This window comes from Streptococcus sp. 2020WUSS089, from assembly GCF_044427405.1.
In the GTDB taxonomy this organism is placed as follows: Bacteria; Bacillota; Bacilli; order Lactobacillales; family Streptococcaceae; genus Streptococcus; species Streptococcus hashimotonensis.
Genome location: NZ_JAOTGD010000009.1, coordinates 1 through 57,671, shown reverse-complemented (window position 1 = coordinate 57,671; position 57,671 = coordinate 1). Strand labels below are relative to the sequence as shown.

Below are 57,671 nucleotides of genomic sequence, written 5' to 3'. Positions count from 1 at the left end.
CATGTCACAATCCAAGATTCCTTGTAGCGAGGAGGAGCGATTGTCGCACCAAACATATGCTTCACAATGATGTCTTCTTCTAGTTTATTGAGTTGAATGAGTTTCTGAGCATTGCGTTTAGCAATTCGTGGATGAACCCAAGCATGGCTCTTGTTGAATTTGGTATCTCTCCAATCATAGAAGAATAAATCATGCAATAGACCACCACGAGCTGTTGACTTGGCATCCCAACCAAATTTTTTCGCAATCTTATAGCTTGTATAAGAGACATTGATGGAATGTTCCAAGCGCGTGGAGTAATAATGATGAGGGATTTTCCCCAATTTTTGCACCTTGGGTGTGGCAATCAAGTGCCCCACGTAATGCATGTATTCTTTATCTTGTTTATATGCAACCATTCGTTAACCTCGTTGGAATATTATACCACACTATAGTACACTTGACTTAAATAAAGCTAAACAATAGAATGCCCGCCGCAATGGCTACATTGAGGCTTTCCGCCTGCCCTGGCATGGTAATATGGACAAGTTGATCCGCCTCATCGGCTACAAAAGTTGAAATTCCTTGACCTTCATTTCCCATAACCAAGGCAAAACTCGGATTTGGCGTAACTTCCTTATAGTCAACCGACTGACTAGAGAGGGTTGTTGCCAAGATTTCTATCTGATTGCTTTTTAAAGCAGAAAAAATAGCGGTCATCGGCACCCGATAAACTGGCAAGTGGAAATGACTCCCTTGCATGGAACGCAGAACTTTCATATTGTAAATATCTGCCGACTTATCCGATAGAAATACTCCATCAAAACCAGCTGCATCAGCTGTACGAATCATGGTACCAACATTTCCAGGGTCCTGCACATCCTCCAGAACCAAAAATTTTCCTGTTAAGACATCGGGTAAGGTCTGATTTGGTAAGGACAGTTGAGCTACTACCCCTTGCGGTGTCCGTGAGTCTGCCAAATCCTGCATAATATCTGAACTGACAACTGTTACATTGGATAAGCCAGCAACCCGATGAACATGTTCTTCTGATACCAAGATATGTTCAATAGGTACTTTGGCTGCCAAAGCCTCCTCCAACAAATGCCAACCTTCAATCAAATAAGAAGAAGTACGGTATTTTTTCTGTTGTAATTTCTTAACCTGCTTGACCAAATGATTGGCCTTTGAGCGAATGATCTCCATGAATGCCCCTTTTTCTTTTACTGCTCAGCAATTTCAATTTTCCAACGGCTAAATCAATTATCTTGATTTTTGAACAGTCTTACCCAACCATGATATAATAAAGTAAATGTCTTGTCAAAAGGAGAAACTTATGCGAAAGGTAAAAATGATTGCATCTGGTCGTGTGCAAGGAGTCGGCTTTCGTTGGTCTGTTCAATTTTTAGCTGTGGAAATAGGCGACATCTACGGCAGAGTTTGGAATAATGATGATGGAACTGTCACCATTTTAGCTCAGTCAGATAATGCTGAGAAGCTCAGCCATTTTATCCATGAAATTCGGAAAGGGCCTTCTCGTATGGCCAAAGTCACCTATCTCGATGTCACCCTAGCCAACTTCGAAGACTATAAGGATTTTCAGGTGGCTTATAGATAAAACTTGTATATTTTGAACAAAAAAAGTAAAATAGAATGTATCTTGTAAAAAAAGGAATGTATCATTTTGAAAAAGAATAAACGAATTTTATTAACAGGTCTAGCCCTGTCTACGCTAGTATTTCTATCAGGATGTGTGCAGACAAAGAACGGTGTTCCTACTGGTGAAGGTTGGGTCTACAACTTCCTTGTTGCACCAATGGGAAACCTGATTAAATTCTTCGCGGAAAACCAAGGACTCGGTTTCGGTGTTGCTATCATTATCGTGACATTGATTGTTCGTCTCTTCATCATGCCACTAGGTATTTACCAATCTTGGAAATCAACCTATCAGTCTGAGAAAATGAATTACCTCAAACCAATTTTAGGTCCAATCCAAGAACGCATGAAAAATGCAAGTTCCCAAGAAGAGCAATTGGCTGCCCAACAGGAATACTTTGCTGCTCAAAAACAATATGGTGTCAGCGTATTTGGTGGAATGGGTTGCCTTCCTGTCTTGATTCAAATGCCATTCTTTACGGCACTCTTCTATGCAGCTCGTTACACGGAAGGAATCTCAGAAGCAACCTTCCTTGGCATTGATCTCGGTTCTGCAAGTCTCATTCTAACAGCTATTGCTGGTATCCTCTACTACGCTCAATCACTTCTGATGCAAGTCGGTATGGACGAAGAACAGAAGAAACAAATGAGAGCTGTGGCAATCATGAACCCATTGATGATTGTTATGTTCTCTTGGTCTTCACCTGCTGGCGTTACCCTCTACTGGGTAGTCGGTGGATTTATCGGTCTTGTTCAACAAGCTCTTACAAACTTCATCTTGAAACCACGTATCCGTGCTAAGGTTGAAGAAGAATTTAAAAATAATCCTCCAAAACCATATAAATCAACTATCAAGGATGTAACTCCTAAAGCATCCGCTATCATCGAAGAAAAAACGTCTAAGAAATCAAACCGTAACGCCGGTAAACAACGTTCTAGATAAACAATCGCAACCATCTGTTTCAGATGGTTGTTTTCTTATATAGTATGTTTAGTTTACTTGCTCCAACTATCTGGGAAATAGTTGGAGGTTGGAGATAAGATTTGCGAAGCCAATCTCAGCAATTCGTGTTTCACACTCCAAATATGACCTCTACGACTGATACGAACAGAGTTCGCCTCAGTGCTCGTCGAAGGAATCAAAGAGCCTACTAAACGACTATACAAAAAGAGAGAATCTTACGACTCTCTCCACACCTTATTTCGTTTTTTCAACCTTCAAGATTTTTACATCATAGCTACCAGCAGGTGTTTCAATTGTTGCAACATCTCCTGTTTTTTTACCAATCAAAGCATGGCCAATTGGGCTTTCATTTGAAATCTTGTTTGCAAAGGCATCTGCACCTGCAGCACCAACGATATGATAGACTTCTTCCTCGGTCTCACCAACTTCTTGAACAGTCACAGTCTTACCAATTGCCACTTCATCTGCAGCAACTGCATCACTGTTTACGATTTCAGCATAGCGAATTTTTGTTTCGATTGTTGAGATTTGACCTTCAACAAATGCCTGTTCATCTTTAGCAGCTTCGTACTCAGAGTTCTCTGAAAGGTCTCCGTAAGAACGAGCAATTTTAATACGTTCAACAATTTCTGGTCGACGAACTAGCTTTAGTTCCTCTAGTTCTTTTTCTAATTTTTCCTTTTCTTCCAAGGTCATTGGATATGTTTTTTCTGCCATTTGTCTTTCCTTTTCTTTTATTTTTCATGAAAACAAAATTATGTGGAAAACCACATAATTTTGTTGTAAAAATTTACTCATTATTAAGATGTGCATTTACATACTTAGCAACGTTTTGGTTATGTTCATCAATATTATTTGTAAAGTAAACATTTCCAGTTGTAACATCTGCTACAAAGTAAAGATAGTCTGTCGTGTTGGCATTAATCACTGCCTCGATAGCCGAAAGGCTTGGACTATCCACTGGTCCAGGCATCAATCCTGGTGTCCAATAAATGTTGTATGGTGACTCAATTGATGTATCAATCGCTGCATCTTCTGCCAGAGTTGTTTCTTGACCAAGTTTACCCTGAGCATACAAGATGGCAATATTGGATTGTAGAGGCATTGCTGCATTCAAGCGGTTAAAGAAGACACTTGCAATGTTTCGACGATCTTCATCAGTAGAACCTTCTTTTTCAACCAAAGATGCCAAGGTAAGAACTTCATTTACAGTCAAATTCTTAGCAGCAATCGTTTCATAATATGGTTGTAAACGATTATCCATCGCGGCAATCATTTGCTCAACGAGCTCTTCGATAGTTGTTTCATCGCTGTATTCATAAACCGCTGGGAAGAGGTAACCTTCCAACTGATAAATAACTCCACTATCAGCAGCTGGTAAGCTGGCAAACAATTTTGGATAAGTAGCAACCATTCGATTAATAAAATCTTGGTTGGTCACAGTAGCCATAAATTGTTCTGTGGTAAATGGTGTTTTATCATTTTTATCTTCTGTCTTGGTATTATCTGTAATAGCCTGAGCAATTTGTGTCAGTGTATACCCTTCAACAATCAAAATCTTACCTGCGGCTTCTTTTTGAGCTGTCGGAGTGCCACTTTCTTGAAGTGCTTTGGCGATATCATCCACAGACATATTTTGTTTTAAATTATAAAAACCACTTTGGAAATTATTATAGCTCTTAATTTTAGAGTAGTAATTAAAAATAGTAGCATTCTTAATCAACTTGTTATCAACTAAAATTTTACCAATTTCTAAAGTTGAAGAGCCTTCTGGAATCTCTACCTGAATAGCTTCTGTAGCTTTGGTATTGACTGGTTCCAGACTAGATTTTACCCACATATAGCCAGTAAGACCTGTCACTAGAACCGCCACTACAATAATCGACATGATAACAGAGACAATGCGTTTAGCGGCTTTATCCTGTTTTTTACGACGTTGCTTGTTTGCTCTGTGCGACGATGATCGTCTAGACTGTGTTGGTTGCATCTGCTCTTCTGTCGCTGCAACTGGAGCTACTGCCTTCGTTGCAACAATTGTTTCTTCCAGTGAGATAACCTCTGTATCACCCGTTACAGCTGATACATCTTCCGTTGGAAATTCCAAAAATGTATCTTCCAAAGAAGACTTCTCTGAAAGGACAGGCTCAACTGGTTCGGAAACCAACGAGCTTGATGGAGCCTCATCAAATTCTACAGTATTAGCCGCTACAAGGTTTCGTAGCTCTTCCAAGTTCCGCTCCACCGTATCTTGAGGAACCGGACTTGAAATGACTTCTTTTTCAATCACAAAAGTCTCTGGAGTAGCCAAAGTTTCTGATGTTGACTCTTCAATACTTTCCGTCATCACTTCTGATTCTTGCTGTTCTTCTGGCAAGTATGAATCAGGGAAGGCAATACCTTCTACTTTTACAATTTCAGTCTCTCTATGGGGGGCTTTTTCTTCGGCAAGACTAGGCTGGAGCTCGTTGATAATTTCGTTACGCTTATCAACAAGAACATCCGCTGATTGTTCCGCCAAACGTTTCACCTTCAATTCTTCCAAATCTCGTAAAATTTGATCGCGGAAGCTTGAAGACTGCGTGTTTTTTTCATTCGTATCCTTTGTCACGCTGTTACTCCTTTCACACAGTTACTATACATTATATCTTAAAGGCTTATGAATTGCAAGAACTTCCCTTTCTACAAGGCTTTCCAGTACATATCACTCCACATTTGTCCTCCAAATTGCGACAAGGAGGGGCCAAAGTCTTCAAACTGGTTCATTTCATAGTAGCCAATCAAATACTCCTTACAGGTCAGGGAAACTCCTTCAAATCCTCCCGCTAAAGCCACTTCTTTTATGGCTGCCAACAAAAGTGTCCCCACTCCCTGTCCCTTATAGGTATCCGCTACGGATAGACTGGCAATAGCTAGGTGACTGCCTGTCGGTATATTACTCTCTGTCAAGTAAAAAATATCGTCTGTAACAGTCTGCGAAACAGAAGGACAGGATAATAAATATCCTGCTATTTCCCCATCGTGTTCCATTATTAAACAGGTTTTACTCAAAGCATTCAGATAAATGGCAAGAACAGACTCAGCTATTTGTTCTTCTTTGGAAAAATTGGCATTTTCAATCAAAACAACTTGTTCTAAATCCGAAGGAGTAGCAAAACGAATTTCCATAATTTTCTCCCTTATATAGAGGAAAAACAGGGGCCATAGGCCTCCGTCTTTCTTTTTATTGGACGTTATTTGTAAGATTTGACAAGAGTCTTTCGAAGGAATATTCATAGGACTGAATATCACCAGCTCCCATAAATACATATACTGCATTGTCATGGTCTAAAAGTGGTGAAGTATTTTCAACTGTAACAAGTCCACCTTTTTTGTTGATTTTAGCCGCCAAATCTTCTACCTTAACCTGACCGTTGTCTGTTTCACGCGCTGAGCCATAAATTTGAGCAAGGTAAACTGCATCTGCTCCATTCAACGCATCTGCGAACTCATCAAGAAGCGCAATGGTACGAGTGAATGTATGTGGTTGGAAGATGGCTACCAACTCCTTGCTAGGATACTTCTGACGTGCCGCATCAATGGTTGCAATGATTTCCGTTGGATGGTGAGCAAAGTCATCAATGATAACAGTATCATTGACAATTTTCTCCGTAAAGCGACGTTTGACACCTCCAAATGTCTTCAAGTGTTCTGCAACCAGTTGCAAATCAAAGCCAGCAATATAGAGATTGGCAATAACAGCCGTTGCATTCATCACATTATGCTTACCAAAGGTTGGAATTTGGAATTCTCCCAACTCTTCTTCACCATGGCGAACTTTGAATTGTGAGCCACTTGTAGAAGGCTTCAAGTCATAGGCAACAAAATCATTATTGTCTTCCAAGCCATAATAGTAGATTGGAGCATTTGCCGTGATACGACGAAGTTGCTCATCTTCACCAAAAACGAAGAGAGCTTTTTTTACTTGCTTCGCATAATCATTGAAAGCATTGAAAACATCCTCTAGACTAGTGAAATAATCTGGATGGTCAAAATCAATATTGGTAATGATGCTGTATTCAGGATGGTATGGGGCAAAGTGACGTTCGTATTCATCGGATTCGAACACAAAATACTGAGCATTTGCCGAACCGCGACCAGTACCATCACCAATCAAGAAGGAAGTATCTGTGATATTGCGCATAACATGTGCCAATAATCCCGTTGTAGAGGTCTTACCATGGGCACCAGCAACACCGAGGCTCGTAAAACCTTTCATAAATTCACCTAGAAATTCATGGTAGCGTTTGTAGGTATAGCCTTGGGCATCAGCATAAGCGATTTCCACATTGTTATCTGGACGAAAAGCATTACCAGCAATCAATTCAACATCTGCTGTAATATTTTTCTCATCAAATGGTAAAATCTGAATCCCAGCTTGTTCAAGCCCGCGTTGTGTAAAGTAGTATTTCTCTACATCACTACCTTGAACCTTATGCCCCATTTGATGCAACATAAGAGCAAGTGCGCTCATACCTGATCCCTTAATTCCGATAAAATGATAGGTTTTTGTCATGTTATTCCTCTTCTATATGTGTCAAATTCAATTCTTGTGCCACTTGGCGATCTCGTTGTTGTCTGCGCTCAGGATAATTGTAAACCTGACTCTTTCTTAAAAAGTCATACGAATTTTTCTTTATAACCTGCTCCTGTTCTCTATCTTCTTTCTTCAAAGAATAGACAGCTGGCATATCAGCGAGAATATAGTCTGTCTGACGTAGGTTGTCCGCCAAACGTGTCAACCGACCTGCCTTAGATTCAGTTGTTGAAACGACAGGAGGTTTCACCACAACTTTAGCTGGTGCTGGTTTTTCATCTCTTAAGTAGGTTGCTGATCGTTTTTTCTTCAAGTCTTCTCTAGCCTGTTCACGAGCCAACTGCCCCTGTGTTTTCACTGGAGAAGGCTTCGTTTTAGTCAGTTGCTGAAGGCGTTCCTTGCGAGAATAATGGCTTGGCTTAGCTTCAAACAGAGGAGGCAGGAGCTCATCTTCCGTTTGTGCTACTGGTTTTGTCGACGCAACTCGCTGTGAATCGGTAGACCAGCTAAATTCCTTTTCTTGATAAGGTCCCCTGATATTGCTAATCAGGTCGCTCTCATCATATAAACTCATAATTGGATTTTCTCCAACTAGTACCTCATCATCTGCGACTAGTGGAAATCTTTTTTCATGTCTAATCATAAGTCATCCTTTCGAACCCTTATTATACCATACTTAGGCCTTATTTCCTAATTCTACGCTGAGTCAACTGATTCCGTATCACTCAATCCCTAAAATCTCCCGAATATCCTCAACCGTCAAATTCGCTCGGCTTTCATTACCATCAAGGACTGTTTTGACAAGGTTCTTTTTATTTTCTTGCAATTCTTGAATCTTCTCTTCGATTGTCCCTCTAGTAATCAGACGATAACATTCAACCTTTTCAGTCTGCCCCATGCGATGAGCCCGACTGATAGCCTGAGCTTCCACGGCAGGATTCCACCAAAGATCGACTAGGATGACTGTGTCTGCACCTGTCAAATTCAAGCCAACACCACCTGCTTTCAAGGAAATGAGAAAGGCATCTCGACTTCCTGCATTGAAGGCCTGTGTCATTTCTTGGCGTTGGTTAGCAGGGGTTGAACCAGTCAGAGTATAGGATGTCATCCCAATTTCTATCAGCTGTTCTTCTATTTTTTCCAGCATATTTCTGAATTGAGAGAATATCAAGACCCTGTGTTCGCCTTCTTTTAGCTGCAAGAGTAATTCTTTCAAACTATTAAGTTTGCCACTTTCACCACTAAACTCTTCCATGAAAAGGCTGGGGGTATCGCAGATTTGACGTAAGCGAGTAATTCCTGATAGGATTTCTATCTTGCTACGATTGATTTGAGCATCATCTGCGCCAGCTATTTGAGTCCGCATTTGTTGAAGCTGGGCTAGGTAGATGGCTTTTTGTTCATCTGTCAGTTCATTAAGTACATTGACTTCTATCAAATCAGGCAATTCCTGAAGAACGTCTTCCTTATGACGTCTGAGAACGAAGGGTTGAATGGTCCGCGCAATGTCCTTGGCTGCTAATTTACCGAAGTCTTGTTTACCTGGCAATAAACCTGGTAAGACAATTTGGAAAATGGACCAGAGTTCCGTCAAATGGTTTTCAATCGGCGTACCTGAGAGGGCAAAGCAATTCCCAACCTCAAACTCACGCAGTAGTTGTGCAATCTTAGATTGGGCATTTTTCATGACCTGCGCCTCATCTAAAATAAGGTAGTCAAAGCGTTCCTGTCTATAGAGCGCGACATCCTGTCTGAAGGATGGATAGGAGGTAACTAAGACTTGGTGACCATTGGCAATGACCTCTTCACGCTGTTCCTTGTTTCCATGGACAACTGCCACATCTAAACTTGGAGCAAACCGCTTGCACTCATCTAACCAGTTATAAATCAAGCTGGACGGTGCCAATATTAAAACTTTGGAATCTTTTGTCATCCGACTGGACAGAAAGGCGATAGTTTGCAAGGTTTTGCCAAGCCCCATGTCGTCAGCTAAAATTCCACCAAAACCATACGTATCCAGCATAGTCAACCACTTAAGCCCGGTCTGCTGATAATCCCTAAGCGACGTTGTTACTTCCACATCAGGAAGCGGGAACAAATCTGGCTGAGCTAGATAGCTTGCCATTTCCTCAAATTCCTTGGAGAAACTGACTTGGTTGAATTGTGACAAGGATTGAGCCAATTGGTAACCGGCAAGAGCATGGACTTGTACCTGCCCCTCCTTACCATGACGGGCCCGCAGATAGACTAGGGTTTGACTGATTTTCTTGGTTTCCTCATCAAAAACAAATACCTTACCACTCGGGCTAGTATAGTGGTCCTCTTGATTCAGCAAGGCTGTAATCGCCTGATCGATTTCAGATTGTTCAATACCTGATAAGTCAAACGAAATATCCAAAAGTGAGCCGTTACGTACAATTTCTAATTGAGGTTTGGCTTCAATATATAAAGCCTGGAGCCTTTCTGCTAGATGAACCTGCCCCATTTTTTGTAATATAGGCAATTGTTGTTGGAAAAATGGATAGAGCTCCTGCTGACTAAGAGCTGCTCTCTGGGCATGATATGTCCCCCTAAAGCCAGCTAGACGAATAGCCTGATAGACCCTCTCCAAATGTTGGAAATGGCTGGCAGAAGGCAGGAGAGCCAAATCCTCCTCACTCCTTACCTTACGTCCATCAAAATCCAAAACCAATTGGAGTGATAAACTCTCATTTGCCTCCATCTGAATATGAAATTCTGGCTTGAAATCATGAATGATGAAGCGCTTAGGTGCCTTAACAGTCCCAATTGTCTGCAAATCCAGCAAGCTTAAAGCCAGACGATTTTGGTCAGGGAAATCCACCTGCACCTTTCTCAAACCTGATTCGGTTGGAACAAGTTCGGAAATTTGGTAAATCAGATGTTCTTGATGGCGATTGACACTATAAACCGTGCCATTTACTAAGAGATAGCGCCCATGAAAAAGAGGTCGGACTGGTTTTTCGTGAATAACCATTTCAATCATCTGCGTGTGAACGGTCACCTCAAAATGATAGAGCCCTTCCTCCCCTGTCAACGGAAGAACCATCAAGGAGGAATAGGACTGCTGTTGATAGGAAAAGTTAAAATGTTCTAGCTGATTTAACAGCTCCAACCCCTCCTCAAAATAGGCTTGTGGCAGACGAAAATGTCGTCCAAAATGAGTAAGAATGTCTGAATCTATACCAACTTTCTCTGGTACCAAGGCCCAGAGAAAATCCAGGAGAGCCTGACTTGGTTCATCAAAATTTTCATAAGTAACTTGCTCATAATAATTTTTACCTATCTGATAGTGACCGTTGGCTTTCACAATGCGCAAAAAAGCTCCGATGTCCCGCACAATGTACGAACGTGTATCTGGCAAGCGGGTAATTTTCAAGGTCCAATCTATCTGACGATCATAGGGCAATAAGCTCCCTTCAACTGATAACTGATACTTAAGCCCCAGTTCTGGTTCTGGCCGCAAAATTTCATCTAAAAAGAGACCACCAAAATAAGTCCGACGGACGGTTTCCTTATGTTGTTCACCATCTTCTTTCAAAGACTGCTTCATATCCTTGCCTGAGGCATCATTTTTTAAAAAATACTCCGTGGCAGCTAGGTGTTGACAGTAGCCCTTACTTTGAAATAACTGGCAACTACACTGTAAATCGCTATCTGCATCGCCATAAGTAAAGCGCTCACCAGCAATATCCAGCACCATCTTTCCATTCTCACTATGAAGAACAGTCAGTTTTCCAGCCTCGTACAAATCAATTCCTTCTTGGCGAATCCGCCCTGGCATCATGCGACCCATTCTAACTCCTTTATCCTTCAACCAATCATCAGCTCTTCTGTAAAATATATCTAATACTCTTCGAAAATCAAAATTATCCGTTGTCAACTTGCCTTGATGAACTCCAGTTCTATCTTCGACTTCGTTTCCTAGGCTACTTTTGATTTTCATTGAGTATAAAATATTATCTTTTCATTATAGCATATTTTCAATTTGAATTGTTTAAATAGGTATCAAAAAAACACCAGCTGGTAAACTGGTGTCTCTAATGAATAGCTAAATAATAAATCGTTGCTTGCCACATTTTCAAGATTGTTTTTCCGCTTTTCCAAAACCAAAATAGAGCAAATAGCAGGAAAACAACTGCCACTACTACGTTAATCAAGCCTTTTCCATCCAAGAAAAACTTGAAAAAGAAGACGGTCACACAAGTAAGCAAGGCAAGGAGTAAGATATGAATCAGAACTCCCAACCAACCTAGCCAATAGCGAAGGCCAAAAGGAGGGTGTTTCTTTTCATCGAAGTCTGCTAGACCAGTCAAAAACTCAACCAAGATTTCACCGATTATTTCCATATGGTCGGTCCCCCTATTTCATCTGCTGATAATACTTAGTCCGTCGAATTAAGGTTTTGATAGCCCTAGCCAGTAGAATCGTCAACACACTTGCTCCAAATACCAAGAAAAGAAAGATACCAACCAAGAACCTGTCAAAATGGTTGAAAACCATGATGGATCCAACTGCGTAGGTTACAAAATAAACCAAAAGAGTCACTAAAAATACCAATATACACGCAAAGACTCCAAACCAGTAACGAAGACCAAAGGGCTTGTACTGCTTATCTTCATAGTCTACTAGTAGAAGAACAGGAACTGTTAGAAATGCAAACAACATTAGAATGACATTGCCCGCTATCATGGAATCACCTCCTTTTTTTCATTGTAGCATTTTTTACATGGCATGCAAAGAAAAAAGAGGTTGCCCTCTTTTCATTTCTTACTTCCGTTTCCGTGCAATCAAATGAATCGGTGTTCCTTCAAAGACAAAAGCCTTTCGGATTTGATTTTCCAAGAAACGCATATAGGAGAAGTGCATGAGCTCTTCTTCGTTGACAAAGACCACAAAGGTCGGTGGCTTGGTCGCAACCTGAGTCGCGTAGAAAATCTTGAGACGTTTACCTTTATCAGTCGGTGTTGGATTGATGGCAATAGCATCCATGATGACATCGTTAAGCACAGCCGACGGAATACGGGTATTCTGGCTCTCACTAATGGCCTTAATCATCTCAGGCAACTTATGCAAGCGTTGCTTGGTCAAGGCCGATACAAAGATAATCGGTGCGTATGACAAGTATTGGAACTGGTCGCGAATATCATCTTCCCACTGCTTCATGGTATGGTTGTCTTTTTCAAGCGTGTCCCACTTGTTGACTACGATAATCATTCCCTTACCAGCCTCATGGGCAAAACCAGCGATGCGTTTGTCATACTCACGAATACCCTCTTCAGCATTGATGACCATCAATATGACATCCGAACGTTCAATGGCACGCATGGCACGCATAACGGAATATTTCTCCGTATTTTCATAGACCTTACCAGACTTGCGCATCCCTGCGGTATCAATCATGGTAAATTCTTGACCTTCTGGGTCTGTAAAGTGCGTATCAATGGCATCACGAGTCGTTCCAGCAACAGGCGACGCAATCACACGCTCTTCACCCAAAATAGCGTTAATCAAACTTGATTTACCAACGTTGGGACGACCAATCAAGCTGAACTTGATAATATCTGGATTTTCTTCTGCTTCCTGAGCTGGTAGGTTTTCAATGATGGCATCCAAGACATCCCCTGTTCCGATACCATGTACAGAAGATACTGGATAAGGATCGCCAAGACCGAGTGAATAGAAATCGTAGATGTCATTACGCATTTCAGGGTTATCAACTTTATTGACAACCAAAATAACTGGTTTGTTTGTCTTATAAAGGATACGCGATACATACTCGTCAGCATCGGTCACACCTTCTTTGCCTGATACGACAAAGACGATGACATCTGCCTCATCCATGGCAATCTCAGCCTGATGCTTGATTTGCTCCATGAAAGGTGCATCCACATCATCAATACCGCCTGTATCAATCAAGGAAAACTTACGATTCAGCCACTCACCAGTAGCATAAATACGGTCGCGGGTCACACCTTCAACGTCCTCTACGATAGAAATGCGTTCCCCCGCAATACGGTTAAATAAGGTTGATTTACCAACATTGGGACGTCCAACGATGGCGATAGTTGGTAGAGCCATAGCTCCTCCTCTTCTAATATAGTCGTTTTCGTTTATCTTTTATTACGTCGACGCATGAGGAAACTTCGTTTCCCTATTTCCAACTTCAAATAATGTCATCATTATTTGAACTCGCTTTGCCGTACTCCAGTACTGTCTGCAGCTCGTTGCCTAGTACTAAAAGCAAACAAAAAGACTATAACTTACAATAATTTATTTTTTTCTAATACAGCCCTCGTTTCAGGCTGCTCTGGCTGACCAAACTGGGCAACCATACGCTCCGACCAGGTTTCTGTCTGACGGGCACCTGCATAGTCTGTCTGGACTTGGTCGTAGGCTTGGATGACTTCCACGCCTTGCTCCACATATTCTTCCTGAAAGACAATGGTTTCACTTGCCAAACGTGGTTTGACAGGGTGGTTTTGGGCTGGTCGCCCCAGGGCAATACAGAAAATCGGATAGGTATAATCTGGCAAGTTGAACAGCTCTGCTATTGCCAAGGCCTTATGGCGAATCATACCGATGAAGACACCACCATAACCCAGGCTTTCAGCTGCTAAAAGGGCATTTTGCCCTGCCAGGCTCGCGTCAACAGAAGAAATCAGGAGATTCTCTGTTCCTTTGGCCTCAAAGTCTGAACCATGGAGTTGAGCCGCCTTGCTGGCACGATTATGGTCGCCCACAAAAACCAGAATGGCCTGAGCCTGTAAAACAGCTGGCTGGGGCACCAAATCATAGAGAGCCTGTTTTTTCTCCTCCGACTGTACCACAATGATGGAATAAGACTGGAAATTCTTCCAGCTAGACGCAGCTCGCCCAGCTGAAATAATAGCTTGCAGATGTTCCGCCTCAATGGGCTCTTCCGTAAAACGACGGACGGAAGTATGGTTCAGCATTAAATCAATGGTTTCATTCATCGGCGGTTATTTCCTTTCAAATGCAAATCGCGAGCCAGATAGCGAATCCGCTCCATAACCCGTTTGGCCTGCCAGGTCTCATCACCAGACTTGCCAGATGCAAAATGCCGTTCCAAATCATCAAAGGAGAAATTGGACGTAAAGAAGGTCGGCAGATTTTCCTGCATACGGTATTGAAGAATGACCTGCAGGACATCATCGCGTACCCACGGACTATGTTGTTCCGCTCCGATGTCATCTAGCACCAAGACCTGAGCCATCTTGATTTCATCAATTCTCTCCTTGACAGAACCATCTTTGATAGCATTTTTTATATCGACAACAAAGGTCGGATAGTGGAGCATGGTGGTTGATTGAAGATGAGTTTTGGATAACAAATTGGCTAAATAAGCCATCAAATAACTTTTTCCAATACCGAAGTTACCATAGATATAGAGACCTTTTGGTTTTTCTTCAAAGCGTTTAACAAAATCCGCAATGGCTAACATGACTTCCACACGATTTTCATCGCTCTTATCAATATCCGCCACGGTTACATTTTTCAAACTTGCCGGCATATTAATGAGCTGGATACGGTTCTTGATAGCTTCCAAACGACGGTATTCGACCAATTCTTCTGTCTCAAGATAGGAAACATCCGCGTAGCCCTCATTCATAACCAAAACTGGTTGATACCCCTTAGCAATATAGGATTCATCCTGTTTGACAAAGAGGTCCCTCTGACTGATATATTCCAAAAACTTAGAAATGGAGAGGGTGATTTCCTGCTGGGTCAAACCTTCTTTTTTGATAAAAGCAGCGACTTCAGGATCACTCACTATCTCCTGGTAGAGTTGCTGATAAGATTTTGGACTTGGATTGGTTGTTTGCGACAACCTGTCTTGAACTGATTTCATCAGCTACCTCCTTTGTTTTCCATTTCTTCTAATTCGCGATAAAGAGCAGCTAATCTAGCTTGACCTTCCGCCGTTTGTCCTTGTTGAACCTCTTCCTTACTCCACTCAGGCACATTGCTTTTCTGGGGCTGGCTCGGCTTGGTGACAGCTTGACCTGTCTTCAACTCTCTTAGGTAAAGAACAGCTGCCTCTGCACTGCCAATTCCCTTGTAGGAAAAATCATTGCCCAGCTTCATAGCGTATTTTTCATTCAGATTGGCTGAGTCCACCTTGTTAAAGGTATAGAGGACCAAGACATTGATGACTTCATCAAGCAGACCCAAATTTGCCAAATCCGTCAAGCATTTTCGTTCTGTTGCGGTCACTGCTGCCTTCCGTTGCTCCTTGATAAAGGACAAGAAGGTTAGGCTGGATTTTGATTTCGCTTCACGAACAATGGCTTGTTCTTGGGCAGTGAGGTTGGCGCTTTCTGTTGGCAATGACTGACGTGACTGCTGCAAGCGTTTGGTCGAGATCGTCTGTCCAATAGCTGTTGCTTTAGCCTGACGATAGGTTTCCAACCAGGTCCAGCCTGCCTGCTCTGCTATGTAACTAAGCGCAATAATATCCTCAGCTTCATCCTGAAAAAGAAGCTTATCCTTGGCCATCAAGGCCTTGAAGGCAGACCAGTCAAAATCATGTTTCGGTTCAAAAACAACTGGAGCCTGCCCATCCATGGTAAAGACCTGAGAAAATGTTTTTGAGATATTCTGTTCCTGATTGGGTAGGTGAACAAGCAGATTCTCCATGCTCGACTCCCCAATCTTCCTCGCCAACAAGTTCTTATACAAGGGTTTCGCTAGAAAACTTTTTACGGTCAGAGGGGCTTGTAGCACCAAACCTGTTAATTCATCTGCACGATAGAGTTCTAGGAGCCCCATGGCAGTCAGAATATCCAGAGCCTTCTCCAAACGATTCATCCCAAAATCCATGTGATTGAGAATGACAGTCCATTTGTAACGGCCTTGCCCTTGATCGGCAAAACTATAAAAGTAATAATAAAGCGCTAATGCATCAAAACCGATAATCGGCTGGTAGCATTGGCTAAGACTGACAATATCAGGTGTAAACGGGCTGATTTTTATATAGGCAAATAAATCATTTGGTTTCATCTTTTTTTCCCGGTTTTACCTTACTTCCTTTGGAAATCATCTGCTTAAGCAAATTTTCTAGCTCTCCAACATCTTTGAAAGAACGATAAACCGATGCAAAACGCACATAGGTGATTTCATCCAATTCGACCAATTCTTCCATTACTAAATTCCCAATGACATCGGATTCTATTTCACTATCACCTTGTGCTCGAACCTTCTGTTCAATCCGATTCACCACTTCATCAATATCATCGGTTGACACAGGGCGCTTTTGAGCAGAACGAATAATCCCATTGAAAATCTTTTCACGTGAAAACTGCTCTCTAGTCCCGTCTTTTTTCACAACGACTAGAGTTTTCTCTTCAATCCGTTCATAGGTGGTAAAACGTTGACCACATTGGTCGCAGGAACGACGACGACGGATGGTATTGCCATCTTCAGCCTGACGACTATCAATGACACTTGATTTCAAACTCTGACATTTTGGACAACGCATACTCTTTCTCCTACATAAACTTTATCACTTCAGTATAGCATAAAAATGACAAAAATAAAAGAAAGCGAGAATTACTCACTTTCTACCAATAATTCATCTTGCTTCTTCAATCGACTGGCAACCCATTCACGAACCAGGCGGTAGACAACCGCAAAGATAGGGGTAAAGAAGACCATACCAAGTAGGCCAAACAAATTACCACCAATCAAGGCTGCAGCCAGGGTAAATAGGGTCGGAAGACCAACTGATTGACCAACCACGCGCGGATAGATAACATTTCCTTCTATCAGCTGAATAATCTGGAAAAGGGCGATAGACCAGAGTGCCAAGAGCGGATTTTGCACCGCCACAAAGAGAGCACTAATCAAACACGCTGAAAAGGGACCGATATAAGGTACAAATGATAGGACCCCAGCCAAAATACCAGCCATGCTGGCATAAGGAATTCCTGAGAGCGAATAACTAACAAAGACAAGTGTCCCAATGATACACGCTTCAACAATTTGACTCATCAAGAATCGGTCATAGGTATCAACAATAACTTCTCCAATATAATTCACTACTCTGACAGCCTTCTCTGGCAAGGTAGCCTGCAAGAACTTTCTCGTCATCGCCTGTAAGTGTTCCTTGCTCCCTAAAATCGCTAGAGTGAAGAAGAAAGCCATTATCAACGTCATAGTGTTCGAAAAGATCCCCGTCACATTGGACACCAAGCCGGATAAAATCGGTGTGACCAAACTTGAAATAAGTGTTAAATTCTTCAACTGATCCAAAAAGCTGGCAATCTGATCTCCGATTTGTCCCGACAAAAGACCATTTGATTCAAGAAAATTAGTTAGGGCATTTACCGATTTTGGAATGGCTGTGCTACTAACCGAAACCAGTTCTGAAACAGTCGTCACCAATGTAGGAAGAACAATCACCACCAGTCCTGTCACAATTAAAGCAAATCCAATTAATACTCCAACAATTGCCAAAGACCGCTTGGATTTCTTTAAAAAAGAAATTTTTTCAAACTGATCTTCTAATTTTTTCATGGGAACATTGAGAATAAAAGCGAAAATAGCTCCAATAAAAAGCGAGTTCATACTGCCTAATAATTGTTGAATAGCCCCATAAATACTAGACCAGTTGAGAACAGCTAACAATGTCGCTCCAGATAAGAGTATCAATATGACTTTTTCTTTAAATGATGTATTCATAACTTTTCCATTCTTACTTATTGGCTATTATTTTATCACACGCTTATAGAAAAAGAAAGAGGGAAAGCTTCCCTCCTCTCTACTCTAAATCAATCGCGCATGGCATATCCGACACCACGAACCGTTTTAATATATGAATCTTGATGTGGCAAATCCAGTTTACCACGTAGATAGCGAATATATACATCGACGACATTGGTCTCAGAAGCCGCTTCATATTTCCAAACACGCTCAAGAAGTTGTTCTCGACTAACAGGCTCTGGGCTATTCATTAAGGTCGCCAACAGATCATACTCTCGGCGGGTCAAATTAATCAATTCATCACCTCGAGTCACTGTTCGATTTTGAAAATCAACCTTCAAATCACGATAGGCCGCATGCATGTGAACCTGCTTACAGTTATTGTCAATAAAATCACGACCACGAAAAATCGCAGAGATTTGCTCCACTAAATCACTGATGACAAAGGGCTTCACTACGTAGGAAACAGCATAAGAGAGGACTTCTTCCCCATATTGACTAACTTCTGTCGGCTCAACTACCACAATCATGACCGTGGCTGGTTTTATCGCTAACAGTTCTGTAGCCAATTCCTTGCTGGACATGTCTGAAAGCTGAAAACTCATCAGAATCAAGTCAAAATCCGTTTCATGTGCCAAGGACATAGCCTCTTTCCCTGTCGATGCATAATCAACAAGATAGTCTTTTTTCTGCAATTCCATGGAAACAAAATGCGAGAGATTGCGTTCTTTACCAGCAATCAAAATTTTCTTAGCCATTGTCCATCCTTTTCTATTCTTTCAAATGGTATAGGAATCGTATTATGACTAGAAAGAAGGGCGCTTCCACGCCCATCTTTTCTATTTTGATTCGCTATACCAGTCGTAATGGAAGATTCCTTCTTTATCTTTACGGTTATAAGTGTGAGCACCAAAGTAGTCACGTTGTGCTTGAATCAAGTTCGCTGGCAAGTTTTCAGCACGATAGCTATCGAAGTAGGTAATAGCTGCTGAGAATGTTGGTACAGGAACTCCTGCTTGAACTGCCAAGGCAACAACATCACGAACTGCCTGTTGATACTTAGCTGTTACATCAAGGAAGTACTCATCCAAGAGCAAGTTTGCCAAGTCTTCATCACGTCCGTAGGCATCTGTGATTTTTTGCAAGAAGCGAGCGCGGATGATACAACCTGCACGCCAGATTTTTGCAATTTCGCCAAATGGCAAGTTCCAGTTGTTTTCTTTAGATGCTACGCGCAACTGTGCAAAGCCTTGTGCATAAGACATGATTTTTGAGAAGTACAATGCTTGACGAATTTTTTCTACCAATTCAGCCTTGTCGCCTTCGTATGCAAACGGAGCTGGTTTTGGAAGGACCTTGCTTGCTGCCACACGCTCATCTTTGTAGGTTGAGATATAGCGAGCAAATACGGATTCTGTAATCAACGACAGTGGCACACCCAAGTCAAGTGATGATTGGCTTGTCCATTTACCAGTTCCCTTGTTACCAGCCGCATCCAAAATGTAGTCAACGATTGGTCCATCTTGACCTTGGTCGTCTTTACGTTTCAAAATATCTGCTGTGATTTCAATCAAGTAGCTATCCAATTCGCCTTTGTTCCACTCAGTAAAGATGTCAGCCATTTCATCCACTGACAAACCGAGTAAGTGTTGCATGAGGTCATAAGACTCCGCAATCAATTGCATGTCGCCATACTCGATACCGTTGTGTACCATTTTTACGTAGTGACCAGCTCCATCTGGACCGATATAAGTCACACAGGGTGCTCCATCTTCTGGTGCTTTTGCTGAAATTTCTTCCAAGACATCTGCCACCAACTCGTAAGCTTCTTTTTGACCACCAGGCATGATAGATGGACCTTCAAGGGCTCCTTTTTCACCACCAGATACACCTGTACCGATGAAGTTAATACCTGAGTTTGCCAATTCTTTTGAACGACGGATAGTGTCTTCGTAGAAAGTATTACCACCATCGATCAAGATGTCGCCTTCATCCAAGTGTGGCAAGAGCGCTTGAATGGTTGCATCTGTACCAGGACCAGCTTGAACCATAAGCATGATGCGACGTGGTTTTTCGATAGATGCCACAAAGCTTTCCACATCGTAACTTGGTACCAAGTTTTTACCTGGGTTGCTTGCAACAACATCTTCTGTTTTATCAGCAGAGCGGTTGTAAATGGCTACTGAATAGCCACGTGATTCAACGTTAAGCGCAAGGTTGCGGCCCATAACGGCCATCCCTACAACACCAAAATTTGCTTTAGTCATTTGTTTACTCCTCTAATTTGTATCTCTTTTATTATACACCGAAAGCTTAAAATTGACAAGAATTTTCAGATAATTTAACTATCTTGCCAATCTGAGCTAGTCCTCATCTCCAAATAACCCTTGTAATTGGGCAAAAGGACTATTGGCCTCTTTTTTCTCTTGAGCTTTTTGTTGAAAATCTTCTTCAGTCATTAAAGCCCAAGCTTGACCAGATGGTAGTTCCTGTCCAGCTTCTTCTTCAGGTGTCAAGACTTTGATTGGTATAGCCAATAAAATATTATCTGCTACACTCTCATCAAGGACAATGTGGTCATCTTCTACTACCAGCACCATATCCTCATCAATCAAATCTTGTTCTTTAAGAACTGCTTCATTAGCAACGAAGAGTTCATTGACGTTTTGGACCTCATGCAAAACAACTGGTTGCAGAGAACGACTGGATGCCAAGGTAATATCGTAAGTCATCTGATAGTCCAAGAAAAAGAAACCTGATTCAAAACGGATATTTCCAGTGACTTGGACTGGCGACAAGCCTAGAACTTCACCATTTCGAGCTTGCAATTCTTCCTGTAAATCCAAGGTTTTATCAAAGGAGATTCCATCTGGATTTTTCTGAATATCGTAAATATGAAACATTGTATTCCCCTATTCAGCTAGTTCTGTGATGTAGTTATAGACTTCTTGTCCAGCAACTGCACCATTTCCTACTGCCGTTGCAATCTGACGAAGTTGATTTTGACGAATATCACCGATGGCATAGATGCCTGATTGAGTCGTCTCCATCTTTTCATTAGTGATAACCCAACCAGCTTCGTCTGTAATTCCTAGGTCCGCAACTGTATCAGTCATCGGATCCAGACCGACATAGATAAAGACACCACCGAAATCAAGTTCACTGACTTCTTCAGTTTTCACATTTTTGATAACCACGCTTTGTACACGTAAGTCATCACCCTTGATTTCTTCGACTACGCTATCCCAGATGAAGTTAATTTTTTCATTGGCAAAGGCGCGGTCTTGGATAACTTTTTGAGCACGAAGTTGGTCACGTCGATGAACAATCGTCACAGATTCCGCAAATTGTGTCAAGAAGAGCGCTTCTTCAACGGCAGAATCTCCACCACCGACAACCAAGAGTTTTTGTCCACGGAAGAAGGCACCGTCACAGACTGCACAATATGAGACACCACGGCTATTGTAAGTATCCTCACCCGGAATACCTAACAAACGGTGTTTTGCCCCCATGGCTAGAACGACTGTCTTTGTCTCCAAAACACCATCCTCAGTGATCACTTTCTTAATTTTTCCTTCTTCCTCAATACGGACTAGGGTGCCAAAAATATGGTCCACACCGAATTTTTCCAAGGGTTCAAACATTTTTTCAGCCAAGGCTGGACCTGAAATATGGTCATAGCCTGGATAGTTTTCAATTTCCGCGGTATTGTTCATCTGACCACCATAAATACCACGTTCCAAAAGAGCTACCTTTAAATTGCTACGCCCTGCATAAAGAGCTGCAGTCATCCCCGCAGGACCCGCACCAATTACAACTGTATCGTACATATACTTTTTCCTTCTACGCTTTAAACATTAATAAGATTCCCACTACTCCAAAGGCCGCAATGGGGATTGTCATCACATTAATCATCAACAAATCAAACAAGAAATCTTGTCGTTCTTGCAAGGTTTTATCCACACCCTTTGTCGCACGCCAGATAAACCAGACCAGACTAGAAGTGATAATCAACAAGGAAGCTATTAGCAATCCTTGTAAATAAAAACTTAGAATGTTTTGTAACATCTTTTTCCTCGATTACTTTAAAAGGTTTGACGCTTGGCTTTACGTTCTGCACGACCTTTTGCACGCGCTTCAACTCGCTTGGTCTTGCGACGTTTTTCATCAACAGCCCATTGAATTTTCTTCTTGTAGCCTGGTTTAACTTTTTTCTTTTTCTTCTTGACCAAGCCAATCATTTCCAAATCTAGTTTTTCACGAGATTTTTCACGGTTAGCACGGCGGTCACGGTCGTAGGTATCGACAAATTCGCCATTTTTCATTTCTTTTGGCAAGAATTTGATATTGAGTTTTTCTAGCTCTCGAATATCTGCATCATCGCTTGGCTGATAAAGGGTGATGGCAATGCCTGATAAACCATTACGACCTGTGCGCCCTACACGGTGAACAAAGAATGATAAGTCTTGCGGAATAGCATCATTGATGACATGACTAACCCCTTCAATATCAATACCACGTGCCGCTAAATCTGTTGCAACGATGTACTGATAGTCCAAGTTTTTCACCTGATTCATAATCCGCTTACGCTCACGCGGTGGAATATCTCCATGAATCTTTGCTACACGCAAACCGTTGGCAGTTAAGTAGCTGTGTAATTCATCTGCACGTGTTTTTGTATTAACAAAAATCATAGCCAAGTAAGGTTGCATGAGCTTGGTCACTTCCAATACCTGAGCATTACGGTCACGCCCCTTGGTTGAAATCAACCAGTTTTCAATCGTGTCAGAAATGACTGTGTGGGTCTTGATTTGTTCCATGACTGGATTGGATAAGTATTTTTTCAAAAACGGTTGGAGTTTCTGCGGAATGGTCGCTGAAAAGACCATAAATTGTAAGTCTTTTGGCAGGCTGCCAGCAATCTTATCGACTGTTTCTAAAAAGCCCATGTCCAAGGTCATATCTGCCTCATCAACCACAAAGGTTTTGGCCTTATGGATAGCCAGGTCACCTGATTTGACCAAATCATAGATACGCCCTGGTGTCCCAACAACAATGTGAGGCTGACCAGCTTGAAGCTTGTCAATTTGACGGTTCTTATCCGTACCGCCAACATAATTGGTCACACGAACTTCGATGTCCGAATGACTAGCCAACTGGCGTGCCGCTTGATAAATCTGAGTTGCCAGTTCTCGTGATGGAGCTGTAATAACAGCCTGAACTTGGTCCAATTCCTCATTTAATTTTTGGAAAATCGGAATCAAGAAGGTATGGGTCTTACCCGAACCTGTTTTTGATTCCCCTATCAAGTCTCGCCCTGACAAAACAACAGGAATCAATTTCTCCTGAACTTCTGTCGGCTGGACAAAGTTAATTTCTTTCAAAGCCTCCTGAATATAAGGCTTGAGTTTCATATCTGTAAATTTCATAGTTTCCTCTTTAATTGTGCTGCCTTCTATTATAGCACGATTTGGAGTGACAAGCAAAAAGGACGGATGCCCGCCCTATGCCTCTAAATCACTATTGTCATTTACTTCTGTGAAATCTGCATCTATAATCCCTAGTTCTTTCTCTTCCGCCAAACTCGCCTTAAATGCCTCACTTAATTCCAGCTCGCTATCAAAATCACCGTTTAATTTTTTAACAAAGGTATCCGCCAACAATCCTCCCATAGGCTGAAATGTAAAGTAGGTTAGACCTCCAGAAATCAGTCCTCCTAAAAGCGGAACAGCATTGGCAATCGTCTTTTCAACCGTTTTTTTAGTGATTTTTACCCCAATTACTGAAGCAACTTTTTTAACCAAGGGATACCAAGTTGTTTTTGTCAAGGCTTGCGCTGCAACTTTTTTACCAATATTAGCCCCGACTGTCTTAGATACTTTATTTAGGAGAACAGCTGAACCACCAGCACCAAACATAACACCAATATAGGCAATAATACGAATTTGAACCTCTTCGGAAATTTCCTTTCCCTCACCGACAAACAGCTCATCTTCACCAAAAAGGTAGGCAATTTGTTGCGACAAATTCAAAGCAAAGCCAAAATATTGAGCAATATCAGCTGTTCCTGCTGCTACTGCTGTGAGGGGATTACCTGGTAAACCAGCCGCAAAAGAGAGTAAGGAAGTCTTTGTAGTCATATCATGAATGATTTTATCAGCTTCTTTTCTTAAAGCATCCAAACTATAAACCGCTGTCGGTCCATCAGCAATAATCTTGTCTAAATAGGGACTGTCCTTAAATCGAGTCTTCAAAAAATCCTCCCTATTGACCTTTACCATGGGAAGCTGACTTGCAGCTGTCATGGTCTGAAGTACCACACCATACATCTTCTCCTGATTGAACTGTTCCATTTTTTCCTCCTCAGCCTAATTTACTATTATTTTACCCCCCGACCATATTTGTCAAGGTAAAAAAACAGCATTTCTGCTGTTTTTGATATACAATAAAAATCTTACCTGTGGTACTAGTTCATTTCAAACTACAATAAAAAGCCCAAATAGACTATACTGTAAGTGTCTAAACATACAGGAGGTTAGTCCAAATGAGCTACTTACAGTATACTGCTAAATCTCATCATTTGCAATGGAATGTACGCCAATTATCTCAAATTTGTCATCACTTCTACCAAAACTACTGTCCAGATTCCTTCAAACATCGGCGAAATGTTGGCTTAGCTAAAGTTTCAGATGAATCAATTCTTGTCTTACTTCTGTTACAAGCTGAACTAAGCATGACATCACAACGCCATTTCTACACCATCTGCCCCCTCTTTCCTTGTGGTCGGTTACTAGAAAGAAGCAGTTTCAATCGGCGGTCTAAACAATTGATTTGGCTAGTCCAATTAATCCGAAAAGCTAAGAGTGAACTGCTTCCATCTGATAAACTAGCCATTATAGATAGTTTTCCTTTGCCACTTTGTCACCCTATTCGCAATCAAAGAGTTGCCATTTTTAAAGGTGTAGCTGATATTGGTTACAACGCCTCTAAACATCTTTGGTTTTACGGTTTCAAGGTTCATATGCTGGTGACCTTATCTGGTTATATTCTGAATTATGTTGTCACACCAGCCTCTGTCCATGATATCAAGGTGGTTTATGAACTATTAGAGGGATGTAAACAATCGGTTATCCTAGGTGATCTAGGTTACTTAAGCAGTGAACTCAAAAAGGACTTAGAGCAAGAAGGTTACCACCTATGGACGCCATTTCGACAAAACATGACAGGAGCTGAAGAACAGAACAATTGGAAAGCGATGGCCATGAGACGAACTATTGAAACACGTTTTTCTGAACTGTGTCGTCTCTTTGACATCCAACATACATTAGCTAGAAGTCTAGCCGGACTACAGTTACGAATGGAACAAATTATTCTAGCTCATAACTTACGCTATTTTGAAATGAACTAGCACCATGGGTAAATCTTATAAATAAAGAATAGCCAAGGTAATCAGACTCATTACAAGACCGACTGACCAGAGGAAAAAGTCAACTTTCCACTCGCTCCATTTTTCAGCTTTTCCGGTCAAACCTCCGAGCTCCAAATGGTGATGAAAAGGAGTCATACGGAAGATACGACGACCTTCTCCAAAGCGTTTTTTGGTGTATTTAAAATATGAAACTTGCAACATAACAGAGGACGTTTCAATGACATAGACCAGGCCGATAAGGAGGAGGGTCCATTCCTGACGGAGGGCAATTGAAATAGTTGCCAACATACCGCCGAGAGCCAAGCTTCCCACATCCCCCATGAAAATCTTCGCTGGTTTACGGTTATAAACAAAGAAACCGAGCAAGCCACCAATCATGGTCACACAAACTAGAAGAATATCAAATTTTTGCTCATTGAAGGCGATGACAGAGTAAGCTAGAAGGCTGATAACAACTGAGATAGAAGCCAATCCATCAATACCATCTGTCAAATTAACTGCATTTGAAAAACCGACCAGCCAGAACAGAACAAATGGAAAATAGAGAACTCCCAAATGTATCATGTGACCAAATACATTCAATTCTCCGCCACCTGCTCCTCTTACGTGGACAAAGTAGAAGACAATCCCTCCTAAAATTTGTAGAGCAAGCTTTTGTTTAGGATTAAGACCTTCATTTATCTTACGGAAAATTTTTAAAAAGTCATCCAAAAATCCTACTACACCATAAAGGGCAAGGATAAAGAGGATGGCGAGAACACCACCCGTCAACAGTTGAAAGGCCGTTGCAAACAACAAGCTGACAAGTATCGCAACAACGAGAAAAACTGTTCCCCCCATTGTTGGTGTACCTGCCTTAAACTGATGTTGTTTCACATCTTCGTGCATCTGTTGCCCCTCGATGCGTTTGGCTTGATAAAATGTAATAAATCGTGGGATTAAGAGAACGGTTGCTAGAAAAGCTACCAATCCCGACATAAGTGCGAATTGCATGTTAGTCTCCTAAGGTTATTGTTATTTTCTTGGTTTTATTCAAAGCGGTACCGACCTCTACACTTTGGTCGACTACTTTTGAACCCGTTCCTTTATAGGTCACTTCGATACCAGTCCATTCAGCAAATATATCCATATTCTCTTTGGTGATTGCGTACAGGTCTGGCATTTCTTCGAATTTATTTGTCAGGAGTAGAACCTGTTGGTTGGCGATTACCTTACTTCCTTTTTCGACTGAAACTTTTTTAATTTCAGCACCGTTTCCAAGGATAACTGGTTGAACTAATTGACGGCGAAGTTCCTCAGCCGACTCGCCTGGTGCCTTACCAATGAGGTCTGGCAATCGATACTCTGTCTCATTAGCGACCTGTGCCAATGCTGGTGCAGGTGAATCCAGATTCAAATTGTCTTTCAACAGCATCGCTTCTTTCAATGTAGGACTGACAATATCACGCCAAGACAGGACATTCAATACTTCCGGTTGGCGAATGGTCACATACATGATAAACTCAGGATTCTCAGCAGGGATCATGGCTACTACAGAGTTGATGTAGGCACCTTTAATATACCCTTGACCATCTTCACTGGCAATTTCCGCCGTACCTGATTTAACTGCAATGTCATAGCCATCAACTTGAATTGCAGGTCCCTGTAAGTCATGTGAGTAGAGCGTACCATAAACAGGGTCAGTACCGACATTTATCATATAGCGAAGTGTATCATCGGCAGCTTGTTCAGAAACTGGATTTCCCACTTCTTCTTTCGAAGAAATTCTAGCTGTATCTGTATTAGGATTATAAAGAGCTGAGATGAATTTAGGCTCTAGCATAATACCGTTATTCGCAATGGCGGTAAAACTACGAAGCATCTGTGCTTGGTTTGCAGAAATACCCTGACCAAACGATGACATGGCGATAGAAACAATGTTGTCCCCTGGTACCATTCCTGGCGCCTCGTCCCCCATACCAAAACGCGTTGGGTAGCCAAAGCGGAATTTAGCGAGGTAATTTAGCCATTTTTCATCTCCCATCTGTTGCTGCAATAAGGTCATCCCAACGTTACTGGATAGGGAGAAGCCTTGCGCATAATTGAGAGTCACAGCTGAATAACCTGCATTGAGGGTCCAGTCATTGATTTTCGCGTCTGCGATAACGTACTCATTATTGGTATAATAGGCATTTGGATCAAAGGTTCCATTATCGATAGCTGACGCTACTGTTAGCACCTTCATTGTTGAACCAGGCTCAAACGCTTCTTGGTATAAGAGTGACCGCTCTAGCAGTCCTTCTTGGCCTAGACCTTCTTTGGTATCTGAATCATAGCTTGGCCTTTGGGTCGTCGCCAGTATTTCACCCGTCTTGGCTGAAACCAAAGTTGCATTCGCATATCGCCCTTTGGCTTTATCGAAGAAGGTATTCATATTGGTTTCAAGAGAACGTTGCAAATCGGCTGAAATTGTCGTATAGACATCCTGCCCGTTTACTGTCTCCGTTTCAACCTTTTCTGTTCCAGGTAGGACACGGCCTTGGCTATCTTTCTCGTAGATAACCTTTCCATCTTGACCGGCCAGAATATCATTCAGATAATATTCCAAACCACTCACACCCTGTAAACTATGACTACCATCCTTGTTTTCAACCGGATTAGCTAACCCGACAAAAATTGAAGCAAAATTCCCATTCGGATACATCCGTCCTGGACTAGCATTGAAGGCAATCCCTTCAATACCTGCCGCCTTCATCTCTTCTTGGATTGAGGACATCGTACTATAGGAGATATTCTTACCTAACGTCCCAAAGTATACCTGCTTCAGTTCCGGTTGATTCAGCTGCTCCATAACATAATCTGTCTCCATTCCGAGATGCTTTTTAAAGATTTCTGCTACTTTGCTGAACTGAGAAGACTGCACATACAAAACTTTTTTCAGTTCTGACACATATTCTGTGTCAATGATGGCATAGACCGTATAGGTCGTCGAATCTTCCGCAATAGGAATTCCTGTACGGTCGTATATCGTCCCCCGTTTAGCTTGAACGGTAACTTCACGCTGGTGTACCGCATCAGCTCTTTCTGACAAATCCACCCCAAATTTACTATCGGTGCCGATAATATAGGCAAAGTTGATTAAAAAGAGAAAAAAGACGAAAACCGTCAAAAGAAGTAGGCTCTGTCCTACTCTTCGACGATTTTTTGACGGAACATATCGTTTTTTCAAGACATACCGCAAGAGTTTATTATTTCTTCTGGGCATTATTCGGCCACTCCAATATTGTCATTATTAAAAGTTAATCCAGCTTTTTCAGCAATTTCCATCAATCGAGCTGAACGTGTCAATTCATTGACAGCTTGCTTTGCATCGTTGATTTCAATCTGTTTTTGGCTAATATCTTGATTGACTTTGGCCATCCCAGATTGAAGCTGCAAAAGCCGCGTTTGCATAAAGATAATTCCTATGGCAAGGGCTAATCCAGATAATACGATGCTTGAATAGAAGGCTTTTTCTACACGTGTGAAGGTTCTAATTTTATCACCGATAACCCGCATAGTGGCTTCTCTACGTTTTTCTTGCAACATAGACTCTCTCCTATTTATGTACTTTCTTAGCTACACGCAGTTTGGCTGAATGCGCGCGATTATTTGCCTCTAATTCTTCTTGACTAGGTAAGATAGGCTTACGATTGACCAATTCAAGTGGCGCCTTCAAGTCATCTGGAATAAATGGCAAACCTTTTGGAACATCAATCGTACTTGCTTCTTTGAAGAGTTGTTTGGTCAAACGATCTTCTAAAGAATGGAAAGTAATAACAGAAATCCGTCCATCCAAAGCCAATAAGTCAATGGCCTGCTGGATAGATTCGTCTGCTGCTCCCAACTCATCGTTGACCTCAATCCGAATAGCTTGGAAAATCTGCTTAGCAGGATGCCCCTTCTTCTTAAGTTCCTTGGCTGGCTTGGCAGATTTGATCAGCTCTGCCAACTCAGTCGTTGTTTCAATCGGCTTGGCCGCACGCGCCTGTTCAATCTTACGAGCAATCTGCTTGGAAAATTTATCCTCACCGTATTTAAAGAAAATCCGTACCAAGTCGTGATAGTCATAGTTATTGACCACATCATAGGCCGTCAAATGTCCCTCACGATTCATCCGCATGTCAAGCGGAGCATCTTGTTTGTAAGAAAAGCCACGCTCCCGCTCATCCAACTGTGGACTAGATACTCCTAAATCATAACAAATCCCATCAATCTCTGTTACACCTAGCTCCGCCAAGCGAGTCTTGAGATTGCGGAAATTATCCCTGATAAAGGTCACTTGTCCCTTTTCAATGTAGGATGCCAAGCGAATATGGGCATGCTCAATAGCAGTCTGATCCTGATCAAAGGCATAAAGATGCCCCCCATCCGTCAACTGACTAAGCAGATACTCACTATGCCCTGCTCCACCCAGCGTTGCATCTACATAAATTCCATTTGGTTTGATGTCTAACATATCGACTGTCTCATGCAAGAGAACAGTTGTGTGATTAAATTCCTTGGTCATATCTTTTCTATTGTACCACAAATTAAAATAAAAAGTTATTGCAAACTTTTTACAAAAAAACTGTCAAATATAGTTGACAACTTATATGAACAGGTATATACTAACAGTAAAGAAACATGTCACATATAGTTGACATCAACAGGGAGGTCTCCCTCATTTTTTACAACCAACTGTCGCATATAATTGACATCGTGCCTAAGGATAGCTAGTCTATCCTCTCTCTTTACAATAGAATGTCGCATATATTTTACACGAAAGGAGAACCCATGAACCGTGTCAAAGATTATCGCCTACTGCTAGGGATTTCCCAGCTGGATCTTGCCAAAGCCATCGGCGTATCCAGGCAAACCATCAACATGATTGAAAACAACAAGTACAACCCCTCGCTAGACCTTTGTATCAACCTAGCCAAAGCTTTACAGACTGACCTCAATAGTCTCTTTTGGAATGAATAGAAAGGAAAATATCATGAAAAAGAATATACGTCAAGCTCTTATCTCTACCCTTATTTTTATCCCGCTCTTTGTTCTCTTTCAGCTTTGGGGCAATAGCGGAGCAGAAATCTTGCACACCATCAGCCAAGCAAAATTTTGGCTACAATTGCTGATTGCTGGGACCATCTACTTCTTAGGCTTTGTTTACATCTTACCATTGTTCGATCAAAAATAAGGAGCTGCTTATGAAAAAAGAAACCTTTCAAGATAAATTAATCAAACGATTTTACGGTATCGCAGGGCCCTTGGATGAATTTCGCCAAAAAGAAGCCTTCCGACTAGGCAATACCTGCTTTATCCTGCTCTTTTGGGGCACCATGGCTCTTACCCTACTGGCACTCGCTCTATCCAAACGCTACCCAGAAGTCGTTGCCTATGGCTACCCCGTTACTCTGCTCCTAGCCTACCTATCTGCTAGTACCTACATCATGTTTAAACTCCGGCACAGTCAACTGGACAGTTTAGATGTAGAAGAACTGACTACCAAGGAACAAAAGAAATTCAAGGGAGCAAGTATCAAATTCGCCCTCTATTTCACCTGTGGTATGTATATCTGGAACACGGGATTTGATGCCTGGATGGAAGGACTCAATCCACTAGACCATTTATTTGACCTCCGAAAATTCCTTGCAGCCTGTCTAGTCGGTGTTTTCATGGGAATTTATATCGAAATCACTCTTCGTAAACGCATGAAAAAGGCAGAAAAACTAACTGTCAGCTCTGCTATTGCCAAAGAAGAACCCAAGTGGATCAAAAATATGATTAAACGTTTTTATGGTATCCGCGGTCCTTTAGACGAATACCGACGGGCCGAGGCTGATGCTATCGGCGGACAGGCCTTTATCTACTACTTCTACTTCCTAGCTCTTGGAAATGCCATCGCCTACTTCCTAGCCTACCGCTACCCTCTGGAGGTGGCTGCCTACTATCCAATGATCATTGCCTTCTTCAGTATTATCCTAATTGGTATCGTTAATATGCGTACTCTCCATGCTGACCTGCCTCAATATGACGTGGACGAACTGAGCCCTGAGGAAAGACAAGCCCGGCCCCTTAACCCACTTCTCTGGGGACTGGGAGTTGCCCTGCTATCTAGCCTCTTTGCTGGGCTGGCAGACCTCTTTAGCCTCCAGCTTCCCCTACTGGATTCCATCTTCCACGTAAAATCCCTCTTCTTCGGTGGCATGATGGGCCTCTTTGCCAGTCTAGCCCTGTCTGCCATTGCCTATCTGCAAAAACTGGAAGCAGATACTGCTAAGAAAAAATAAGGAGCTAACACCATGAATAAACCTTTTACACCTAAACAAACCTGTCGCATTTTTGTCTTGTTTTATGGCCTCTTTTCTGCCTTCTTCATCTACTCTTATATGGTCAATGAGCCAATTAGCAGCGATTCGTTCTTGATTACGCTACCGACCATTCAGATCTTTAGATCCTATAAAACAACAGAGGAAAAACGCTACTTTCTCATTCAATCTGTCTTTGCACTGTTTGCCATGACCTTGACTTATTCTGTAGGCATTTGGCTAGGGCATGTCAAACCACTTGCCCTCATCCTTCCTGCTGGATTTGCTCTGGCTATTCTTTATCGGATTTATCTTAAAAAGGAGAAACCAGATAGACGTTGACAAACCGAAATTCATTTTCACTTTGATTGTTCTCTCCTATACAGCAATTTGTAGCATATATACATAGCTACCTGACAGGGGACAATCCATCAATCCTTTTCTTACTATTCACTATACTTCCAATTTTAAATAGTGACTGGCAAACTACCCGTCCAGAATCAAATGTTGTCCAAAAAGCTATCTATCTTTATCATAAACCGCTGCTCTGGTTTCTCTTTGCAGGTTTTGCCCTAACTTTCTCCATTGGATTTTTCGCTGGGAAAATACAACCACTTCATGCTAGATTTTGGGGAATGTTAGCCATCCTACTCTTCTCTAGATAATTGAAAAAGTAATCTGTATCCAACATTTTACAAAGTAGGATTTTTTCTATAAAATAGATTGTATATGACATTCAAATCCATTCTCAAACAACTCAAACTATTTGATTATATCTTAATCGGATTTACCCTCATCTTATCCTTTCTTCCAGCAATTTTTACCTATGCACATCTGACAACAGATACAAATGAGGCAAAAACAATTGCCTATGTCCGCATCAATGGTGAGGTGGTCGACCAATTTGAATTATCAAAGGACACACCACATCAAGAAAAGACCTACTATCCCAATGAAGGGCAATACAACATCATTGAAGTTGATGGCGAACGCATTCGGGTCAAGGAAGACAATAGCCCAGACCAAATTGCCGTTATGACCAGCTGGATTAGCCAGCCAGGAGAACTCTCCGTCTGCCTGCCACATAACCTATTGATTGAAATAAAATCCGTTGGCGGGGAAAGCACTGACGAAGAAGAACTCATTTTACCACTATAACAAAGAAGACACAGCCTGTTGATGAACGACTGTGTCTTTCCTTTTTAGAAAATAAGGGCTAAAGCAAGTATCACCACATATAGCAGCGCAAAGAGTACAAAACTCTTTACTGCCTCGATAAAAGTTTCCCGTTTGACTTGCTTTTTCAAAAATGTTTCTAGACTCTTATAAGCAGGCCAAACACCGATGAAACCGATCAGTGCCCAGATTGGTAAGAATCCAGTCAGACAGTAGATTATCCACAGCAACCATGGTAAACTTGCCAAGACAAAATACAATTTAAGAGCATTTTTCTTGCCAATATAGTAAACCAGAGTATAACGATGGTTGCGAATATCTTCTTCTAAATCACAGGTATTGTTGGCCAACATGATATTGGCAATCAAGGCTACCAAAGGAAGGGACATGAAAATAATGTCTATTATTTTGGTCCAAGAGAATTGCAAGGTCATCCACTGGCCGCTCACTTGGCTGGTCAGTAGCAAATCTGGTTGCTGAATAAATACAGCAAGAAAGAAAATCCCAAATCCCATGGTTACTCCAGAGAAAACTTCACCCAGTGGCATTCTCGAAAGCGGAATAGGTCCAAAAGTATAAAAGATACCAATGAGGAAACAGAAAGCTCCCATCGGAAGGAGGAACCAGCTGGTCCGCCAAACAAGCACCAATGAAATAACCACTGAAAAAATAAGTAGGGCAAGGACGATTCCAATCATCTGACGGAAATCTAGAGAGAATTTTCCAATCACATTGCTTTCCTGACGATAGGTTTCATCCTTGGCTTTGTGGTAGTCCATGCTATTGTTGATGGCAGTTGTACACATGTCAAAGCTAAGAACGGCAATAATGAACAAAAATGTGTTGAGCCAATTGAAAGCTTGATAGCGATACAGGCTCCATAAAATCCCCAAGGTCATCGGGAAAACACTAGCTACCTTGGTCTTCATTTCAACAAATTCTAGAAATACAGGCAAACTGAGTCCTTTAGTTGATTTATTCATTGACAAGATGATACTCCTCATTCGTTAATTCAAAGCTTTCCTTCAAGCCATCACTCAGATGAACCCCCTGCTCCTTATCGATAAAAACAGCTTCTACACCGTCCATCTGATTGATAAAGTCAAGACCTTTTTCCACACCTAGTAAGAAGAGAGTTGTGGATAAGGCATCTCCTTGGATAGATGTTTTGGAAAAGACTGTCACACCTGAAATATCGTTTTCCACAGGATAGCCAGTTTTTGGATCCAGAATATGGTGATACTTGACACCGTCCACCTCTAAGTAGCGCTCATAAATACCTGAGGTAACAACCGAATCATGTGTCCCTGGCACAGAACCAACTGTTGCACCACGCACCTGGTCTGGGTCTTGAACTCCAACATTCCAACCATTTTGTGTCGTTGGCGAATCCCCCATAACCACCACATTCCCGCCTAGATTGATGATAGCTGTCGTAATCCCTTTGCTGGCAAACAATTCTCTAACCTTATCTGCAATGTAACCTTTGGAAATGGCTCCTAATTCTAGCGTCATTCCTTCTTTGATAAAGACGGTCTTCTTCTCCTTATCTAAAGTAATGTCTTTATAATTGATAAATGGCAGAGCAGCTTTGATTTCTTCATCACTGGGCTTACGTGCATCCTCATCTCCAATTTTCCACAGATTGCTCACAGCTCCAATGGAAATGTCAAATAGCCCCTGACTTTCTTTACTCATGTCAATAGCTGTTTCAATCACTTCAAAGGTACGTTCATCCACCTTGACAGCCTCTTTTCCTGCTGCCTGATTGATACGGTAGATATCTGCTCCTTCCAAGTTTGTGGACAACAGACTTTCCATCTCCTTGATATAGGAGACAGCTTCATCCATCGCTTCTTCCTGATTTTCATGATAAATACTCAATTGCACTACTGTGTGAAGTAAGCTTTCACTACGAGTCAACGGAGTTTTCACAACAGATAAACTTTCGTTTTGTTTACCACTACAGGCAACAAGCAAAACCATCAGTAGGCCCACGAATAATAGACTTGCAATTTTTTTCACTGATTTTACCTTCCCCAAAAAATAAGAAGACACAGTAGCCAAACAAGTGCGACTGTGTCTTTTCTGTATAGACTTAATTAGTCAAGTTTTACAGTTTCTGTTTTTCCTTCAGCAGCTGCTGCAAGAAGGGCTTCTGTACTCTTCTTGAAGTCTTCAGAAGTATGAGTTGCACCTGATACAACTTCAACAGCTGAGAGGTCTTGTTTCTCAACCAAAGCTGCATTGAGTTGTTCAATTGCTTCACCAGCAGAAACTCCAGCTTTATCTTTCATGTTTTTGTTGTACTCTTCATTTGCTGATTTAAGACTTCCATCTTCAGCTTCGTAGTCAAATTTTGACTCACTGATTTTTCCATCTTTAACAGTCAATGTGTGAACAATTTTGTAGCCATAATCGTCTTTGCCTGACTCAGCTTTGTAAGTACCATCTTTCAATACTACCGTTTCTGTAGTTGAAGATGAAGTTGAAGTAGATTCTTGTTTAGAACCGCAAGCGGCAAGTGCAAATACCGCACCAAGAACTACCAAACTTTTCAACACAACTTTAGTTGTTTTCATAACAATACTCCTTTTGTAAAGTAAATAGTTTTATATTTATAATGATATACCGAATAAACTAAATTGTCTAGTATTTTTTTAAAAATAATGACTAAAAACTATTGCCACCAAATTTTGCATAGATGCAGTCGATAACTGTGGTATTCTATCTACAAAATTCATCATTTTTTCCAAATAGCTAACAATCAGTTTCTCTGTTTTGGCAATAGCATGTGTTGCAAAAATCCTATCTGTAAGGCTTTCCAACCCTTCTGCCGTAGGGGATTGAATATAGGCCCGCAATTGCTGCTGGATAGACTTGTCTTCTCGCATAGCAAATAGTAGCGGTGCAGTATAGATACCATTTTGAATATCTTGCAATCTAGGTTTTCCTGATGCTGCCACATCCAACTGATAGTCAATTAAGTCATCTCGTAGCTGAAAGGCCATGCCAAGTGCTTGCCCAGACCGAAAAGCCATGCTACTGTCTTTCCTAGATTGGCCTGGTACAAAGCTCCCCAACTGACAGGCAAGTCCAAATAGAAAAGCTGTTTTTCCTTGAATTTGCTTGAGATAGGCTTTCATAGTCATATTGGCATCAAATTGATTGAGTAGCTGAGATAATTCCCCTCGAAGAATTGTTTCCATCAGCTTATCATTGCCCAAATCCAAATCATCACGTGATACTTCTAGCAAACGAAGCCCTTTTCCAAATAGTCGACTTGAATAGGCAAGAAGATAATCACCCGTGTAGATAGCGATTCGATTAGAAAATTGTTGATGAGCCGCCGTGACTCCCCGCCGTTTATCCGCGCCATCAATCACATCGTCATGAATCAGAGTCGCCAGATGCAGGACTTCTAAATGGGCAGCAAAATATAGCTTTGAACGGCTAATCTTTCCTTCCGTCATTTGTGCAAAGAGCAGACAGAGGCCGGCACGCAGGTATTTCCCTGGTGCCTCTACATATTCAACAATCTTCGCTGTAACTGCTGGATGCAGGACCATCATCTCAGATAAGATGATGGATTTTACCTCTTCAAGTCCCCTCTCAATCTCAGGATAGGTATTCCAAATTTGATGTACCACTAACTTTCTATATTTCCTTTATTTTTTATCCTTGATACGGTAAATATGCTTCGGCTTTCCATAAATCTTCTTGTCTAGGAAACGACCCAACCATGGCATGATCCAGTAGTCTAGACCGAAGGCTCTACCCGCACCGTTCATAAGAGAAATAGCTGCTGGGATGAACCAAATATTTACCCAGTAGAACATGCCTGACAGGCTGAACATAACTACCAAAGCAACGGTTGCAGCAGATACAATCCATACAAAGGCACCAGCAATCAAAGCCAGACCAATACCGATTTCTGCTACTGTCATAAATTTTTGCATAAAGAGTGCTACTTCTTGGTTTGGCATCATAAATTCCATGATAGTAGCAAACCAATCAGGCATTTTGTCCAAAACAGCCATCGGTGCTTCACCATAGGCATAGCTCAAACCAAAAATTGGTTCAGCAGCTTCTGCCGCAGCAGTTGCCGCTTGTGAGGCACTTGAAACCGCCTCAGCAGCAGATGCACCAGATACTGGATCAGCTAACCAAGGGAATGGGAAGACAACTTGATCCCCAAACCATGATGTTGTTCCAAATAGACCAAAGGCTTTCTTGATACCTTCGTAGAGCCATACTGAACCATAAAGGACACGCATTGGCACAGACCAGAGAAGATTTCCTTTGCCTGAAGTATGACCGCCAAAAATGTTTCGCTTATTCTGAATGTCAAAGAATTCATGGCGAACATAAGAACCCATGTAGAAGAAACTACGGATGGTAAAGAAGTAGAGTAGGTTTACCATGTGTTTGACAGCCATTGCCATAAAGCCTGACATGTGGTATTTGTCCATCAAGAAGGCTACACCGTAGCGTGCTCCAATAGATACCATAAACCCATCATATTTACCTTTGTAGCTATGTTTTTCGCCACCCTTGATTGCTGCAATAATATTACTTGCCGCAGTATGGCCTGTCTGTTCAGCTGCTTGTACAATCTGTGGAGTTGGTTTCCCTTCTGATTCTTCAAAGTAAACCAAGTCACCAGCTACATAGACATTTTCCTTGCCTTTGGCTTCCATGAATTCATTGGCAATTAGGCGACCTGCCCGTGCTTTTTCAATACCAAATTCACTTGCGTCTGTATTGGCTTGAACACCAGCTGTCCAAATAGAGGTATAGGTAGGAATTTGACGACCTGATGAAAGTGTCAAGCTATCTTCTTGTACACTTGCTACACCATCACCAAGAACCAATTCAACACCTTTTTTCTCAAGGTATTTGCGAGCCTTGACTTGCTCTTTTTCAGTAACCATAGCCAAGATATTTGGCGTTGCCTCAACAACCTTAAGTGAGAATTCTTTTGGATCCAACTTGAACTCACGCGCCAAAATTGGTACCCAGTCAATCAACTCACCGATCATCTCAATACCTGTGAAGCCAGCACCGATAACGGTAAAGGTTAAAAGAGCGCGACGTTTGGCTTCATCATGCTCACGCATGGCACGATAGCAAGCATCAATCATGTGGTCATGCAAACGTTCTGCTGCTTCGATAGACCAAAGTGTAAAACCGTGTTCTTTAACACCTTTCACACCAAAGTCATTAGCCTCACCACCCATTGCAAGGAGCAGGTAATCAAAATCCAGAGTTTGGTGTTCCGCAACTACTTGTTTCTTATCGTAGTCAATCTCAACAACCTTGTCTGTTACCAATTGAACCTTTGGATATTTTTTGAAGATACGTTGAAGGTCATACTTGATTGCATTGGCTTCTACACGCCCTGCCGCAACTTCATGCAACTCTGTCATATAGGTATGGAAAGAGTTCTTATCAATCAAGGTAACTGTTACATCTTGATCCTTTTTAAAGGTTTTCCCTAGCAATCGAGCTGCTGCAATCCCCGCATAACCAGCACCGACAATCACAATATTTTTCGTCACAATGTTTCCTCCTTGTGAAAATCAAAACAAATTACATATTTCCATTATAACGCATTCCAAGATAGTTGACAAGCGAATTTCAATAATTAGTAATATACAACAAACAAAACTTGCCATAGTGAACAAAAACAAGTATGATAGTAAAATAGATAATCGACTAGAAAGAGTTTTTTCTCTGCACCCATGAATTCTAAACGTCAAACACTTAACTTTATTACGATGCTGGCAGCTCAGGCAGTTGTCATTTCTTTGATTGAACGACTCATCACCCCCCCATTTGCTTTTGCTCCAGGTGCCAAGCTAGGACTGGGAAATTTGATTAGCTTAATTGCTATTTTTACCCTCCCTACAAAGGATAGCCTAAAGGTTGTCGCACTACGCTTGCTCATCTCAACCTTTCTGGGAGGCACCTTTTCAACCTTCCTCTATGGCTTTGCTGGAACTACTTTGAGTTATGTAGGAATGCTTTCTGCCAAGCAGCTCGGTCCAAACCGTGTCAGTCCTATTGGAATTTCTATTCTGGGCGGGATGTTGCACAACCTTGGTCAGCTTCTTGTTTTTGCTACCATTGCCCGTTCTTTCTATGTACTAAACTACCTGCCAATCCTCGCTTTTACAGGAATTTTATCAGGCTTATTGGTCGGACTGGCTGCTACCTACCTCCTCCAAAAGGTCGGACCTTTACGTCACTATCATCAACAAGTCTTAGCAGAATGGAAATAAATCTCCCTAGGTCAACTAAGGAGATTCTTTTTATGGTCCGCACCACTTTTTCATTGCCCATAATAATTTCCCCATAATCCCGTTGTCACAAATAAAATGAGCCACCTGAGCTACCTCATGTAAGCACCACTTATAAAATCCATGGTAATAAAAAATAATGAAGCTTTCAAGAAGAGAAAAAATCAGGTTCTTTGCGTGTTTTAGTCGTACATTTTCTTTCTTTTGTGCTACAATATCTTCATCTTTTATTTTTTGAGCAAAGGTAGAATTATGTCACCATTTAGGATTAAACTTTCTCCCAGTCAGCGAATCATTATCAGTTTCTTATTCGTGATTCTGACTGGATCAATTTTACTAAGTCTTCCCATCTCACAAATTAGCACCTCTACAGCAAGTTATTGGGATCATCTCTTCACATCTGTCTCCATGGTTTGTGTAACAGGGCTATTTACCAAAGCCGTTGCTGAAACCTATTCTACTTTTGGACAGATTATCTGTATGATGCTAATCCAAATTGGGGGTTTGAGCTTGATAGGATTCATCGGTCTCTTCGCTTTACGCGGTGGTCGTAAAATGAATTTCATCAATATGGCAACCTTACAAGAGGCTCTAAACCGATCTGACACAAAATATTTTCGTAGCTTCCTCAAATCAGCTTTTGGTTTTACCTTGGCGGTCGAAGCCTTTGGAGCCCTCTTACTTTCCTTCCATTTTGTACCTGAATTTGGATGGGCGAGAGGTTTATTCACCTCGATTTTCGTAGCTATTTCAGCCTTTTGTAATGCCGGTTTTGATAATTTTGGTGCAACTAGCATCATGCGTTATGTGGATAATCCTCTGATTAACCTAACATTAGCCAGTCTCATTATTATGGGAGGTCTTGGATTCTCGGTTTGGTTTGACCTTCAAACACAAATCGGGCAAAAACGTAGCCTACGAAAACTAGGGTTCCATACAAAGATTGTTCTAGGCCTAACAGCCATTATACTAACCCTCGGAACTCTGACAACCTTACTCACCGAATGGAACAACCCTTCTACTATCGGGCAACTATCATTTGGCCATAAATTATTAGCCAGCTTTTTCCAGACGGTCACCATGCGAACTGCTGGTTTTGCCAGTATCGACTACACGAAGGCTGAACCGATTACCCTCTTGCTCTATATCTTTCAGATGATGCTTGGCGGAGCCCCAGGTGGAACAGCCGGCGGTATTAAAATAACCGCCTTCCTAACCTTAGTGCTCTATGCTCGTAGCGAGATTCTCGGTCTCCCTCATACCAACTTTATGGGTCGAACCATCGATAACCTCAGCATCCGCAAAGCTTTTGCGACATTCTCAGTCTTCCTTCTCATGTTCATCATCGGGCTCTTCGCACTTGCCCTAACAGATGACCGACAACCACTTCTATTTTTAATGTTCGAGGTCATGTCAGCACTAGCCACTGTAGGTGTTACGGCCAATCTGACTCCAAGTCTAACCATGGCCGGTCAAACAGTCATTATGGCACTCATGTTCTTCGGCCGTATCGGTCCACTTTCTATTCTCGCAAGCCTTTCTGTTCGAAAATTATCTAAAACCGAAAGTCTTCAATACGCAAAATCATCTATGCTTGTCTAAAAGGAGAAATCATGCCAAACTATACTATCGGAATTCTCGGTCTGGGAGTTTTTGGTACTACCATTGCAAAAACATTACACAATTACGATTGCAATATCATTGCTATCGATAATCATGAGCAACGTATCAATCATCTAGAACCTATTCTCACGCGCGGTATTGTCGGAGACATCACCGACCGCTCGCTCCTACGTGCAGCAGGAATCGGTAACTGCGATGCTGTTGTTGTAGCTACTGGCGAAAACTTGGAATCCAGTGTTCTTGCTGTTATGCATAGCAAGGTCCTAGGTGTTCCTATGGTCATTGCCAAAGTCAAAGGAACAACTGCGAAAGAAGTCCTTCTCCGTGTCGGTGCCGATAAGGTTATTTCTCCTGAACGTGAAACAGGTATTTCTCTAGCAAAACAATTACTCCACCGCGACACAACCAGCCTCTTTGAGCTCGAAGGCAATGTTTCCATTGTCGAGTTCCACCCACCAGTAAAATGGATTGGCAAAACACTCGGCGAATTAAAACTCCGCCAACATTATAAACTCAATATCATCGGTTACCGAAGTGGCGAAAATCAGGAATTAAACATCCAACTGACTCCTGACTATGTCTTCAAATCTGACGAACTCATCTTAGCAGTAACAGACCATAACACTGTCGATCATTTTGAAGAGCTGACAAATTAAATAACAAATTTACGCCCTATACTCCGTTCTCAGGAGAAATATTTTATCCCTAGAAAGCCTACTAGACTATCATTTATCTAGTGGGCTTATCATCTGTCAAAAGGAGACGTTATGAATGATTTAACCAAAGGAAAGCCGATTGCGGTCATCTTACAATTCGCTATTCCCTTGTTGATTGGATCTTTTTTTCAACTGGCCTATAATTTTGCTGATTCCATGATTGTGGGGCATACTTTGGGAAAGGATGCCTTTGCAAGTGTCGGTTCGACAGCCAGCCTGATTTTTTTAATCATCGGTTTTGCCCAAGGTGTTACCAATGGATTAACCATTATTTCTGCCCAACGCTTTGGAGCTGGCGACTTAGAGGGGCTTAAAAAATCTTTTGTCCACGGACTCTTCTACGCTTCCCTCATCAGCCTTTTACTAACAGTCTCAGCCTTAGCATTTTTGAAACCTATCTTGGTCTTAATGCAAACGCCTGTGAGTATCATAGACCACTCCCATGCCTTTCTAACGGCCATGTTTGGAGGATTGACCTTTACTATTTTTTATAATTTCCTGTCTTCAGCCCTACGCAGTCTCGGAAACTCTAAAACACCTCTACTTGCTCTAATTATCGCTTGTTTTATCAATATTGGTCTGGATTTTTTCTTTATCTTAGTTATGAACTGGGGCGTTTTCGGAGCTGGCTTTGCAACTATCCTTGCCCAAGCCTGTTCGGTCCTCTTTCTTATTTTTTATATTATCCACAAGGTACCTCACTATCATATTGGACTAGCTGATTTAAAATTGGATAGGGATAATCTCAAGAAACATGCCCAGCTTGCTTTTCCAATGGGATTTCAAGCCAGTATTATCGCCATCGGAGCCATGACCTTGCAGTTTATGGTCAACCAACTAGGAACAGACGCCATCGCCGCCCAGGCCATTGCCCTTCGTACTGACCAGTTGGCTATGCTGCCCATGGTTAATCTGGGCTTGGCTATCGCAACCTTTACTGCTCAGAACTACGGTGCCAAACTCTATGACCGTATTCGAGAAGGGGTGCGCCACTCATTACTCCTCAGCATTGCTTGGGCCATTGTATTTGCGGTCATTCTCATCTTGGGCAATCGTTTCTTTTCTGGTCTATTTCTGCCAAATGCCAGTCAAACAGTTCTGGACTTGGCTCTTGTTTACTACATCATTAACGGCTCTTGTTACTGGATTGTTGCTTCCCTCTTTATTCTCCGTAGCTTTATTCAGGGACTTGGCAAGGGCTTTATTCCAACACTAGCAGGCTTTGGGGAATTAATTTTCCGAGCAGCAGTCGCCATCATCGGCATGCAGTATTTCGGCTTTTATGGGACCGCCGCCGCTAACCCCGCCGCCTGGATTGGCAGTATCATCGTCCTGATTCCAAGTTCCATCATCTTTATGAAAAAATTAAAAGCTGGACAAAGTATATAAAGAAAACGCTGGGCTCAAGCCCAGCACACTTCTCAGAGTTCGTGTCAACATCTCAGTGCAGTGGTTGATTGGGTTTAACAGTCCAGTGGACTGTTAAAGGTTGGAGATAAGATTTGCGGAGCAAATCTCAGCAATTCGCGTTTCACACTCCAAATCTGACCTAATCAACTGTGCGGGGGTGTGAAGACGAACTCTTTTTTAGACTAGTCGAGTTCTTTCCCACTCCCAAAATAATATTTTCGTAAAAATTGAATATGAAGGAGATTCCAAAGCATAGCATAGCTGATCGCCACTACAAAAGCTAAGCCATATTGCCAATTAAATTCCAGCACAAGGCTAACAAAAAGGATGATTCCAAGAAAGACCAATAACAAACTACTTGTCTTTTTCTTATCCCACTTAAAATAGGCTAACAAGGGTTGGTCAGGACAAGCTCGCACTTCCTTGAACTGTTTGAAACTAGCTCCAAGACTGGCTCCTGCCGCCCCTATAATTGCACCAGAATAATAGTGAGGAAGGACGTAGACCGACAAATAAGCGACCGTAACATAGGCAAGCACCAACAAGGTGTACATCAGTTTTTTCATGACCAAGCCCTCCTGAATCTATTTATCTATATCTATTTTATCATTTACAAACTAAGCAAACAAGTAAATACATGTTCTCAAAAGCACAAAAAAGACTAGAAAACCTAGTCTTTCCTTGTTTATTATCATTTATTCTTAGGAATTTGGATCATCCAAACTACGGCCATGCAAGCCTTTTTCACGTTGGACTTGACGGAGTTTCTCTGGCGTCACATCGTTGCCTTCTTCATCGACCAGTTTAATTCCCTCAATATGATGACGGATTGCTCGACGATACCCCTCGATGTATTCTTCCCTAAGCTGAGCCTGTTCAACTTTTTCCTCTGGTGTCAAGGTACCAGCTTTTTTCTTTTTAGCCAATTCATTGATCCGATCGATTTTTGCTTGTTCCATGCTCGCCTCCTACTTACTATTCAAGAGATTGAAGACCGCCACAGCACTTGCCTTGTCCGCCAAGGCTTTCAATAGGGCCAAACGGTTGGCTTTGACCGCTGCGTCGTCTGCCATAACCATGGTATTGTCAAAGAAGGCTGCGATGACTGGGCTAAGAGCAAAGAGTTTGTCCAAGTTGCCTGCCATGTCTTCTGTCAACTCCAAGCCTGCCACTGCAGCAGCAAGGGCTTTTTCCTGGTCGTTTTCGAAGAGGGCCTGGTCAATGACAGTCGCCTCCGCCTTTTCAGCCAAGTTGAAGACCCGTGACAAGTTTTCCACGGCTTCCTTGTAGTCAGCCTCTTTTGATTTTTGGAAAATAGCAGAGCTGGCTGCCAGTTGCAGTCTGACCACAAAGGTTGAGCTGGCAAGTACAGCCTCACGGATGTCTTTCGGAATCGCCTTATCCATCATCTTCTCTACACGAGCACGGATAAAGTCCATCACAGCTGGCTGGTTGTCATAGGTCAAGCTGGCAAAGTTCAAGCTGTAGAGCTCCGCAATCAACTGATCCAATGGAATTTCCCAACCAAATGCTTCCAAAATCCGCACGATACCTTGTGTCGCACGACGCAGAGCGTAAGGATCGTTTGAGCCAGAAGGAATGAGACCTACTGAGAAGAAGGAGAGAAGGGTATCAAACTTGTCAGCCAGTGCCAAGACCGCCCCGACCTTGCTCTCAGGCAATTCACCTTCTGCAGAGTTAGGAAGATAGTGTTCACGGATTGCCGCTGCCACCGCAGGTTTTTCCCCTGCAAGAAGGGCATACTTCTCACCCATAATCCCTTGTAATTCATCAAACTCGCCGACCATACCTGTCAAGAGGTCAAACTTGTAGATGTCTGCCGCACGTGCCACATCCGCTTTTTCATCCGCAGACAAGCCAGCCAAGTCAGCCAGTTTTTCTGCGATGACTTTAGTGCGTTCCATGTGCTCGTAAAGGGAGCCGATTTTCTCATGGAAGGTTACGACTTTAAGGCGTTCTACCAAGTCAGCAATCTTGAGTTTTTGGTCTTCACGCCAGAAGAACTCACCGTCTTCCAAACGTGCCACCAAAACTTTTTCATTTCCTTTGATGACATTATCAATATGCTGGTCGTTACCGTTTCGGACAGAGATGAAGTTTGGCAAGAGCTTGCCAGATTTATCACGCACTACGAAGTAACGTTGGTGGTTTTTCATGGAAGTCACCAAGACTTCTTCTGGCACTTCCAAATACTTGGTATCAAAGGAGCCCATAAAGGCAGTTGGGTACTCGACCAGGTTGAGAACTTCATTGAGCAGGTCTTGGTCAATCTCAACAGTCACATTGTGTTTGTCCTCGATAGCCTTGATTTGCTCGATAATCATATTTTGACGCTCTGCGGGGTCTGTAATGACAAACTGTGCACGCAAGTCCGCCTCGTAAGAATCTGCACTTGCAACCTCGGTTTCATTTCCAAGGAAACGATGACCACGGCTGATGCGAGCTGACGAAATGTCCAAGAAGTCCATATCCAATGCTTCGTCGTCCAAGAGAACGGTCAAGGTGTGGACAGGACGGATGTAGGCGAATTTGTTGGACGCCCAGTTCATGCTGACCGGGAAGGTCATAGCTTTCAAGACCTCTGGAATGCCCGCCAAGACTGCCTTAGCTGGCTGACCAGCTTCGTGTTTTGTCACGTAGACATACTCTTCACCCTTAATCTCGCGGAATTCGATGTCCGCTGTCGTCAAGCCTTTGCCACGGACAAATCCTTCTGCAGCCTTGGTGAAGTTTCCGTCTGCGTCCAGGGCAATCTTCTTAGCAGGTCCCTTGAAATCTTCGGTCAAGTCTGTCTGCTGGTCCGCCAAACCACGCACACGAACAGCCAAACGGCGTGGTGTTGAAAAGACATCAATGCTGTCAAAAGCCAAACGGTTGTCTGTCAAAAAGGTTGCCATGCGGTCACGCAACTGGTGCATGGCTGGGGTTACGATGTAGGCAGGAATTTCTTCCAAGCCAAGTTCAACAAGTAAATTCTTTGTCATTATTCTGCGTCCTCCTTCAACAATTCTGCTCGCGTTGCTTCGTCTAAAAGTGGGAAGCCTAATTTTTTACGCTCCGCCACAAAGGTTTTGGCAACGACACGGGCAAGGTTACGGATACGGGCAATGTAGCCTGCACGCTCAGTTACAGACACAGCTCCACGGGCATCCAACAAGTTAAAGGTGTGAGAGCATTTGAGCACATAGTCAAAGGCTGGGTGAACCAAGCCTTCTTCCAAAGCCCGCTCTGCTTCTTTTTCAAACTTAGTGAAGTTTTCAAGGAGCATATCTTGGTCCGATACTTCAAAGGAGTATTTTGAATGCTCATACTCTGGCTGGATGAAAATTTCACCGTATTTAACGCCGTCTGCCCATTCGATGTCGTAAACGGAGTCAACTTCTTGGATATAGGAAGCCAAACGCTCCAAACCATAAGTTACTTCGGCTGTGACTGGACCAGTCGCCAAGCCACCGACTTGTTGGAAGTAGGTAAACTGCGTAATTTCCATACCGTCCAACCAAACTTCCCAGCCCAAACCTGCTGAACCTGTTGACGGGTTTTCCCAGTTATCCTCAACGAAACGAATATCGTGTTCCAAAGGATTGATGCCCAAACGCTCCAAAGACTCCAAGTAAAGTTCTTGGATATTAGATGGCGATGGTTTCATGACCACTTGGAATTGGTGGTGCTGATAGAGACGGTTGGGATTTTCCCCGTAGCGACCATCCGCAGGACGACGACTTGGCTCAACATAAGCCGCATTCCAAGGCTCAGGACCGATCGCACGCAAGAAGGTGTAGGGGCTCATCGTCCCCGCACCCTTTTCCGTATCGTAAGCCTGCATGAGCAAGCAGCCCTGCTCATTCCAAAATTGTTGTAAGGTCAGGATAATTTCCTGGAAAGTAAGTTTTTTTGACATATTTTTCCTTCTTTCTTTAAATCTAAGTCTTTTAGTTTACTTTTAGTACTAGGCAGCGAGCTGCAGGCAGTACTGAGGTACGGCAAAGCGAGTTAACGACGTAATAAAAGATAAACTAAATGACGATATTCTTGCGACGTGAGCCTTCCTAGCCGATACCGCTAGGAAAGGCGAACTAGTACAGCGTCTAGCTCAATCGTCTTAGCGATGAGCGTGTGGCAATTCGACTGAAAGGAGACTATGCCACTGACACTGTGAAAAGTCAATTTTTTTGACATAATATCCTCTTTCTATTATATTTCAAAATTGCTAGTTCTCCACACTCGGTATGGTTTCCACAACAACAACTTGCTCTGCCTTATCCAGATAGGAACAGGTCATGGCTTTTAGGTCGATGACCCACTTGTAAATCCCTGCTTCTGCTGTTTCTTGGCAGAAGGTGGGAAAATCTGTTTGTCCAGCCTGATGATTACGTAAGATAGTCACAAACTGGTCCAGATTGGCTTGGTCAGTAACAGGTATCATCACTTGATAGCCCTGCTTTTCCAGAGTCTGCCCTGTCTGTGAGCGATAGGTAACCTGTCCAGACTGGATATCCACAGTATTTTCCACCATGCCCAAATTCTTGAAATAGGCAATCAGTTTAGGAAAATCAGGCCCAGTAAACTGTTCATGACCTCGATTGATATTTTCTAAGGTGAACATTGGTCTCCTTTCTTTATAGTAGCTGTCTTTCACCTTGAGATGAAAAACAAGAAATACTCGGTCGGCAGACAAAAAGAACCACATTCTCTTCCCCTGTCAACAGACATAGGGGCGTTGAGAACGCGGTTCCACCCTAATTTATTACTTCATTTGTATGATTCTGATTGAGTCGGACATGGTCACGACTGGGAAAGCGCCAATTATTTCAAGACTGGCTTGGCTCTCACTCTCCCAAGCTCGCTAGACAGGCTTTTGAAACAACCTTCTTTCATGCTTAGTATTGTAGCAGAAAAATCAGCATTTGTCTAGAAAGACCACTATTTATCCGAACACAATCCCGCTGACAAATCCTACAAGGCTATTGCAGGCGTATCGCGATCTAGTAGATATTTTTCTGGTACTACTCCCAAGAATTTTTCTGCGTGTTGACTGATAAAATCAAGGGCATTTTCCAAATCTTCTACTCTATCAGAATTGACCAACTCCATGACCAAGAAAGCATTCTTTGTCTCATCCGTAATCATGGTTCGCTCACCATCGCGCCAATTGAAACAGCGACAAACGGCGCCTTTATCATCCTTATAGCAAACTTCACCTGGTAGAGTTGGATTATTGTTTTCATCACCAATGAGATAGAATTCATCTCCACCCTCAGTGATCGTTAGTTGGAGATTGCCTACAAATGTATCTATATCTTCTGCACCACATGGAAGACCGAAACGCAAACTTGCTGCATTATAAATATCCACTAAGGGCGAGATTGTCGAAACTGGACGGTCACTAGCAGAACGCTTCAAAAGTGCTTCGATACTAGAACGTGCACCTTTTTTAGTTTTGAATTTTTGATAAGCTTGGCGATACGTTTGGATGACTTCATTTTCACTAAAAGTATCTTCTGTAAGAAATTTCTGGGCAATTCCGTTGCTTTCTTCCAGTAATTTCACTAATTCATCAGGCGATTGCACCGGCGTTTTATAATCTTTCAATAATAGAACTCCAATTTTTGCATCTGGAAATAGACTCCAAAAAGATGAATCAACAACAAATTGTGACATATTCTCACTCCTTTTATACAAAAATCAGCACCCTATGAACATCTTCTAAGACCTAACGACGTTCATAAAATGCTGTTGCATGACTACCCGGTGGCAGTAAATATTTGGTTACTTTCATTGTATAATATAACTATTAAAAAAGCAATTAATAAATCAAAATGCGAAATGCCTGATTTCCTTACTATCTATGACTAATCTTTCTGGTCAAGAAATCACCAATAAACTGGATTACGAAGATGATAACTAAAATCAAAAGAGTTGCTAAAAAGGTCACATCATTATTATACCGTAGGTAGCCGTATGATAGCGCAACCTGTCCCAAGCCACCTGCTCCGATGGCTCCTGCCATGGCAGTATAGCCGACCAAGGAAACCAGGGCAAAGGTCGTCACACGAATCAAGTCAGGCAGACCTTCACGCAGATAGACAAGGACAATATCCCAGAACGTCGCTCCTGAAGCCTGAGCCGCCTCAATGACACCACGGTCCAATTCTGACAAGACCACTTCAACCTGACGGGCAAAGAAGGGAAAGACTGAAAGGGCGAGCGGCACCAAAGCTGCCTCCGTACCAATCGTTTTCCCAACAATAATTTTCGTCAAAGGAGCAATGGCCGCCAACAAAATAATGAAAGGAATGGCACGGAAGATAGAAGCTACCTTATCCAAAATCCAGTAAACCGTCTTATTTTCAATGACACCCCGAGGACCAGTCAAGACCAAGAACAAACCTGAAACCAAGCCCATAAAGCCACCAAAAGCAAAGGAAACAAAGGTCATATAGAGGGTCAAATTAAAATGTGTTAACCAACCTGTCTGACCATCCCAGCCCAATTTATAAATATCTGGAAAATTCGTTTGAATCCATTCTAACATCTAATTTGCTCCTTTCAAAATCGTCACTTCCACACGCGCCTCCGTCACTGCCTCAATCGCACGGTGCAACTGACCAGGCTCACCTGATAAGATCACTACCATCTCACCAACTGGCATATGGTCCAAAATTTCAATATTGCCATAAAGAATATTGGCAGATACTTGATAGAATTTATACAAATCATTGACAATTGCCGTATCCGTGTTGGAACCAGCATACTTGAGTTGCACTAAAATGCTATTATCAGGCAAATTCTTAACAATATCCTGCTGGTAAATTTTCACCAAGGCCTCATCAATTCCTGTTGCCGTTTTGATGAAGTCCTGTGTCAATTCTTCTTTTGGATGAGAGAAGATTTCTAAAACGGAACCTTCTTCGATCAAGTGACCATCCTGCATAACAGCCACACGGTTACAAATATCTTTTACAATCTGCATCTCATGAGTAATCATAACAATGGTCAAGCCCAATTTTTCATTCAATTCCTGCAAAAGTGCCAAAATCTGCTTAGTCGTTTTCGGATCCAAGGCAGAAGTAGACTCATCAGAAATCAAGATTTTAGGGTCATTGGCCAAGGCACGAGCAATGGCAACACGTTGCTTTTGACCACCAGACAACTGAGCTGGATAGTTTTCAGCACGGTCAGAAAGCCCAACCAAGTCCAACAACTTAGCAACTTTTTCTTTCTTCTCTTCCTTGCTCAAACCCGAGTGTTTAAGGGCAAAGGCTACGTTTTCTTCTGCCGTCATTTGAGCCATCAGATTGAAATGCTGGAAAATCATACCGATTTCACGGCGTTTGCTCCGCAATTGAGCTGGGGTAAGTGTGACCTTTCCTCCCTCGTAAATTACATCCTCATCGATAGTAATTTTACCCGCTGTCGGCACCTGTAATAAATTAATCACTCGAACAAGGGTAGATTTCCCAGCACCAGAATAACCTACGATACCGTAAATATCCCCTTGATTGATATGGATGGTCACATCCTTTACCGCTTCGATGGTGCGTTTTTTCTGCTGGAAAGTTACATCAATATTATCTAGCTTAATCATTTCCTTACTCATAACTTGCAATTAACTCCTCTACTAATTCAACATGGCTATAGTAGTCAGCGATGCTGACATTTTCATCACCGGCATGGTCACGACTGTTGGCATTTCCTAATCCAAATCCTGCAATCGGCACACCTAGAGCATGAAAGACTGTGTGCATGGGGCCTGTCCCCGGTGACGTCGGCAAGACAGCAACTCCTTCTGGCGTCAACTTTTTAGCCAACTCAATCACATTGACAATGGCAGGGTGGGACATGTCACTTCGGTAGCTCATTTCCCCCAAAGTGAAGATAACCTCAATTTTGTCAAAACCATGTTTGTCCAAATGCTTACGAATCTTATCTAATACATCATACGGCTCCAACCCAGGCACCAGACGGACTTCCATCTTAGCAGAAGCCTGAGCTGGTATGATGGTCTTGACACCTTGACCAAGATAGCCAGTTGACAAGCCTTCAATGGTAATAGATGGCTCAAAATACAAACGCTTCAGAAACTCACGACGGTCTTCTACCAAGGTTGGAAGAGTCAAGCCATAAATGTCTTTCATAGACTGACTGGTCGCCAGTGCAAATTCTTCCACCAAGGCCAATTCACGCTCATTTGGCTCTTGCACTTGCTCGTAAATACCATCTACCAGGATTCGTCCATCTGCAGCCCGCATGGATTGAAGTGCTGATAATAAATACCAGCTTGCCGAATTAATGACACCTCCATAAGAAGAATGAATGTCTAAGTCAGCTGATTTGACCTGAAGATCAAAGGTCACAATTCCCTTGTTTCCCCCAGCGATTTCTAGCTGATGCAGACTATTGCGGTGCCCCTGCTCCCAGACAAGCAAATCAGCACCGATCAAATGTTCTTTATATTTTGAAAGGTATTTGTCCAAGTCAACAGAAGCTGACTCTTCTGCCCCTTCCATAATAAAAATCACATTGACTGGTAAATGGCCATTCTGTCTAGCTTGATATTTTTTTAAGGCTGACAGACGAGCTGTGATATGGCCCTTATCATCATCTACCCCCCGACCATAGATATAGCCGTCAGAGATTGTCAATTCAAAGGGGTTGCCCTTCTCCCAGACCTGATCGGCATCTGCAGGTACTGTATCATAATGATTGTAGAAAATCAATGTTTTCGCATCTGGCACCGAAGCCTTAAACGTAGCCATGACAAAGGGTGCTGCATAACTATCATCCAAAACAACCTCTGCACCAGCTTCTTCAAACATATCTTTCAAGTAAGTCGCCACATCCAACAAACCAATCTGCTGAGCAAAAATAGATTTCCTTGAAATCAAGACCTTCAACTTTTCAAAATAGTTTTGAATAATCGCATCATTTTCAAATGCTTGAACTTTACTATCTGCCATACTTTCTCCTCATACTCAATGAAAATCAATCAAATCTACTAACCAAAATCAAATATTCTCCCACATATCTGACTTTGGTTAAGAGATTTTTTCTTATCTCTATAAAAACAGATAGAGGGCTGAACAATACTGCCCAGTCCTCAACCTATTTACATTTTACCAAACTGGCTCATCCATACCGTCTGAAGTATCTTCAATAACTTTTTTCACTTCATCCGTGTGGTAGGCTTCGATAATTTTCTTAATCGCTGCTGCTTGCTCTGATTTTTCCCAATCGCTACGAGCTGCAATCAAGTTGTACCACTGTTTTGAATTTTCATCTTTTTGCTCTTTGTAAAGGGCATTTTTGTAATCCAAACCAGCTTCCAACACAAATGTGTTGTTTACAACGGCTGCATCAACTGAGCTAAGTGAGCTTGCTGTTTGGCTTGCATCCAACTCAGTAATTTTCAAGTTTTTCTTGTTTTCAGTAATGTCAGCAATCGTTGCCAATTCTGTACCAGATACACCAACCTTGATCAAACCAGCTGCTTGAAGAAGGTAAAGAGCACGACTTTCGTTTGTTGGGTCGTTTGGAACCGCAATTTCTGCACCATCTGGAATTTCTTCCACTTTAGTGTACTTGTTTTTTCCATCAGCTGTACCTGAGTAAAGACGGATTGGTGCGATATAAGTATCCGCAATAGCAACCAAGTCTTCACCATTTTCTTCATTCCAGTTATTCAAGAAGTTATAGTGCTGGAATGCGTTGATGTCTACCTCATTTTCAGCTACTGCCTTGTTTGGTTGTGAATAGTCTGTAAATTGAGTGAATTCCAACTTCACTTCGTCCCCGAGAATTTCTTGAACTTTATTCCAACGAGCTTCTTCCGACTCACTCAAGCTCATCACACCTACTCGAACAGTTGTTGCAGATGAATCTGAACTTGAAGAAGAGTTACCACATGCAGCAAGTACACCTACTGATAAAGCAGCTGTTGCCAAACTAAACAATTTTTTTAATTTCATAAAATGATCTCCTTAAATTAGAACTGTATCTATCTTAACACAGAATTTTCTTTCTGACTAATTGACTTTTTTTATAGAAAGTTATAACTTTTCGTTATAACAAATACCCTTGCAATTATAAGCGTTGATAATAAAAAGAGGGATACCCCTCTTAAAATATATCTACTAAATACTGAAACAGGTCTCGATGTTGCTTACAATCATTGTACAAAAATTCTGGATGCCATTGGATACCAAACAAAGCTTGGTTCCCCCTACTTTCATAAGCTTCTATCGTACCATCCCTAGGATCCAAACCTGTCGCCACCAGTCCTGGAGCCAATTCTTTGATTCGTTGCTGATGGAAGGAATTAATAGGGCTCCCTTGGGCAAACAGTTGACCGATTCGGCTTTTAGGTTTCACTTGTAAACGATGGGATGTCCCCGCAATACCATCTTGCCAATGATGAGCCACCTCTTGTTCCAAGCTTCCGCCTAGAGCAACATTCAACAACTGCATCCCTCGGCAGACTGCAAAAATTGGTTTTCCCTGACGAAGGGCTTCCTCAATCAAAGCCAGTTCAAATTCATCCCGTTCCAAGAGGTAATCATTACTATCAATCAAGCGCTCTTGACCGTATAGACTTGGGTCTACATGCTGACCGCCTGATAAAATCAACTTATCAATCATGTTGATATAGTCCTTGGCTAAGTCAGGGGTTCCCATAGGAATAACCATCGGTATACCACCAGCCTGACGAATACCATCTGCCAATTCACTCGCAACGGTTACATATGTTCTACCAGATTTAGTTAGAAATTCTTGCTCGTTTCCTGAAATTCCAATGATAACTTTTCCCATAAAAAGCCCCTGTCTTTCATTTTTTCCATTGTAGCATGGCTACCTAGCCCTGTCTAATATAGAAGTTTTATGGCTTGATAAAAAATAACTATCAGAACTACCTATAAACAATTGCGCGCTAACAAGAGTTTGTCTTTGGCAGTTTCATAGATAAAATCTATACCAAGCTTAAGAAAAAACTATGCTGGAGCCAGCATAAAAAAGGCAAGCTTGATAAACAGGCGTGCTTTCAAGCTTTTATATAGAATAAATATCATAAAAAGCAGCTCCCTTTCAATCCGTTATAGCAAAAAGTTATAGCTTCCTCTAAAATTTTACAATTATACAAGAGTCGTTTTTTCTGTTAGGATAGGAGCATAGAAATATTTTGGAGGAACTACCATGACGACAACCATTATCGGCTTCCCACGAATCGGAGAACACCGCGAATTAAAATTTATTACTGAAAAATACTTTAGAAATGAAATTCCACAGGAAGAACTTTTGCTTGCTGCCAAAGAATTGCGCGCTAAACATTGGAATATTGTAAAAGAGGCAGGCATTACTGAGATCCCAAGCAACGACTTCTCTCATTATGACAATGTTTTGGATGCAGCAGTACTCTTCAACATCGTACCTAAAGCAGTTCAAGAACTTGACTTGACTGACCTTGAAAAATACTTCGCTCTTGCACGTGGTTATCAAGGAGAAAAAGGGGACGTTCGTGCTAGACCGATGAAAAAATGGTTCAATACCAACTACCACTATATCGTTCCAGCTATTGAAAAAGACACAGAAATCAAACTGGCTGGTCAAAAGATTTTCGACGAATTCCAAGAAGCAAAGGACTTGGGTATCACAACTCGTCCAGTTTTGATTGGTCCATTCACCCTCTTACAATTAACTGATTTTGAAGAAGATTTAACTGCTACTGATTTCGCTGATAGCTTAGTTGCAGCCTACGGACAAGTCTTTGAAAAATTGGCAGAGCTTGGTGCTGAAAAAATCCAGCTTGACGAACCTAGCTTGGTCAAGGATTTGACTGCTGAAGAAAAAGCCCTTTTCCTAAACATCTACCAAACTCTCTTGGCTGATAAGAAAGGCTTGCAAGTCCTTATCCAAACCTACTTTGGCGATGTGCGTGATATTTACACAGAATTAACAAACCTACCCGTTGATGCCATCGGTCTTGACTTTGTAGAAGGTAAGGAAACTGCTGCACTTGTTGCGACAGGTTTCCCAGCTGACAAGACCCTCTACGCTGGTATCGTCAACGGTAAAAATATCTGGCGCAACAACTACGAAAAGAGCCTAGCTGTTTTGGATGCTATTCCAGCTGAAAATGTCGTCATAACAACTTCTTGCTCCCTTCTTCATGTACCATTTACAACTGCTAATGAAGAATTTGAGCCTGCTATCCTCAACCACTTTGCCTTTGCAGTTGAAAAATTGAGCGAATTACGTGATTTGGATGCCATCCGTAACGGTCAAGGCGAAGTTGCTCTCACAGCTAACAAAGAGCTCTTTGCTCTTGAACGTGTGGGGCGTGACACAGCACTTGCTGACCGTCTTGCAAGTTTGACAGACTCAGACTATACACGTCTACCAGTCTTTGCAGAGCGTGAAGCCATTCAACGCGAGAAGCTAAACTTACCACTTCTTCCAACAACAACGATTGGCTCTTTCCCTCAAACCAAAGAAATCCGTAGCACACGCTTGGCTTTCCGTAAAGGAAATATCTCAGAAGAAGAATACGATACATTTGTTAAAACTCAAACAGATGAGTGGATTGCATGGCAGGAAGAAGTTGACTTCGATGTCTTAGTTCACGGTGAGTTTGAACGAAACGACATGGTAGAATACTTCGGCGAAAACCTGTCTGGTTATCTCTTCAGTAAGAACGGTTGGGTACAATCATACGGCATGCGTGGGGTAAAACCACCAATCATCTGGGGTGATGTAACACGCTTGAACCCAATTACTGTCAAATGGTCTAGCTATGCTCAAAGCCGTACAAACAAACCAGTTAAAGGTATGTTGACTGGACCTGTAACCATCCTCAACTGGTCTTTCCCTCGCGAAGACATCTCTATCAAAGAATCAACTCTTCAAATTGCTCTCGCTATCAAGGAAGAAGTTCTCGACCTTGAGGCAGCGGGTATCAAGATCATCCAAATCGACGAAGCAGCCCTTCGTGAAAAACTACCACTCCGTCGTAGCGACTGGTACAGCGAGTACCTTGACTGGGCAATTCCTGCCTTCCGTTTGGTACACTCAACTGTTGCACCAGATACACAAATCCACACACATATGTGTTATAGCGAATTTACAGACATCATTCCAGCCATCGACAATATGGATGCGGATGTTATCTCCTTTGAAGCCAGCCGTTCAAATCTTGTTATCCTAGATGAACTCAAGGCTAAAAACTTCCAAACTCAGGTAGGTCCTGGTGTCTATGACATCCACTCTCCACGTGTCCCTGCCGTTGATGAAATTGCACACACTATTCAAGCCATCCTTGCTAAAGTACCGAAAGAAAAAGTCTGGATTAACCCAGACTGCGGACTCAAGACTCGTGGCGAAGCAGAAACAAAAGCTAGTCTTATCCACTTGACTCAAGCAGCTAAGGCAGCCAGAAAGGAACTCTAATTTATGATCGGTCAAACCCCAAGTCTCTCATTTGAAATTTTTCCTCCAAAACCAGAAGTAGGCAATGAAAAGATTATCCAAACTCTCGATGAGATGCAAGGTTTGACCCCTCATTTTATCAGTGTTACATGCAGCAATAACAATTTGAACGTAGAAGAAACGACTGTCAAGTTGGCTAACCATGTTCGCAATGAATTGCATATTCCAACTATCGCGCATTTGCCAGCTGCTTACTTGACAAAAGAAAAGGTCCGATCCGTTCTTCATTCTCTCGATGAAATTGGTGTGCATCAGATTTTAGCACTTCGCGGCGATATTATTGAAGGTCTTCCCCCTAAAGAGGACTTCCAGTATGCAACCGACTTGATTTCCTTTATCAAGGAAGAAGCTCCTCAATTTGATATCATCGGAGCTTGCTATCCAGAAGGACATCCTGAATCGCCAAACGCAGTATCAGATATCAAAAACCTAAAAAAGAAAGTTGATGCCGGTTGCTCAACCTTGGTAACTCAACTTTTCTTCGATAACGAAGCATTTTATAACTTTCAGGAGAAATGTTCTCTAGCAGACATCGAAGTGCCTATTATCGCAGGTATTATGCCTATCATCAACAGGAATCAGGCACTTCGACTCTTGAAAACCTGTGAGAATATCCACCTCCCTCGTAAGTTTAAAGCCATTTTAGAAAAATATGAGCACAATCCTGAATCTCTTCGGGCAGCAGGTCTGGCCTATGCTGTAGATCAAATTGTTGACTTAGTGACCAATGATGTGGCTGGTATCCATCTCTACACTATGAACAACGCTGAAACAGCACGCACCATCCATCAGGCAACTCATTCGCTATTCAAACATTATAGTTAGAAAACTCCCCCTGAGCCCAAGCTCAGGGGTTATTCTATGCCCTGTGACTCCCAAAGACTACATGATAATTTTTTTCACCCCATCATGACATTAATCCAGCAGATGTCTAGGTATCTGACATCTTGCTTACAATAACGAACAGCCATAAAAAATACAGTCACAAGGAGTAAAAATGGCACTAAGAGGAGACAGAGAAGCGACGAAATGGAAAAATAAACTCCATCCGTTTGCAATTTACAACATTCAAGACAGTATTTTATTAACTGAATCACATTGATTCCCATATATTTTAATCGTAAATCATGACCACCCGTCAAACGGGTGGTTTGAACAAGGGCTGTAAGCCCACATCACCAGCCAGCGCCTAAAGACGCTGGCTTTCACTTTGTTCAAGCCTCACTGCTTTTGACTCGTCACTAGCCTCTTAAAGAGGCATTCGTACTACTTGCCATTATCCCTAAAGGGAT

The 57,671-nt window shown here is 42.1% G+C and carries 57 protein-coding genes (1 of these 57 running past the window's edge); 14 read left to right on the top strand and 43 right to left on the bottom strand.

Annotated elements, in window-relative coordinates; all coding sequences use genetic code 11:
• Positions 1–398, bottom strand: the 5' portion of a protein-coding gene (locus tag ODU46_RS07655) for an HD domain-containing protein (protein ID WP_002942738.1). It extends 85 nt beyond the left edge of the window; only the first 398 of its 483 coding nucleotides appear in the window; its start codon is at positions 396–398; its stop codon lies beyond the left edge, outside the window.
• Between the two features lie 46 nt (positions 399–444).
• Positions 445–1,185, bottom strand: a complete 741-nt coding sequence (locus tag ODU46_RS07650; protein WP_398579466.1) for a TrmH family RNA methyltransferase — start codon at positions 1,183–1,185, stop codon at positions 445–447.
• Positions 1,186–1,315: 130 nt separating this feature from the next.
• Between ODU46_RS07650 and ODU46_RS07645 the strand changes: the two genes are divergently transcribed.
• On the top strand, positions 1,316–1,597 hold the full coding sequence (locus tag ODU46_RS07645) for an acylphosphatase (protein WP_002942735.1): 282 nt from the start codon (positions 1,316–1,318) through the stop codon (positions 1,595–1,597).
• Between the two features lie 66 nt (positions 1,598–1,663).
• Complete coding sequence (yidC, locus tag ODU46_RS07640; RefSeq protein WP_024406645.1) at positions 1,664–2,578, top strand: membrane protein insertase YidC; 915 nt, start codon at positions 1,664–1,666, stop codon at positions 2,576–2,578.
• Positions 2,579–2,833: 255 nt separating this feature from the next.
• Here yidC and greA read toward each other — a convergent pair whose 3' ends face one another.
• From greA to ODU46_RS07535, 21 genes are all read right to left on the bottom strand, one after another.
• On the bottom strand, positions 2,834–3,316 hold the full coding sequence (gene greA / locus ODU46_RS07635) for a transcription elongation factor GreA (RefSeq protein ID WP_002938298.1): 483 nt from the start codon (positions 3,314–3,316) through the stop codon (positions 2,834–2,836).
• A gap of 73 nt (positions 3,317–3,389) precedes the next feature.
• On the bottom strand, positions 3,390–5,207 hold the full coding sequence (mltG, locus tag ODU46_RS07630) for an endolytic transglycosylase MltG (RefSeq protein WP_336375019.1): 1,818 nt from the start codon (positions 5,205–5,207) through the stop codon (positions 3,390–3,392).
• A gap of 71 nt (positions 5,208–5,278) precedes the next feature.
• Complete coding sequence (locus ODU46_RS07625) at positions 5,279–5,764, bottom strand: GNAT family N-acetyltransferase (RefSeq protein ID WP_105136358.1); 486 nt, start codon at positions 5,762–5,764, stop codon at positions 5,279–5,281.
• Positions 5,765–5,819: 55 nt separating this feature from the next.
• Positions 5,820–7,151, bottom strand: a complete 1,332-nt coding sequence (gene murC, locus ODU46_RS07620) for a UDP-N-acetylmuramate--L-alanine ligase (protein WP_024378795.1) — start codon at positions 7,149–7,151, stop codon at positions 5,820–5,822.
• Between the two features lies 1 nt (position 7,152).
• Entirely contained in the window at positions 7,153–7,815 is a 663-nt protein-coding gene (locus ODU46_RS07615; protein WP_024384561.1) for a hypothetical protein, read from the bottom strand.
• Between the two features lie 78 nt (positions 7,816–7,893).
• Positions 7,894–10,986, bottom strand: a complete 3,093-nt coding sequence (locus ODU46_RS07610) for an SNF2-related protein (protein WP_398579465.1) — start codon at positions 10,984–10,986, stop codon at positions 7,894–7,896.
• A 244-nt stretch (positions 10,987–11,230) separates the two neighbouring features.
• Positions 11,231–11,539 (bottom strand): hypothetical protein, encoded by a 309-nt coding sequence (locus tag ODU46_RS07605; protein WP_395328753.1) that lies wholly within the window; start codon positions 11,537–11,539, stop codon positions 11,231–11,233.
• Between the two features lie 13 nt (positions 11,540–11,552).
• The gene (locus ODU46_RS07600; RefSeq protein ID WP_044761218.1) at positions 11,553–11,882 is read right to left on the bottom strand and encodes a hypothetical protein; all 330 of its coding nucleotides are present in this window, start codon (positions 11,880–11,882) and stop codon (positions 11,553–11,555) included.
• Positions 11,883–11,960: 78 nt separating this feature from the next.
• Positions 11,961–13,271, bottom strand: coding sequence for a ribosome biogenesis GTPase Der (gene der, locus ODU46_RS07595; RefSeq protein ID WP_012027640.1), 1,311 nt, complete (start codon positions 13,269–13,271; stop codon positions 11,961–11,963).
• Between the two features lie 182 nt (positions 13,272–13,453).
• Positions 13,454–14,167 (bottom strand): NADPH-dependent oxidoreductase, encoded by a 714-nt coding sequence (locus ODU46_RS07590; RefSeq protein ID WP_398579464.1) that lies wholly within the window; start codon positions 14,165–14,167, stop codon positions 13,454–13,456.
• The gene (gene dnaI, locus ODU46_RS07585; protein ID WP_014636109.1) at positions 14,164–15,063 is read right to left on the bottom strand and encodes a primosomal protein DnaI; all 900 of its coding nucleotides are present in this window, start codon (positions 15,061–15,063) and stop codon (positions 14,164–14,166) included. Before dnaI ends, ODU46_RS07590 begins: the two co-directional genes overlap by 4 nt.
• Positions 15,063–16,214, bottom strand: a complete 1,152-nt coding sequence (locus ODU46_RS07580) for a replication initiation/membrane attachment protein (RefSeq protein WP_398579463.1) — start codon at positions 16,212–16,214, stop codon at positions 15,063–15,065. Before ODU46_RS07580 ends, dnaI begins: the two co-directional genes overlap by 1 nt.
• Entirely contained in the window at positions 16,201–16,692 is a 492-nt protein-coding gene (nrdR, locus tag ODU46_RS07575; protein ID WP_002938341.1) for a transcriptional regulator NrdR, read from the bottom strand. The genes ODU46_RS07580 and nrdR overlap by 14 nt, the downstream gene beginning before the upstream one ends.
• 71 nt (positions 16,693–16,763) lie before the next feature.
• Positions 16,764–17,894 (bottom strand): AI-2E family transporter, encoded by a 1,131-nt coding sequence (locus ODU46_RS07570; protein ID WP_012027644.1) that lies wholly within the window; start codon positions 17,892–17,894, stop codon positions 16,764–16,766.
• An 89-nt stretch (positions 17,895–17,983) separates the two neighbouring features.
• On the bottom strand, positions 17,984–18,673 hold the full coding sequence (locus ODU46_RS07565) for a DNA-binding response regulator (protein WP_012027645.1): 690 nt from the start codon (positions 18,671–18,673) through the stop codon (positions 17,984–17,986).
• Positions 18,674–18,754: 81 nt separating this feature from the next.
• Positions 18,755–20,182 (bottom strand): NADP-dependent phosphogluconate dehydrogenase, encoded by a 1,428-nt coding sequence (gndA, locus tag ODU46_RS07560; RefSeq protein ID WP_002942698.1) that lies wholly within the window; start codon positions 20,180–20,182, stop codon positions 18,755–18,757.
• 96 nt (positions 20,183–20,278) lie between these two features.
• Positions 20,279–20,818, bottom strand: coding sequence for a DUF177 domain-containing protein (locus ODU46_RS07555; RefSeq protein WP_014736258.1), 540 nt, complete (start codon positions 20,816–20,818; stop codon positions 20,279–20,281).
• Positions 20,819–20,827: 9 nt separating this feature from the next.
• Positions 20,828–21,745 carry a thioredoxin-disulfide reductase gene (trxB, locus tag ODU46_RS07550; protein WP_044669934.1) on the bottom strand — a complete coding sequence of 306 codons (918 nt, stop codon included), beginning with the start codon at positions 21,743–21,745 and terminating at the stop codon, positions 20,828–20,830.
• A 13-nt stretch (positions 21,746–21,758) separates the two neighbouring features.
• Positions 21,759–21,983 (bottom strand): DUF4059 family protein, encoded by a 225-nt coding sequence (locus ODU46_RS07545; protein WP_002936682.1) that lies wholly within the window; start codon positions 21,981–21,983, stop codon positions 21,759–21,761.
• 17 nt (positions 21,984–22,000) lie between these two features.
• Entirely contained in the window at positions 22,001–23,344 is a 1,344-nt protein-coding gene (locus ODU46_RS07540; protein ID WP_044759432.1) for a DEAD/DEAH box helicase, read from the bottom strand.
• Between the two features lie 75 nt (positions 23,345–23,419).
• Entirely contained in the window at positions 23,420–24,268 is an 849-nt protein-coding gene (locus ODU46_RS07535) for a hypothetical protein (RefSeq protein WP_044759431.1), read from the bottom strand.
• A gap of 191 nt (positions 24,269–24,459) precedes the next feature.
• Between ODU46_RS07535 and ODU46_RS07530 the strand changes: the two genes are divergently transcribed.
• Entirely contained in the window at positions 24,460–25,323 is an 864-nt protein-coding gene (locus tag ODU46_RS07530) for an IS982 family transposase (protein ID WP_015647273.1), read from the top strand.
• Between the two features lie 15 nt (positions 25,324–25,338).
• Here the strand turns inward: ODU46_RS07530 and mraY are convergent, their stop codons facing one another.
• Genes mraY through rsmH form a run of 4 tightly spaced genes read right to left on the bottom strand, consistent with a single transcriptional unit; the run spans position 25,339 to position 29,872 of the window.
• Complete coding sequence (gene mraY / locus ODU46_RS07525; protein ID WP_014638523.1) at positions 25,339–26,337, bottom strand: phospho-N-acetylmuramoyl-pentapeptide-transferase; 999 nt, start codon at positions 26,335–26,337, stop codon at positions 25,339–25,341.
• A 1-nt stretch (position 26,338) separates the two neighbouring features.
• The gene (pbp2X, locus tag ODU46_RS07520) at positions 26,339–28,588 is read right to left on the bottom strand and encodes a penicillin-binding protein PBP2X (RefSeq protein WP_398579462.1); all 2,250 of its coding nucleotides are present in this window, start codon (positions 28,586–28,588) and stop codon (positions 26,339–26,341) included.
• Positions 28,588–28,911, bottom strand: coding sequence for a cell division protein FtsL (gene ftsL / locus ODU46_RS07515; RefSeq protein WP_002937992.1), 324 nt, complete (start codon positions 28,909–28,911; stop codon positions 28,588–28,590). Before ftsL ends, pbp2X begins: the two co-directional genes overlap by 1 nt.
• A 10-nt stretch (positions 28,912–28,921) precedes the next feature.
• A complete protein-coding gene (gene rsmH / locus ODU46_RS07510; RefSeq protein WP_398579461.1) occupies positions 28,922–29,872 on the bottom strand; it encodes a 16S rRNA (cytosine(1402)-N(4))-methyltransferase RsmH in 951 nt (316 codons plus the stop codon).
• Positions 29,873–30,138: 266 nt separating this feature from the next.
• Here rsmH and ODU46_RS07505 point away from each other — a divergent pair, with 266 nt between their 5' ends.
• The 5 genes from ODU46_RS07505 to ODU46_RS07485 all read left to right on the top strand — a co-directional run bounded on the left by ODU46_RS07505 (position 30,139) and on the right by ODU46_RS07485 (position 32,810).
• Positions 30,139–30,327 (top strand): helix-turn-helix transcriptional regulator, encoded by a 189-nt coding sequence (locus ODU46_RS07505; RefSeq protein WP_002942681.1) that lies wholly within the window; start codon positions 30,139–30,141, stop codon positions 30,325–30,327.
• A gap of 13 nt (positions 30,328–30,340) precedes the next feature.
• Positions 30,341–30,541 (top strand): hypothetical protein, encoded by a 201-nt coding sequence (locus tag ODU46_RS07500; RefSeq protein WP_002937997.1) that lies wholly within the window; start codon positions 30,341–30,343, stop codon positions 30,539–30,541.
• 10 nt (positions 30,542–30,551) lie between these two features.
• The gene (locus ODU46_RS07495) at positions 30,552–31,634 is read left to right on the top strand and encodes a DUF3278 domain-containing protein (RefSeq protein ID WP_044762246.1); all 1,083 of its coding nucleotides are present in this window, start codon (positions 30,552–30,554) and stop codon (positions 31,632–31,634) included.
• 12 nt (positions 31,635–31,646) lie between these two features.
• A complete protein-coding gene (locus tag ODU46_RS07490; protein WP_044753759.1) occupies positions 31,647–31,994 on the top strand; it encodes a hypothetical protein in 348 nt (115 codons plus the stop codon).
• Between the two features lie 387 nt (positions 31,995–32,381).
• Complete coding sequence (locus ODU46_RS07485) at positions 32,382–32,810, top strand: NusG domain II-containing protein (protein ID WP_024402625.1); 429 nt, start codon at positions 32,382–32,384, stop codon at positions 32,808–32,810.
• 44 nt (positions 32,811–32,854) lie between these two features.
• Here the strand turns inward: ODU46_RS07485 and menA are convergent, their stop codons facing one another.
• The 5 genes from menA to ODU46_RS07460 form a co-directional block, all read right to left on the bottom strand.
• Positions 32,855–33,811 (bottom strand): 1,4-dihydroxy-2-naphthoate polyprenyltransferase, encoded by a 957-nt coding sequence (gene menA / locus ODU46_RS07480; RefSeq protein WP_205026998.1) that lies wholly within the window; start codon positions 33,809–33,811, stop codon positions 32,855–32,857.
• The gene (locus ODU46_RS07475) at positions 33,804–34,853 is read right to left on the bottom strand and encodes an FAD:protein FMN transferase (RefSeq protein WP_172115822.1); all 1,050 of its coding nucleotides are present in this window, start codon (positions 34,851–34,853) and stop codon (positions 33,804–33,806) included. Before ODU46_RS07475 ends, menA begins: the two co-directional genes overlap by 8 nt.
• A gap of 77 nt (positions 34,854–34,930) precedes the next feature.
• Complete coding sequence (locus tag ODU46_RS07470) at positions 34,931–35,410, bottom strand: FMN-binding protein (RefSeq protein ID WP_015647284.1); 480 nt, start codon at positions 35,408–35,410, stop codon at positions 34,931–34,933.
• A gap of 78 nt (positions 35,411–35,488) precedes the next feature.
• Positions 35,489–36,478: a polyprenyl synthetase family protein gene (locus ODU46_RS07465; RefSeq protein WP_024406624.1), complete on the bottom strand. Its 990-nt coding sequence runs from the start codon at positions 36,476–36,478 to the stop codon at positions 35,489–35,491.
• A gap of 18 nt (positions 36,479–36,496) precedes the next feature.
• Positions 36,497–38,389, bottom strand: coding sequence for an NAD(P)/FAD-dependent oxidoreductase (locus ODU46_RS07460; protein WP_024408256.1), 1,893 nt, complete (start codon positions 38,387–38,389; stop codon positions 36,497–36,499).
• Positions 38,390–38,572: 183 nt separating this feature from the next.
• Here ODU46_RS07460 and ODU46_RS07455 point away from each other — a divergent pair, with 183 nt between their 5' ends.
• The 4 genes from ODU46_RS07455 (at position 38,573) to ODU46_RS07440 (ending at position 42,858) form a co-directional block, all read left to right on the top strand.
• Entirely contained in the window at positions 38,573–39,112 is a 540-nt protein-coding gene (locus ODU46_RS07455) for a Gx transporter family protein (RefSeq protein ID WP_012027668.1), read from the top strand.
• Between the two features lie 270 nt (positions 39,113–39,382).
• Positions 39,383–40,732 (top strand): potassium transporter TrkG, encoded by a 1,350-nt coding sequence (locus tag ODU46_RS07450; RefSeq protein ID WP_274806959.1) that lies wholly within the window; start codon positions 39,383–39,385, stop codon positions 40,730–40,732.
• A gap of 11 nt (positions 40,733–40,743) precedes the next feature.
• Entirely contained in the window at positions 40,744–41,409 is a 666-nt protein-coding gene (locus ODU46_RS07445) for a TrkA family potassium uptake protein (RefSeq protein ID WP_014638537.1), read from the top strand.
• 111 nt (positions 41,410–41,520) lie between these two features.
• The gene (locus tag ODU46_RS07440) at positions 41,521–42,858 is read left to right on the top strand and encodes an MATE family efflux transporter (protein ID WP_074389515.1); all 1,338 of its coding nucleotides are present in this window, start codon (positions 41,521–41,523) and stop codon (positions 42,856–42,858) included.
• Positions 42,859–43,061: 203 nt separating this feature from the next.
• On the opposite strand, the gene ODU46_RS07435 is transcribed toward ODU46_RS07440, so the two are convergent.
• The 11 genes from ODU46_RS07435 to ODU46_RS07385 all read right to left on the bottom strand — a co-directional run bounded on the left by ODU46_RS07435 (position 43,062) and on the right by ODU46_RS07385 (position 53,709).
• Complete coding sequence (locus tag ODU46_RS07435) at positions 43,062–43,445, bottom strand: hypothetical protein (protein ID WP_114866763.1); 384 nt, start codon at positions 43,443–43,445, stop codon at positions 43,062–43,064.
• Between the two features lie 135 nt (positions 43,446–43,580).
• Positions 43,581–43,838, bottom strand: a complete 258-nt coding sequence (locus ODU46_RS07430; protein ID WP_024396477.1) for a DUF896 family protein — start codon at positions 43,836–43,838, stop codon at positions 43,581–43,583.
• A 9-nt stretch (positions 43,839–43,847) separates the two neighbouring features.
• Positions 43,848–45,884: a glycine--tRNA ligase subunit beta gene (gene glyS / locus ODU46_RS07425; protein WP_125175956.1), complete on the bottom strand. Its 2,037-nt coding sequence runs from the start codon at positions 45,882–45,884 to the stop codon at positions 43,848–43,850.
• The gene (gene glyQ, locus ODU46_RS07420) at positions 45,884–46,801 is read right to left on the bottom strand and encodes a glycine--tRNA ligase subunit alpha (protein ID WP_002939388.1); all 918 of its coding nucleotides are present in this window, start codon (positions 46,799–46,801) and stop codon (positions 45,884–45,886) included. The genes glyS and glyQ overlap by 1 nt, the downstream gene beginning before the upstream one ends.
• A gap of 309 nt (positions 46,802–47,110) precedes the next feature.
• Positions 47,111–47,590, bottom strand: coding sequence for a DUF1398 family protein (locus ODU46_RS07415; protein ID WP_205027002.1), 480 nt, complete (start codon positions 47,588–47,590; stop codon positions 47,111–47,113).
• Positions 47,591–47,856: 266 nt separating this feature from the next.
• On the bottom strand, positions 47,857–48,561 hold the full coding sequence (locus ODU46_RS07410; RefSeq protein WP_205027003.1) for a B3/4 domain-containing protein: 705 nt from the start codon (positions 48,559–48,561) through the stop codon (positions 47,857–47,859).
• A gap of 181 nt (positions 48,562–48,742) precedes the next feature.
• On the bottom strand, positions 48,743–49,435 hold the full coding sequence (locus tag ODU46_RS07405) for a methionine ABC transporter permease (protein ID WP_105157537.1): 693 nt from the start codon (positions 49,433–49,435) through the stop codon (positions 48,743–48,745).
• A complete protein-coding gene (locus tag ODU46_RS07400) occupies positions 49,436–50,500 on the bottom strand; it encodes a methionine ABC transporter ATP-binding protein (RefSeq protein WP_205027004.1) in 1,065 nt (354 codons plus the stop codon).
• Positions 50,493–51,860, bottom strand: a complete 1,368-nt coding sequence (locus ODU46_RS07395) for a M20/M25/M40 family metallo-hydrolase (protein WP_205027005.1) — start codon at positions 51,858–51,860, stop codon at positions 50,493–50,495. The genes ODU46_RS07400 and ODU46_RS07395 overlap by 8 nt, the downstream gene beginning before the upstream one ends.
• A 156-nt stretch (positions 51,861–52,016) precedes the next feature.
• A complete protein-coding gene (locus tag ODU46_RS07390; RefSeq protein ID WP_024406612.1) occupies positions 52,017–52,868 on the bottom strand; it encodes a MetQ/NlpA family ABC transporter substrate-binding protein in 852 nt (283 codons plus the stop codon).
• 151 nt (positions 52,869–53,019) lie between these two features.
• Entirely contained in the window at positions 53,020–53,709 is a 690-nt protein-coding gene (locus ODU46_RS07385; protein WP_395381960.1) for a gamma-glutamyl-gamma-aminobutyrate hydrolase family protein, read from the bottom strand.
• 381 nt (positions 53,710–54,090) lie between these two features.
• Here ODU46_RS07385 and metE point away from each other — a divergent pair, with 381 nt between their 5' ends.
• Both metE and metF read left to right on the top strand, forming a co-directional pair.
• On the top strand, positions 54,091–56,340 hold the full coding sequence (gene metE / locus ODU46_RS07380) for a 5-methyltetrahydropteroyltriglutamate--homocysteine S-methyltransferase (RefSeq protein ID WP_395381959.1): 2,250 nt from the start codon (positions 54,091–54,093) through the stop codon (positions 56,338–56,340).
• Between the two features lie 3 nt (positions 56,341–56,343).
• A complete protein-coding gene (gene metF / locus ODU46_RS07375) occupies positions 56,344–57,204 on the top strand; it encodes a methylenetetrahydrofolate reductase [NAD(P)H] (protein WP_336385325.1) in 861 nt (286 codons plus the stop codon).
• Positions 57,205–57,671: the final 467 nt, after the last annotated feature.

What these genes read in the sequence shown, in the direction of transcription:
- ODU46_RS07650 (WP_398579466.1), bottom strand. Translation starts at nt 1,185, where the DNA reads ATGGAGATCATTCGCTCAAAGGCCAATCATTTGGTCAAGCAGGTTAAG.
- ODU46_RS07645 (WP_002942735.1), top strand. Translation starts at nt 1,316, where the DNA reads ATGCGAAAGGTAAAAATGATTGCATCTGGTCGTGTGCAAGGAGTCGGC.
- greA (WP_002938298.1), bottom strand. Translation starts at nt 3,316, where the DNA reads ATGGCAGAAAAAACATATCCAATGACCTTGGAAGAAAAGGAAAAATTA.
- ODU46_RS07625 (WP_105136358.1), bottom strand. Translation starts at nt 5,764, where the DNA reads ATGGAAATTCGTTTTGCTACTCCTTCGGATTTAGAACAAGTTGTTTTG.
- murC (WP_024378795.1), bottom strand. Translation starts at nt 7,151, where the DNA reads ATGACAAAAACCTATCATTTTATCGGAATTAAGGGATCAGGTATGAGC.
- ODU46_RS07615 (WP_024384561.1), bottom strand. Translation starts at nt 7,815, where the DNA reads ATGATTAGACATGAAAAAAGATTTCCACTAGTCGCAGATGATGAGGTA.
- ODU46_RS07610 (WP_398579465.1), bottom strand. Translation starts at nt 10,986, where the DNA reads ATGGGTCGCATGATGCCAGGGCGGATTCGCCAAGAAGGAATTGATTTG.
- ODU46_RS07605 (WP_395328753.1), bottom strand. Translation starts at nt 11,539, where the DNA reads ATGGAAATAATCGGTGAAATCTTGGTTGAGTTTTTGACTGGTCTAGCA.
- ODU46_RS07600 (WP_044761218.1), bottom strand. Translation starts at nt 11,882, where the DNA reads ATGATAGCGGGCAATGTCATTCTAATGTTGTTTGCATTTCTAACAGTT.
- der (WP_012027640.1), bottom strand. Translation starts at nt 13,271, where the DNA reads ATGGCTCTACCAACTATCGCCATCGTTGGACGTCCCAATGTTGGTAAA.
- ODU46_RS07590 (WP_398579464.1), bottom strand. Translation starts at nt 14,167, where the DNA reads ATGAATGAAACCATTGATTTAATGCTGAACCATACTTCCGTCCGTCGT.
- dnaI (WP_014636109.1), bottom strand. Translation starts at nt 15,063, where the DNA reads ATGAAATCAGTTCAAGACAGGTTGTCGCAAACAACCAATCCAAGTCCA.
- ODU46_RS07580 (WP_398579463.1), bottom strand. Translation starts at nt 16,214, where the DNA reads ATGAAACCAAATGATTTATTTGCCTATATAAAAATCAGCCCGTTTACA.
- nrdR (WP_002938341.1), bottom strand. Translation starts at nt 16,692, where the DNA reads ATGCGTTGTCCAAAATGTCAGAGTTTGAAATCAAGTGTCATTGATAGT.
- ODU46_RS07570 (WP_012027644.1), bottom strand. Translation starts at nt 17,894, where the DNA reads ATGAATACATCATTTAAAGAAAAAGTCATATTGATACTCTTATCTGGA.
- ODU46_RS07565 (WP_012027645.1), bottom strand. Translation starts at nt 18,673, where the DNA reads ATGGCTAAGAAAATTTTGATTGCTGGTAAAGAACGCAATCTCTCGCAT.
- gndA (WP_002942698.1), bottom strand. Translation starts at nt 20,182, where the DNA reads ATGACTAAAGCAAATTTTGGTGTTGTAGGGATGGCCGTTATGGGCCGC.
- ODU46_RS07555 (WP_014736258.1), bottom strand. Translation starts at nt 20,818, where the DNA reads ATGTTTCATATTTACGATATTCAGAAAAATCCAGATGGAATCTCCTTT.
- trxB (WP_044669934.1), bottom strand. Translation starts at nt 21,745, where the DNA reads ATGTACGATACAGTTGTAATTGGTGCGGGTCCTGCGGGGATGACTGCA.
- ODU46_RS07545 (WP_002936682.1), bottom strand. Translation starts at nt 21,983, where the DNA reads ATGTTACAAAACATTCTAAGTTTTTATTTACAAGGATTGCTAATAGCT.
- ODU46_RS07540 (WP_044759432.1), bottom strand. Translation starts at nt 23,344, where the DNA reads ATGAAATTTACAGATATGAAACTCAAGCCTTATATTCAGGAGGCTTTG.
- ODU46_RS07535 (WP_044759431.1), bottom strand. Translation starts at nt 24,268, where the DNA reads ATGGAACAGTTCAATCAGGAGAAGATGTATGGTGTGGTACTTCAGACC.
- ODU46_RS07530 (WP_015647273.1), top strand. Translation starts at nt 24,460, where the DNA reads ATGAGCTACTTACAGTATACTGCTAAATCTCATCATTTGCAATGGAAT.
- mraY (WP_014638523.1), bottom strand. Translation starts at nt 26,337, where the DNA reads ATGCAATTCGCACTTATGTCGGGATTGGTAGCTTTTCTAGCAACCGTT.
- pbp2X (WP_398579462.1), bottom strand. Translation starts at nt 28,588, where the DNA reads ATGCCCAGAAGAAATAATAAACTCTTGCGGTATGTCTTGAAAAAACGA.
- ftsL (WP_002937992.1), bottom strand. Translation starts at nt 28,911, where the DNA reads ATGTTGCAAGAAAAACGTAGAGAAGCCACTATGCGGGTTATCGGTGAT.
- rsmH (WP_398579461.1), bottom strand. Translation starts at nt 29,872, where the DNA reads ATGACCAAGGAATTTAATCACACAACTGTTCTCTTGCATGAGACAGTC.
- ODU46_RS07505 (WP_002942681.1), top strand. Translation starts at nt 30,139, where the DNA reads ATGAACCGTGTCAAAGATTATCGCCTACTGCTAGGGATTTCCCAGCTG.
- ODU46_RS07500 (WP_002937997.1), top strand. Translation starts at nt 30,341, where the DNA reads ATGAAAAAGAATATACGTCAAGCTCTTATCTCTACCCTTATTTTTATC.
- ODU46_RS07495 (WP_044762246.1), top strand. Translation starts at nt 30,552, where the DNA reads ATGAAAAAAGAAACCTTTCAAGATAAATTAATCAAACGATTTTACGGT.
- ODU46_RS07490 (WP_044753759.1), top strand. Translation starts at nt 31,647, where the DNA reads ATGAATAAACCTTTTACACCTAAACAAACCTGTCGCATTTTTGTCTTG.
- ODU46_RS07485 (WP_024402625.1), top strand. Translation starts at nt 32,382, where the DNA reads ATGACATTCAAATCCATTCTCAAACAACTCAAACTATTTGATTATATC.
- menA (WP_205026998.1), bottom strand. Translation starts at nt 33,811, where the DNA reads ATGAATAAATCAACTAAAGGACTCAGTTTGCCTGTATTTCTAGAATTT.
- ODU46_RS07470 (WP_015647284.1), bottom strand. Translation starts at nt 35,410, where the DNA reads ATGAAAACAACTAAAGTTGTGTTGAAAAGTTTGGTAGTTCTTGGTGCG.
- ODU46_RS07455 (WP_012027668.1), top strand. Translation starts at nt 38,573, where the DNA reads ATGAATTCTAAACGTCAAACACTTAACTTTATTACGATGCTGGCAGCT.
- ODU46_RS07450 (WP_274806959.1), top strand. Translation starts at nt 39,383, where the DNA reads ATGTCACCATTTAGGATTAAACTTTCTCCCAGTCAGCGAATCATTATC.
- ODU46_RS07445 (WP_014638537.1), top strand. Translation starts at nt 40,744, where the DNA reads ATGCCAAACTATACTATCGGAATTCTCGGTCTGGGAGTTTTTGGTACT.
- ODU46_RS07440 (WP_074389515.1), top strand. Translation starts at nt 41,521, where the DNA reads ATGAATGATTTAACCAAAGGAAAGCCGATTGCGGTCATCTTACAATTC.
- ODU46_RS07435 (WP_114866763.1), bottom strand. Translation starts at nt 43,445, where the DNA reads ATGAAAAAACTGATGTACACCTTGTTGGTGCTTGCCTATGTTACGGTC.
- ODU46_RS07430 (WP_024396477.1), bottom strand. Translation starts at nt 43,838, where the DNA reads ATGGAACAAGCAAAAATCGATCGGATCAATGAATTGGCTAAAAAGAAA.
- glyS (WP_125175956.1), bottom strand. Translation starts at nt 45,884, where the DNA reads ATGACAAAGAATTTACTTGTTGAACTTGGCTTGGAAGAAATTCCTGCC.
- glyQ (WP_002939388.1), bottom strand. Translation starts at nt 46,801, where the DNA reads ATGTCAAAAAAACTTACTTTCCAGGAAATTATCCTGACCTTACAACAA.
- ODU46_RS07415 (WP_205027002.1), bottom strand. Translation starts at nt 47,590, where the DNA reads ATGTGGTTCTTTTTGTCTGCCGACCGAGTATTTCTTGTTTTTCATCTC.
- ODU46_RS07410 (WP_205027003.1), bottom strand. Translation starts at nt 48,561, where the DNA reads ATGTCACAATTTGTTGTTGATTCATCTTTTTGGAGTCTATTTCCAGAT.
- ODU46_RS07405 (WP_105157537.1), bottom strand. Translation starts at nt 49,435, where the DNA reads ATGTTAGAATGGATTCAAACGAATTTTCCAGATATTTATAAATTGGGC.
- ODU46_RS07400 (WP_205027004.1), bottom strand. Translation starts at nt 50,500, where the DNA reads ATGAGTAAGGAAATGATTAAGCTAGATAATATTGATGTAACTTTCCAG.
- ODU46_RS07395 (WP_205027005.1), bottom strand. Translation starts at nt 51,860, where the DNA reads ATGGCAGATAGTAAAGTTCAAGCATTTGAAAATGATGCGATTATTCAA.
- ODU46_RS07390 (WP_024406612.1), bottom strand. Translation starts at nt 52,868, where the DNA reads ATGAAATTAAAAAAATTGTTTAGTTTGGCAACAGCTGCTTTATCAGTA.
- ODU46_RS07385 (WP_395381960.1), bottom strand. Translation starts at nt 53,709, where the DNA reads ATGGGAAAAGTTATCATTGGAATTTCAGGAAACGAGCAAGAATTTCTA.
- metE (WP_395381959.1), top strand. Translation starts at nt 54,091, where the DNA reads ATGACGACAACCATTATCGGCTTCCCACGAATCGGAGAACACCGCGAA.
- metF (WP_336385325.1), top strand. Translation starts at nt 56,344, where the DNA reads ATGATCGGTCAAACCCCAAGTCTCTCATTTGAAATTTTTCCTCCAAAA.